We start from the raw sequence: 57,671 nt of genomic DNA, 5'->3' as shown, positions 1-57,671 counted from the left end.
ACCGAACAGCTCGCCCACGTGCTGAACAACGCGGGCGCGCGGGTGGTGCTGTGCGAACCGCAGTACGTCGATCGACTCAGGACGAGCGGAGTCGATCTGGACCACATCGTGTGCGTGGACGATGCACCTATCGGGACTCTGTCCGTACCTGAGCTGCTGGCCGCGGGTAGGGCGGACTTCGACTTCGAGACGGCGTGGCGAGGTGTGCGGTCCGATGACATCGCGACGCTGATATACACGTCCGGCACTACGGGAAACCCCAAGGGCGTCGAAACGACTCACGCCAACCTGATGTTCGAGGCATATGCGGTCGAAGAGATTCTCGGGATCCGGTTCGGCGACACCATCACCTCCTATATGCCGACCGCACACATCGCCGACCGGCTCACCGCGCTCTACTTGCAGGAAGTCTTCGGCACCCAGGTGACCTGTGTCGCCGATGCCAAGCAAATCGCACCCGCGTTGGCCGAGCTGCGGCCGACGATCTGGGGCGCGGTACCCCGCGTTTGGGAAAAGCTGAAGGCGGCAATCGAATTCGTCGTCGCGAACGAGCCAGACCAAGCCCGCCGCCAGGGCATGCAGTGGGCACTGGGGGTAGCCGCCAAGCGCAGCGCACATCAACTCGCGGGCGAACCAGTGCCGGACACGGTGGCGGCCGAATGGGCGAAGGCCGACGAAATGGTCCTGTCGAAGCTGCGCGCCAAGCTCGGCTTCGACCGGATCCGGTGGGCGATGTCCGGTGCCGCGCCGATTCCACCCGAGACCCTGGGATTCTTTGCCGGGCTCGGCATTCCGATCGCCGAGATCTGGGGTATGTCCGAACTGACCTGCATCTGCAGTGTCACCCATCCAGACGAGGCCAAACTGGGCACCGTCGGCAGGGTGCTGCCCGGTATGAAGGCAAAACTCGCCGCCGACGGCGAACTGTACATCCACGGCCCGCTGGTGATGAAGGGCTATCGCGGTGAACCTGACAAGACCGCCGAAGCGGTCGACGCAGAAGGGTGGTTGTGCACCGGCGATATCGTCACCATCGATGACGACGGATTCCTGCGGATCATCGACCGCAAGAAGGAAATGATCATCAACGGCGCCGGCAAGAACATGTCGCCGACCAATATCGAGAACGCCATCCAAGCCTCGACGCCGCTGATCGGCGCCATCGCGGTGATCGGCGACGGGCAGGCCTACAACACCGCGCTGATCGTGCTCGACGCCGAGAGCTCTGCCCCGTACGCCGCAGCGCACAACCTGCCCGACACCTCGGCCGCAGCGCTGGCGGCCGACACCGAAATCATCCGACAGATCGCGGCAGGCGTCGCCGCGGGCAATACCAAGCTGTCCCGAGTGGAGCAGGTCAAACGATTCCGAATCCTGCCGACATTCTGGGAGCCCGGCGGAGACGAAGTGACCCTGACAATGAAACTCAAACGCCGAATCATCACGGACAAATACGTCACCGAAATCGCCGAAATGTACAACAACCCAACCGGTTTCGAGATACACGAACCGGTCTGACCGCGGTCCATCCGGCCCGGTTGGACATGACAGCGCTGTGCCGCGCTCAGATGGCGGATCGCGGGCGTGTCGCGAGCTGGGCAAGACCGAGGCGAGCGCAGGCGAGCGCGCCGACAACCAATCAGGCTCGCGCCTCGCCTTCGACCTCCGCATGATCGGCGTAGCGAAACCCCGTCACGGGCCGTCGTTCCACCTCGGGTCGGTTACTCACTCGGCACTGTTCCGCAGCCCGGCTTCGGCCGATCGCGCGGTCGCCACGTCCAGGCCGGTTCGCCGGACGCACATCGCGTAATCGATTTCCGCGTAAGGAGAAACTCCGCCTGCACCTCCGAACCGGCACCCATCGCGAAGGCCGTGCTGAGCCGGGCCGCATCCAGCTGCAGAACCCCGGTCCTGCGCACCGACGACGTAGCGAATACCTTGCATTGATATCCAAGATCAGCAGGTCACTGCTGGGCGGGCACCGAGGCCTTGATCTCGATCGGAACGTATTTGTCGGCAACTCCACGCAGCCTGGAGTACATGGTGAACATCAGGCCCATCAGGCCTTGACGTGCATTCACCGCCCGAGCGATCCGTACGGCATCGGACTTGTCGAGAATCGTTGCGACCGCTTCGACAGCGTCGGACTTCGGATTTCCCCGCAAGTCGCACGCGGCCACCGTGACGCGCGCGGTGTTCCGGATCCGCTTGGCCTTCCACGAAGCTTCGTCGGTCACGATCAGCAGGCGATCGCCGTCGTACGCCGCCCATACGGGCGTCGGCTTGGGGCGGCCGTCCTTGGTAAAGGTGGTCAAAAGGATGTTCTCGGCGGTTACGACCTCGGCAAAATTCATTCTGTTTCCCTTCGGTACAACCCTTGGCGGATGCCCCTCGCCCTCAGGCGTTGACGACGAGCTACTTTGTCGCGCTTCGTGTACAGATACCAATCCAGTCGCGCCAGGTCGCATCGTTCCGAACCTCAGTCGCCGGACGCGGCGCGCATTGGCACGCAGGATGTGCCCGGCACCCTAGGCGCTGCTCCTCGGCCCCGACCGTGCCTCCCGCGCAGACCCGGCTTCCAGATCACCCACAGCAGGCACTATAACTTCAATAATGAAGTCTAACAACTCGATACCCACTTTTACTATGAAGTACCCAATGATATATTCACTACAACCTTGAACAGTTAGCAGAGAGCGAAAAAAGCGCATGCACATCACCCGGCGGGCAATCGCGGGCGTCTTGGCCGCGGTGTTCCTCCTGTCCGGTGCCATGAAGCTGTTTCGTACGCCCGAGCAGCTGGCCGCGTCAGGACTCGGCTGGGCCACCGACTTGGGCAACATCCTCGAGCGCGAGTTGCGCAAGAAGTATTGGGCGAGGATGCGAGCCAGGTGAACTGAGCTCAACCATGACATCGACCCCGGTCGGATAGCGAGGCTCAGGTCTGGTCGGCGTCGTAGTCGTAACCGGATTCGAATAGTGGACGGAGTCAGGGACGAGGTGTCGGACGGGTCGGAGTTCGGAGGACGCAGATGGCGAGGGATATCGTCGGCCGAGCGCGTTGCCTTGCGGCGTGCACGGCTGATCGATGCCGGTACCGAATTGATGGGAGTGGCTGGCGTCGCGGGTATTTCGATGCGCAGCGTCTGCCGCGAGGCCGAGCTGACCGAGAGGTACTTCTACGAAAGCTTCACCAACCTCGACCAGCTCATGGTCACCGTGTTGGACACCGTTGTGCTCGACGCGCGTGGTGCGCTGCTGTCCGCACTGGCGAGCGCCAGGATGTCCCAACCGGATCTGGTTCGGCACGGAGTTAACGTATTCACCGGCTTTGTGATGAGCGATCTGCGACGGGGCCGGATCATATTCATCGAATCGCAGGTTTCACCGGTGCTGGCGACCCGCGCGCTAGCACTGATCGAGCAATTCGTCAGGCTGATCGCGACACCGGACAGTGCACACGAAACCGCGGGCAACGAAAACGACATGACCGACGCCAGTCTCAACGCGGCGGCAATCTTCGGCGCGCTCGCCTTTCTCTATCGACGAGGAATCAGTGCGGGACCTACGGTCGATCGAGAGCGACTTGCCGAGCACGCGGCCCAGGTCATCGAGCAGATGATGCTCGCTGGCTCATCCCGGATCGGAAATGCCGAGTGCCGAGATCGTTGAGGCCGTGGGCTCGATCGCCTCTCTCGATATCCGACGAAGTGACGCTATGAGTCGGGGCCGGTCAGTGGCACCGCGAGTCAGCTATCGATACGGTCGCCGCTGACCGGGTGGAACAGGTGCACGGGTCCGGATCCTCGGTGGAGTTCCACGGCGTGGCCGAGCCGGGCGGAGGCGCGTCCGGCGGCGCGGGCGACCAGTTCGACAGCATTGGGGCCCTCACCGACGTGGGTATAGACGAAGGATTCGCTGCCGAGTTCCTCGACGAGGTCGACGGTGGCGTGGATGCCATCGCTGCCGTCCCTGCGCACTTCGAGGTGCTCGGGACGGATTCCGACGGTAACAGTATCCAGACCGAGGGCCGCCAGCGCGCTTAGCCGACTGCGTTCGATCTCGAGCTGCTGCGGCCCGATCTGTACACCGTTGGGGGTGAGAGGTGCGGTGATCAGGTTCATCGCGGGCGATCCGATGAATCCGGCGACGAACGCGTTGACCGGCTCGTCGTAAAGGTCAGCGGGTGACGAAAACTGTTGCAGAACACCGTTTTTCAACACTGCAACCCGGTCGCCCATAGTCATCGCCTCGACTTGGTCGTGCGTAACGTAGACCGTGGTGGCGCCCAGGCGTCGCTGCAGCGCGGCGATTTGGGTGCGGGTCTGTACCCGCAGCTTCGCGTCCAGGTTGGACAGTGGCTCGTCCATGCAGAAAACCTGCGGCTCGCGGACAATCGCGCGCCCCATCGCCACGCGTTGGCGTTGTCCGCCAGACAGTTTGGCGGGCTTGCGGTCGAGATAGTCGGTGAGGTCGAGCATGCGAGCGGCTTCGGTGACTCGCTTCTTGCGTTCCTCGATCCCGATTCCGCGCATTTTGAGGGCAAACCCCAAGTTCTCGGCCACGGTCTTGTTCGGGTAGAGCGCATAATTCTGGAAGACCATCGCAATGTCGCGGTCCTTCGGCGCGACGCCACGCATATCCTTCCCGTTGATGGCGATGTTGCCGGAGTCGATGTCTTCCAATCCGGCGAGCATCCGCAGCGCGGTGCTCTTGCCCGAGCCGGAAGGGCCCACGAGCACGACGAATTCGCCGTCTTCGATCGCGAGGTCGAGGCTGTCTACGGCGAGCGTGTCGGCGCCTTCATAGACGCAGGAGGCCTGCTTGTAGTCGATGGTGGCCATGGGATGCTCCTCGAAGCGTGGTGGGGATTACTTGATGGCGCCGAAGGACAGTCCGCGCACGAGTTTGTTCTGTGCGAACCATCCGGCGAGGACGACTGGGAGCGCGGCCAGGGTGGCCGCGGCGGACAAGCGCGCCCAGTACAGGCCTTCGCCGGTGATGAAGCCGACGAGGAACACCGGAACCGTTTGCGCGCGAACGGCGGTCAGGTTGACCGCGAAAAAGAACTCGTTCCACGCGAAGATGACGCAGATCAGTGCGGTCGCGGCGATGCCGGGGGAAACGATCGGCAAGATCACTTGTCGTACCGAGGTCCACGTGCCAGCACCGTCCAATTCGGCCGCCTCGAGCAGTTCCTTCGGAACCTCGAGGAAGAACGATCGCATCATCCACACCGCGATCGGCAGGTTCATGGCGGTGTAGATAATGACGAGGACCCAAATATTGTCGAGCAGGCCGATGTCGCTGATCAGCACATACAACGGCACGATGGCGGCCACGACGGGCAACATTTTCGTGCTCATGAAGAAGAACAGCGCGTCCCTGGTTCCCTTGACCGGCCGCAGCGAGAGCGCGAACGCGGCGGGCACGCCGAGCAACAGCACCAGCGCAGTGGAAAGTAACGTCGCGCCAAGCGAATTGAGCAAGGCGGTGCCGAGTCCACTGTCGAAAACGGCCCGAAACTGATCCAGAGTAGGCGTGAACAGCAGCTTCGGTGGGTCGGTGTAGGCGTCGGTTTCCTGCTTGAACGCGGTCAGAACCATCCACAACACGGGGAAGAAGAATCCCAGCCCGGCGATCCAGGCGACGAACCCCCACAGGCTGAAATTGCGGCGTTTGCGCGGCGGCGGCGTTACCGCGCGCTCTCCGGTCGATACCTCGACAGCACCGGAGCGGGTTGATGCAGTGCTCATCAGGCGGCCTCTTCTTTTCCGGTGAAGCTGGTGAATATGAGTCGAAGTGCCAGAGTCGACACGACGATGGTGGCGGCGACGGTAACGACACCCATCGCGGCCGCCTGGCCGATGTCGAACCCGAGGAACGCGCGCTGATAGATGTAGAAGGGCAGATTCGAACTGTCGGTGCCTGGCCCGCCCTGGGTCATCATGTAGACGGCGTCGAAGGTGTTGACCAGATATATCGCACCAAGAACCGCGCCGAGTTCGATGAAGCGGCGCAGGTGGGGCAGGGTGATCTCGCGGAACAACTGCACGGTCCCGGCGCCGTCGACACGCCCGGCTTCGATGATGTCGCGTGGCATCGATTGCAGCCCGGCGAGGATGAGCAGCATCATGAACGGTGTCCACTGCCAGACCAGATCGGTCATCACCGCAGCGAGGGGATACCGACTGACCCAGTCGATCTGATGAACGCCGAACGGGTGTAGGACCCAGTTGACGATCCCGAAGACCGGGTCGAGCATGGACGTTTTCCACACCAGTGCGGCTGCGACGGGGGTGACCAGAAACGGTGTGATCAACAGGGTCCGCACGATGCCACGGCCGCGGAATTTGCGGTCCAGCAGCAACGCGAGCAAGAGTCCCAGAACGACCGAGATGATCACGGTGCCGACGATCAAGAGCACGGTGTTCAAGGTGACCGATCGGAACTGATTGTCCTGGAATACGTCGGCATAGTTGTTGAACCAGTTGAACTTTCGCGAACCTGGGCGAACCAGATTCCACGACAGCAGCGAATAATAGAGGGTGAATAGAAAAGGCAGCTGGGTCACAACGATCATGAAGATCAGCGCGGGCAGCAGGGGGCCCCGGCGACGCCAGCCTTCGGCACGGCTGAGTGCGGGCTTGCGGGCAACCCGGTTCGGTGCCGACGTCACCGAACTGTCGGCAATCGCGGTCGTGGTCATCGTTGCTCCTGCTGATAGGTCTTGCCGACCACCTCGGCGTATTGCTGGGCCTGTGCGAGGGCATCGTCCACGCTGATCCGCCCCGCGATGGCGGCGCTGATCTGCTGGCTGACCCGGGTACCGAGGTCTTGGAATTCGGGAATGGTCAGGAACTGCACGCCGGTGTAGGGCACCGGCTGCACAGTGGGATGCTGGGAGTCGGCATTGTTGATCGCATCCAGCGTGATCGGCCCGTAGGCTGAGCTGATGCTCTGGTATTGCGGGATGTTGTAGGTCGACAGCCGGCTGCCCGGCGGTATGCGTTCCCATCCCAGGTCGTTGCCGACCTTCTCGATGTAGCGCTTGTCGGTCATCCAGGACACGAACATCCACGCGGCATCCTTCTGATGACTGGACTCCGGGATACCCAACGACCAGGTATAGAGCCAGCCCGGATTCTGCTTCTGCTGCATCGGCGCCATCGCGTAGCCGACCTTGCCGACTACGCGGCTGGATTCGCGGCTTTCCACGGTATTGACCGCAGAGGTGGCGTCGTACCACATCGCGGTGCGTCCCTGCGCGAATTGTGTTGCGCACTCGCTGAATCCGCTGGCCGCCGCTCCCGGTTCACCGTGCTTGCGGACCAAGTCGACGTAGAACTGCACCGCGCGGCGCACTTCCGGGCTGGTGAGTTGGGCATTCCAGTTCTCGTCGAACCAGCGTCCGCCAAAGGTGTTGATAACAGTGTCGAGCGGGGCGAGCACTTCGCCCCAGCCCGGTTTGCCGCGCAAGCAGATCCCGGTCATATCCTTGCCAGAACCATCGAACCGCTCGGCCCATCCTGCAACCTGTTCCCAGGTGGGGTTGGCCGGCACCGTGATTCCTGCCTGGTCGAAGAGATCCTTGCGGTACATCAGGAACGACGACTCGCCGTAGAACGGCACTGAGTACATGTCTCCGCGATAGCTCAGCGAGTCCCGGATAGACGGGACGAAATCGTCCCGGTCGTAGCCGTTGGTCGCGGCGATATAGGGCGAAAGGTTGGTGAGCCAGCCGTTCTCGGCCCACTGCGGGGTCTCGTAGTTGCTGATCATCACCACGTCGAACTCGCCGCCGCCGGTCGCTGTCGACGCGGTGATCTTTGCGCGTGCCTCATTTTCGGGGAGGCTGATGAACTTCAGGTGGATACCGGGGTTTTGCGCCTCGAACAGTGGGGCAAGTTCGATGGCATCCTCCATCTGGAGGTTGGACACCATCGCGACGGTCACGGTATGTCCGCCGCTGGAGCCGAGCGAACCGGCTCCGGCGCATCCGGTTAGCGCCAGTGTTGTTGCTATGCCTATGATTCCGACGGCAGTGAGTGGTGATTTCATGGTGGACAACGGCTTTCGTGACGAGCAGTCGTGGTGTGGTATCAGAGTGTGCAGTCGGCGTTCACGTATCGGCGCCTCCAGACGGGAGGAGCGTCACCTTGACCGACTCGTCGCCCGCGCCGACGAGGTCGAGGCCCTTCTGGAATTCGCCGAGTGGCAACTGGTGGCTGCAGATTCGGTCCATCGGCAGCGCACCGGATTCGATCATCGCAATCGCGGTCGGCCAGCAGTAGGGTCCGAGATGGGCACCTAGGACGTCGAGTTCCTTGACGTCGCTGATGATCGACCAGTCCACCGAGACCTCACGACCGAATACTCCGTACTCCACATAACGACCGAGCTTGCGCAGCATGTTCAGGCCCTGCGGTACGGCCGATGGGTGCCCGGTCGCGTCGAGATAGACGTCGGCGCCGTACCCATCGGTCAGCGGGCGCACGATGGATTCGGCATCCTGCTCGGTGATATTCACGACGATATCGGCACCGCAGTCGCGAGCCAGGTCGAGCTTGTGCGGAGTTAGGTCGAGGGCCACCACATGGGCGGGACTCTTGGCGCGGGCACCGGCGATCATGCCGAGGCCTATCGGACCGCACCCGGCGACCACGACAACGTCTCCGAACGAAATCTGCGCGCGCTCGATCGCGTGCAGCGCGCAGGACAGCGGTTCCGCGAAGGCGGCGTGGGCGGCGGGAATGATCTTGGCGACCTTGTGCACGATGGCGTCGGCGGGATAGATCATGTATTCGGCCATGGCACCGTTGGTGACTCGGCGGAACCCGTAAATCCGGTGCGGTGCGCACATCCAGTACTGACCACGTCGACAGAAACGGCACTTCCAGCACGGGACGATCTGCTCGGATACCACCCGGTCGCCGATCTCGACACCCCATCGTTCGCGCCCCTGATCGTCGATCTCGACGATCTCTCCGACGAATTCGTGTCCCGGCGTGACCTGGAGGTCGACGTTCGGCGGGATCGGCCCGTCTCCCCAATACATCCGCGCGCCGTGGTAGCACTTCAGATCACTGGCGCAGATTCCGACCGCCTGCACCCGCACCAGTGCTTCGCCGGGACCCGGTACAGGAACCGGGACGGTCTCGAGCCGATAGTCGCCTGGGCCGTGAATCACAATGGCCTGCATGGTGTTCGACATATGAATTCCTTATTTGTCGAGACGGAGTTCAGGCGTCGGCGCGGACCTCGGGGCCGACTGCTGCCGCAGTCGGTGCGGGTTCGTCGTCGCGCAGGCGCCTGCGTCGGTCGATCCGGTCGTGCAGGGTGCACCCAGTGGTTGGGGGCTGTGGGCTGAAGAGGGTGCCCTCGTGCTGGACCGCAGCGGCACCCCAGGTCAACGCGGTGGTCATGGCATGCCGCCGGGAGCGGCTTCCGGCGAGAAAGCCAGCAAGCATCGCGTCGCCTGCCCCGACGGTGCTGACCACCTTCTCGACCGGCGCTTCGCCGTGTAGCGCGCCCTCCTTGTCGACCAAGACAGCGCCGTCCGCGCCGAGGCTGGCCAGGACAGCACCGGCACCGCGGGCGCGCACATCCTCGGCCGCATCGACGATCTCACCGAGAGTGTGCAGCGGTCTCTCAACCAATTCGGCAAGCTCGTGGATGTTGGGTTTGATCAGATCGGGGTGCCCTGGAAGGCTCGCCGCCAACGATTGTCCAGAGCTGTCGACGACCACCGGGACCGCGCGCTCGCGGCCGAGCTGTGCCAATCGCGCGTACAAATCCTCCGGCGCACCGGAGGGCAGGCTACCCCCACACACCAGCCACGACGCGTCCGCGACATTGGTGGCCACGGCAGCTAGCAGGTCGGCGACCTCATCGCTGCTGATCACCGGACCCATTTCGTTGACTTTCGTCACCGTGCCGTCCGCGCGAGTCAGGCTGATATTGCTGCGGATTTCACCGGCGATCGGGACCGCGACGGTGTCGAGTTCGACGGTCGCCAGCATCTGCTGTAGCTGCGCGCCGACCGAGCCGCCGACGGTGACGATGGCGCGTACCGCCTCACCGTGAGCGTGCAGCGCGAGGGCGACATTGACGCCCTTTCCACTGGGTTCGCTCCAGCTGCGGCGGCTCCGGTTGACCGAACCGATGACGAGGGTGTCCAGGAATACCGTCCGGTCAACGCTGGGGTTGGGGGTAACGGTCACGATCATGTTCGCTCCACGCTCATTCCGGTCTCGGTCAGCTCGGCCAGTTGCGCGTCGGTCAGTCCGGTGTCGGTGATCAATAGGTCGACGTCGGTCAGGTCGCCGTGCTTGGTGCCGCTGACAATGCCGACTTTGCTGTGATCGGCGAGCAGGATCCGACGCTGAGCACAGGCCAGCATGAGCCGTTTGATCGCGGCCTCCGCCGGATCCGGAGTCGTCAGCCCGCGCATCAGGGAGATTCCGTTGGTGCCGAGAAACGCGACGTCGACGTTGATTTCGGCCAGTGACCGTGCGGCCCAGTCATCGACTTCGGCGAGCGTTTTGCTCCGCAACCTCCCGCCGAGGGTGAAGACGGTCAGCAGCGGACGTGTCAGCAGTGACAGCGCGACCGGCAAGGTGTTGGTGTATACGGTGAGTTCGCGATCACCAGGGAACTGTTCGACGAGCTGCGCGGTGGTCGAGCCGGCGTCGATCAACACCGATCCTTGGGCGGGAACATGTGCCAACGCGGCCCGAGCGATCCGCGCCTTTTCCGACATGAACTCGGTGCGACTTACGACTGCGGGCTCGAACGACAGGTACTGCATCGGCACCGCGCCGCCGTGCACACGACGCAGGAGCCCTTGGCGTTCGAGCTGGATCAGATCTTTGCGGATCGTCTCACCGGTGACACCGAGACTGTCGGCGACGTCGTTCGCTTCGATCCGTCCCCGGCTACGCAAGACGTTGAGGATGTGCTGTTTGCGCTCGTCGGCATAGGGGGTGCGGGTGTTGTCGCTGGTGGTCACAGGTGGTTCTCCGAGATAGCGGTTTGCGGACTGTCGAGTTCGAAGGCAAGTGGACCACCAGCCGGATGCGCGTGGTGGCCTGCTGCAATTCCGGCCAGCAGAGCCGCGCCGCGAGAGCCGGCTTCGGTCACCTCGGGGCGCTCGACGTGACCGAAGCGTCGACGTCTGGCCTCGATGAACGCCTCACTACGAGACCATCCGCCGGTAGCGACGAGGCGACGGTGTGGACCACTCAGCTCGCTCATCGCGTCGTGGATGATTGCCACCTGATTCGTGACGGCTTCCAGGGCGGCGCGCCAAATGTGCTCCGGGCCGTCGCCGTCGCCCACACCGAGGATGTCGATCTTGCCGAACGCCGGCGCGTGAACCCGCACGGCCGTTTTTGTGAGCGCCATCGCCGCAGCATCGAGTTCGGGCAGATCGGCGCGGGTTCTTCCGAGCATGGCGAGAACCCGCTGCAGAGCCAAACCACCTTGGGTGGCACCAAGCAGACACCAGTGATCGGCCGCCGCGTGCCAGCCGGTGGTTATCCCGGCATCGGCGAGGTCGGCGACCACCTGAGACGGTAGTTCCGGCGCCACGGTGCGCACCAGCGCCTCCGCAGTTCCGCACGAGTCCAATTCGTCGCCGGTGCGGCCTGCCCCAGCCCCGATCGCGGCCGCCTGGTGATCGTGGCCGGCAACGGTCAGTGCCGCGCCGGACAATCGGTCCGGCCCGATCTCCGCCCGCACCCGCCCCAGCGATGTTCCAGCCGTCACCAACGGCGGCATCAGGCGCTCGGTCGCTCCCGACCACTCCAGCGTGTCGGTCCACCACGTCCGATCAGCCAGCCGCAGCCAGCCGGTGCGCGATGCCAACGACTGTTCGGTCGCCTCGTCACCGCCGAGTCCCCGAACTATCCATTCGGCAACGTTGAGCCGACGCACTGCGTTCCGTGTCCCAGGTACGTTGTCGACAAGCCAACGGTGTTTGGTCAGCGACCACTGCTGGCGGAGCGGCAACCCGGTTGTCGCCGAGAACTCCTGCGGCGCAACGAGTTTACCGAGATCCGCGAGCTCAGCGGTGTCACGAGTGTCGTGCCAGGCGATCACCGGCGCAACAGGTTCTCCGTGCCGATCGAGAAGGACGCCGGATTCGGCGAAGCCGGCGACACCCAGGCCGGCGATCTCGCCATCCGGACAAAACGCCAGCGCAGCTGCGACCGCGTCGAGTGCCGAAATCAACAGCAAACGAGGATCGAGCTCCGTCCCGAGCGCAGTCAGCGTCCATGGAGTGTCAGCCCGCCCGGAAGCGACCGCCTCGCCGGACTCGGTGAACACGACAGCCTTGCTGGTCGTCGTTCCCACGTCCAGTCCGATGAAAAACCTGCTGCGACTCATCACGGACCCCTAGATGTGACCTTGCCCACTTGCATTTCAATGGATATAGTTGCGTTTTGTTGGAACCCTGTCAAGTAGGTTGCCGCTGGATTTCACCGAGAAGACACGCTGCCGACGATCACGGGACCAAACCGAATCTGTGGAGGATCACTCATGCCACTCGTCCGCACCGCGGAGCTGGTCGCGGCCGCGTACCGCGCAGGATCAGGCATCGCCGCTTTCAACGTCATCACGCTCGAGCACGCGGAGGCGATCGTCACCGGCGCCGAACGCGCGTCCGCACCGATCATCCTGCAGATCAGCGAGAACGCCGTGAAGTTCCATCACGGACAGCTGGAGCCGATCGTGGCCGCGACCTCCGCCGTTGCCGCTCGCGCGGAGGTCGATGTGGCGATTCACCTCGACCACATCGAAGACGAGAAGTTGCTGCACGCCAGCACAGATACAGCCGTGACCTCGATAATGTTCGACGCATCCACACTCGACTACGACGCCAACGTCGCCGCAACCAGAGCCGCCGCCGACTGGGCCCACAGACGCGGATTATTTCTCGAGGCCGAACTCGGCGAAGTCGGCGGCAAAGACGGCGCGCACGCCCCAGGGGTGCGTACCGACCCGGATGAAGCTGCCACCTTCGTCGCAGCGACCGGTGTAGACGCCCTGGCAGTCGCAGTCGGCACCTCACATGCGATGGCGACCCGCACCGCCACCCCGGACTTCGATCTCATCAGCAAACTACGTGAAGTGGTCCCGGTGCCGCTGGTACTGCACGGCTCGTCCGGAGTCGCCGACAACGACCTGCGCAAGGCCGTCACCGCTGGCATCACCAAAATCAACGTCGGCACCATACTCAATGTCGCATACACCGCCGCCGTCAGATCCAGCCTCGAAGACACGGCAATTATCGACCCACGCAAATACCTCACCCCCGCCCGAGCCGCCATAGCGGACACGGTGGCAAGGATCACTGGCACAATCGCATGAACACATACGCGGGTGTAGCGGAAATCTCAAGGCCATCAACGATGTTCGGCTGCAAGTGTCCGCACAACACGACCACCCGCTGCGGCCCATCCTGGGCTCACAGACCCCTCCAGCGTGATCACCAAGACTCCGAAAACGCCCACTCCGCTACAAGTCGGATGGCACGCGGCGCCACCGCGACGCTTCATCAATGAACTGAATATTGCCGCCATCCACTTCAGCAATGAAGTGAACAATGTGTACAGGCACCACTCCACTCCACCCAGGCCGCAGCCACATAGACAGGCCGAACCTGACAATCACAACCCAGGAGGACCGATTGACCTCAGCACACAACTCCAGCGTCTCGCCCCGCCCTCTGGCACTGGTCACCGGCGCTTCCGCGGGCATCGGACTGGAGATCGCCCGTGAACTCGCCCAGCGCGGATGCGACCTCGTCGTCACCGGCCGCAGCGACCGCACCGACGGCGTTGCCGACGAACTGCGCCAACTGGGCGTTGAAGCACACCCCGTGCGGGCCGACCTCGCCAACTACGACGACGTCGAACGGCTATGGAAGCAGACCACCGCTCTCGGCCGACCGCTCGAGGTCGCGGTCCTGAACGCCGGCATCGGAATCGGCGGCGCCTTCGCCGACATCGACCTCGCCGACGACCTCAACCTCATCGACCTCAACATCAAATCCGTTGTGCACCTGGCGAAGCGAGTCGTGGTAGACATGATCCCGCGTCGCCGGGGCCGCATCCTGATGACCTCCTCGGTCTCCGCCACACTTCCCACTCCGTACGAGACCACCTACGGTCCCTCACGAGCGTTCGTCTACATGTTCGCCGAAGCGCTCCGCGCCGAAGTCCTCGAACACGGCGTCACGGTCACCGCCTTACTGCCCGGTGCCACCGACAGTGACTTCCACGCCAACGCCGGCATGGGCAATACCCGCTTCGGCGACAACAGCTGGAAAAACGACAAACGCCTCGTCGCCCGACAAGGCGTCGACGCGCTCTTCGCAGGCAAAGACGCCGTCGTCGGCGGCGACCGCGCCACCAAGTTCACCGTGTTCCGCAACCGCTTCCTGCCCGAGCGGATCAAAGCAGCCAAACACGCCCGCATGGCCCGCCCGAACTGACCAACTGCCCATCCCCTATCGGGCATTCGGCGATGCGCTCACCAAGGCGCGCTCACGAGTCTCTTGAACGCGGCCCTGCGGGATGTGATCATGCGTTCCCGCATAAAGGTCGCAGTACACCGAGTTTTCCTGGGCCCTGGTCCGCTCCTCGTGAGTTCTGCCGTCGGGTGGAGCTCGAATCCGACCCCCACTGTGCCGGGCCGACGCCCGGCGAAGCGAGGCTGGCATCGCGGCATGTTAATCAACATTCTAGAGACTAGATCTTTCTTTCCAAAGGGAAAGATATTCTCGCCCACATGAGCCCGCGAGGGGGCAGTGCGGATCGGCAACTCCAAGGTTGTCGATCAATCACTCGACCGCACAGTCGGTCGAGATGTATCGTACGGCCATGTTCCCAGAAGCTGACCGCGAATCAGCGCCCCACATCGCAGAGCTGCCGTCGTTCCTGTCCGTTTTTTCTTTGGAAGGCAGGGTCGCCGTCGTGACGGGCGCGAGTTCAGGCTTGGGAGCCGGGTTCGCCAAGGCATTGGTCGGTGCGGGGGCAGACGTCGTACTCGCAGCGCGCCGTATGGACCTTCTCGACGACGTGCGTGTCGCGATCGAGGCGCACGGCCGTCGTGTACTGGCGGTCCAGGTAGACGTGACCGATCCAGAGCAATGCGCACGAGTGGCGTTCGACACCACGGCCGCATTCGGGCGGCTCGACATCCTGGTCAACAATGCGGGCATCGGCACCGCCGTACCGGCCACGAGGGAGATACCGGACGACTTCAGGTCCGTGTACGAAGTCAACGTCTTCGGCACGTATTGGATGTCTCAGGCCGCGGCGCGCGTCATGCAACCTGGCTCATCGATCATCAACATCGCCAGTGTGCTTGGGCTGATCAAGTCCTACGCGCCCCAGGCGGCGTACGCATCGAGTAAGGCGGCGGTGCTCGGCCTGACCCGGGACCTCTCGCAGCAGTGGGCAGGTCGCAAGGGGATTCGCGTCAACGCCGTCGCGCCGGGATACTTCGAGTCCGAGCTCACCGCATCGGTTCCGCCTGGTCCCCTGAAAGCATTCATCGACCAGTCAACTCCCCTGAAGCGTATGGGGCTACAGCGCGAGCTCGACGCCGCCATCGTCTTCCTCGCGAGTGCCGCTTCGAACTACATCACTGGATCGACCCTGGCGGTCGACGGTGGAATGTCCGGGCACTGATGCAGTACGACACCGACCTCCTCGTCCCACCCCGAGTGGTGGGACAGGCGCTCTGCGAGGCCACCGGAGACGACCGATGGAAGCAGTTCACTACCCAGCTGATCACCGGCGGGAAGTCGAACCTGACATTCCGGCTCACCGGACCGGCTGGCTCGCTGGTGTTGAGACGTCCGCCGACCGGCTCGCTCCTCCCGAGCGCACACGACATGGGACGTGAAGCACGCATACAGGCGTCGTTGGCGACGACTGCCGTGCCGGTAGCGCCAATCATCGCGAGCGATCCCGACGGTTCGCTCTTCGGCACGCCGTTCTACGTGATGGGAGATATCCCCGGACACGTCATCACTGACGTGCGACCAGTGGAGTACAACGGGGTCGAGGCTCCAACCCGGATGACCGATGCCCTCATCGACACGCTCGTCGCCCTACACAATGTGGACCCCGAAGCGGTGGGCTTGTCCGGCTTCGGACGCCCATCCGGATTCATGGTGCGACAACTCGAGCGGTGGCACAGCCAGTGGGAGCGGTCTCGTACCGTCGACATTCAGGATGTAGACAGGCTTGCGAGCAGGCTCGCCGATCGAGTGCCGTCCACACAGCGAGAGACAGTCGTGCACGGCGACTACAGGGTCGACAACTGCATCTTCGCCCCCACCGATCCGGGCCGCATCGCGGCAGTGCTCGACTGGGAGCTGGCCACACTCGGCGACCCACTCGCCGATTTCGGAATGCTCCTGTTCTACTGGCGCCATGCCGACGAACCCGCGCCGGTCGTAACACCGGCGATCAGTCGCACCAGCGGATTTCCCAGGAGAGACCACCTCGTCGAACGATACGTTCGCGACACCGGGTCCCATCCCGACCAGCTGGCCTTCTACGAAGCCTTCGCGCACTACAAGTTCGCCGTGATCACCCAAGGCATCGCCGCTCGCGTGGCAGTAGGCGCCATGGCCGGGCAGGACTTCGGCGATCTCGAACCCGAGGTGGCCAGGATCGCCGCCAACGGCCTTAACCTCATGAACCAGAAGGATTGACACACAGTGGATTTCGAACCGTCGACCAAAGCGCAGGAAACCTGCGAGAACATGTGGGACTTCATGCGCTCCCACGTATTCCCCGCCGAGCAGGTGTGGGCCGAGCACTTGCGGATAAACGGCGAGCACACGTACCCGCCGATCATGGAAGAACTAAAGGCCGAGGCGCGAACCCGCGGCCTGTGGAACCTCTTCCTCCCCCAGTTGTCCGGGTTGAGCAATCTCGAGTACGCAATGGTCGCCGAGATCTCCGGCTGGTCCCCAGTCATCGCGCCCGAGGCGATCAACTGCCAGGCTCCGGACACCGGCAATATGGAGACCCTCGAGCGCTTCGCCACTCCCGAACAGCGCGAGCGCTGGCTCGAGCCGCTGCTCGCGGGCACGATGCGCTCCGCCATCGCGATGACCGAACCGGATGTCGCATCCTCCGATGCCACGAATATCACCACCCGCATCACGCGCGATGCCGACGAATACGTCATCAACGGCCGCAAGTGGTGGATATCGGGGGCCGCCGACGAACGCTGCCAGGTGTTCGTCGTGATGGGCAAAACGCATCCCGACGCCGAGCCGCACCGTCAACAGTCCATGATCTTGGTCCCTCGAAACACGCCGGGACTGACCATCGAGCGCCACCTGCCGATCTTCGGCTACCAGGATCAGCATGGCCACTCGGAACTCATCTTCGACGACGTACGCGTCCCGGCTGCCAACCTGCTAGCGAATGAAGGCGACGGATTTCTCATCTCTCAGGCCCGCCTGGGCCCTGGCCGAATCCACCACGCCATGCGGGTGATCGGGATGGCCGAGCGAGCCCTTTCTCTCATGGTGACTCGTGCTCACTCCCGCTTTGCCTTCGGAAAGCCGCTGTCGGAACACGCCAATGTCCAGGATCTCATCGCACAGTCACGTATCGAGATCGACCAAACCAGACTGCTGGTCCAGAAGACCGCGTGGCTGATCGACCGCTACGGCGCCAAAGATGCTCGCACTGAGATCGCCTCGATCAAGGTCGCCGCCCCGGCCACGGCCCTCGCGGTGATCGACCGCGCCATCGAGGTCCACGGCGCTATGGGAGTATCCGACGACACGCCTCTCGCCTACTTCTACGCGTGGGCTCGAGTGTTACGCATCGTCGACGGACCCGACGCGGTTCACCGGCGCACTGTGGCACGGCAGGAGCTCCAGCGGGTCCCGCCCTATGTGATGACGGCGCCTTCACGGACCACACGATGAGCACGGGGGCGGTGCCGTGGGCCGCGCTCTATCCCCCAGGTATCAGCCTGGAACCACCAGCCCTCGCCGACCAGCAGTCACTTGTAACCGCCTGGCGCAACCGGGTCTCGAATAGACCGATGAGGTCGGCGATCCGATACTTTGACGGGTCACTGAGCGCCGCCGAGGTCGACGCCTGGTCCGACGCATTGGCGGTCGAGTTCCAGCGTCGAGGGGTGTCTCTCGGTGACCGGATCGCGGTCCGGCTCCAGAATGTGCCGCAATTCGCGATCACCATGCTGGCGGCATGGAAGACGGGCGCGGCAGTGGTCCTGGTGAACCCCATGTATCGCCGCCGCGAGCTCCGGCACCTGGTGGACGACGCTGAGGTATGCGCGATCGTCACCGACGATTCGGACGCTGACGATGTGAGTGAGACTGCACGAGACAGCAGCGTGCGATGGATGCTCAGCACCTCCGGGAGAGAGTTCCAGTCACGTTCGGATCCCAGGGTCTTCGCGCCAGGCGCTCGCACAGCCCTACCGAACGGCGTTGACGACTGGACTGATGCCACGAGCCCCCATCTCGGGGAGCATCCGCGCCCCGTGCAGGTGAGCCCCGGGGACCTGGCTCTGCTGACCTACACATCGGGCACGACCGGCGCACCCAAGGGGGCCGAGAACAGCCACCGCAACGTTCTGACGGCCGCCGCGAACTTCGGCGCATGGGTCGACCTGGGTCCGGGCGATGTCGTACTGGGAATCGCGCCGCTCTTCCACATCACTGGCGCAGTTATCAATGCGACGATGGCGTTGATCCATGACACGACCTTGTCACTGGCCAACCGTTTCCACCCCTCGGTAATTCTGGAGACGCTCCACGAACACAAGGTGACCTTCACCATAGGTTCGATTACTGCCTTCAACGCGCTGGCAGCCGATCCCAGCGCCACCCGTGAGCACTTCGCTCACGTCAAACTCCTGTACTCCGGTGGCGCGCCCATCCCGCCGGCAACGGTCGAACGATTCGAAGCACGATTCGGTCACTACATCCACAACGTCTATGGCATGACCGAGACAGCTTCGGCGGTCATTGCGGTCCCCCGTGGTTCCACCGCGCCCTTGGATCGGTCCAGTAACACCCTGTCCGTCGGCGTCCCCCTCCCGGGCTTGATGGCGCGGATCGTCGCTGCCGACGGTTCGGAGATGGAACCGGGTGACCAAGGTGAACTCGAACTCACCGGGCTGAGCGTGGCAGCGGGGTATTGGCGCAACCAGGAGGCCACCGAACGGACAATGCCGGGCGGTCGGCTGCGCACCGGGGACGGAGCGATCATGGATTCCGATGGTTGGGTGTATCTGGTCGATCGGCTCAAAGACCAGATCAATGTCTCCGGATTCAAGGTCTGGCCGCGTGAAGTCGAAGACGCCCTATACGAGCACGCCGCCGTACATGAGTCGGCGGTAGTCGGGAAGCCCGACCCGTATCGTGGTGAGACTGTCGTCGCGTTCGTGTCCCTCGAAGCGGGGCATGTCGTCGATGAAGCAGAACTGGTCGGGTTTCTGCGCGAACGCCTGGCAGCCTACAAATGCCCTAGCCAGATCATTATCGTCGACGACCTCCCAAAGACCCAGACCGGAAAGATCCGGCGCAAGGAGTTGCGTGACGAATTGTTGCCCCGGACCGACGGCAGTGCTGGTGCCCCCCATGATGCGTGACCGCCGCACCGAATGCTCAGGGCGGATCGCCCCGTCGCGGGGGTGAGGGGCACTTCCCCCTTCGGCCGGCAACCTCGGCAGATCCCGCACTTGTAGCGGTCTGAAGGGTTCGGCACTGCTCAGCGGGGATTCGCTCCTGCCCCGCGATACCGGATCGGAGGTGAATATGACTGTGCGACTGACATTTACACGTCGGCTGCACAGCCGCAAGACCTCGGGTGACACCCGAACCGGTCGATGTGCCGACCTCGAAACGAGACGGGACACGTGCCCGAATCGGATGCGCGACAAGTCATTCGCGACTTCAACAAGAAGAGATTTGACGCTGGACCCAAGTCGGCAAGAGGCCGTCGAAGACAGATCAGGCGCCGATCGTCGGCGCGGCCCAGAGAGCCACGCGGGAGACCACTCGGCTCTGCACCGGGCCGGCGCCCCCGAACGCCCGTTACCTTGTTCGCGGTCCCTGACTCGGGACCGTATGACTTCTTGCCCCCTGTCGTTCGCATGATCCGGGGGGTGGTGTCGCCGGGTGCTGGTGGCGTCGACGGACCGCTGATGGGGACAGGGCCGAGGACAGGTCTCTTCGTAACGTGGGTGCCGGGCGTCGACGCCAGGTCGGCGGCCGTCCGGAGCGTTTCGATGCGATGAGGAATGCGAAGTGGCACAGGTGAATGCCGTGTTCTGCGGCATAGATGTGGGTAAGGGCGAACACCACGCGGTCGGTCTCGACACCGGCGGCAAGCGGTTGTTCGACAAGGCGCTGCCCAACGACGAGTCCCGGCTACGGGCGGTGTTCGACCAGCTCGCGGCCCGGGGGCCGTTGTTGATCGTGGTCGACCAGCCCAACAACATCGGCGCCCTACCGGTCACCGTTGCTCGCGCTTGTGGCCATGACGTGGCGTATCTGCCCGGATTGTCGATGCGTCGGATCGCTGACCTGTATCCCGGCCAAGCCAAGACCGATGCCCGTGACGCGCACATCATCGCCGATGCGGCCCGCACCATGCCGCACACGCTGCGCCGGGTCGACCTCGGCGACGAAACCCTCACCGAGCTCAGTGTTCTCGTCGGTTTCGACGACGACTTGGCCGGTGAGGCAACCCGCACCAGCAACCGGATCCGGGGGGCTGCTGACCAGCGTCCATCCCGCTCTCGAACGTGTTCTGGGTCCCCGCGTCGCCCACCCGGCGGTGCTGGAGATCCTGTCGCGTTGCGGCGGACCCGAAGGAATCCGCGCCGCGGGCAGACGCAAACTCACCACCATCGCCACCAAACACGCTCCCCGCATGGGTGGCCGCCTGGTCGAGGAGATTCTGGCCGCGTTGCCCGCGCAAACCGTCATCGTTCCCGGGACCAAAGCCGCCGAAACCGTGCTGCCGAAACTCGCCGACTCGTTGAAAGCGGTTCTGCTGCAACGCAAACAGATCGCAGAGGACATCGAGAGGATGTTCGATGATCACCCTCTTGCCAAGGTCGCGACCTCGATGCCCGGCGTCGGAGTCAGGACCGGAGCCCGCATCCTGCTCGAAGTCGGAGACGGCACGGCATTCGCCACGGCCGGCCACCTCGCCTCCTACGCGGGCATCGCCCCGATCACCCACCGCTCCGGCAGCTCGATCCGCGGCGAACACCCCGCCCGATCGGGCAACCACAAACTCAAACGCGCCCTGTTCCTGTCCGCGTTCGCCGCGCTACACGACCCGGCTAGCCGCGCCTATTACACGCGGAAACGCGCCGAAGGCAAGAAGCACAACGCCGCCCTCATCTGCCTGGCCCGCCGCCGCTGCGACGTCCTCTACGCCATGCTCCACAGCAAACAGCCCTACCAGGCCGCCGCTTGACGAAGGAGATAGGGACACCCCCCGAATTCCGTTGCCTGCCCGGGTCAAGGCCGACACAAGCACTGAAATAGCTTGTCGGCGGGTTGAGCTCGGTACGCCAACTCCACCAAATCGACCGGGTCCTGGGCGCAACCCCCATCGGTCAGCGCCCGCACCATGGAACTGTCCAGGGTCGAGAACACCATCACCGCACAGATGATCGCCGAGCGCCTCCGCACCAGACCCGATTCACTCCCGGTCCAGGCCATCGTGTGCGTATGGCACCCATCACCTATCTCAGCTTCCGCGAAATCACGTCTCGAGCAGCTGCCTCACGCAGGCCCCTCAGCGTCTGCTCGTGTTGTCGCCGTTGACCGCAACGCAGCTGGCGACGGCCCAGCCGATGTCGCGTTTTCGTCTGTGCGCCGCGGCTAGAGCGCTAGAGGCGATGGATTCGCCAACGTGAGGGCGATGTCGACAATCATGTCCTCTTGGCCGCCGACGAGCTTACGGCGGCCGCATTCCATGAGGATGTCGCGGACATCGACAGCGTACTGATCAGCCGCGTTTTCGGCGTGCCGCAAAAAGCTGGAGTAGACGCCGGCGTAGCCAAGGGTCAGCGTTTCACGGTCGACACGCACCGGGCGGTCCTGCAGCGGGCGAACGATGTCGTCGGCAGCGTCTTGAAGCTTGAACAGGTCGCAGCCGTGCTGCAAGCCGGTCAGGTCGGCGACGGCAATGAACGCTTCGAGCGGACAGTTACCCGCTCCCGCACCGTGACCTGCGAGCGACGCGTCGACGCGGCGTACTCCGTTCTCGACGGCGACCACCGAGTTCGCTACCGACAACGACAGGTTCTCATGGGCATGGATGCCGATCTCGGTGTTGGGGTCGAGGACGTCTCGGTATGCCCGCACCCGGGCTATGACGTCGTTCATGGTCAGTCGGCCGCCGGAGTCGGTGATGTATACGCAGTGCGCGCCATAGGATTCCATCAGCTTGGCTTGATGCGCCAGTTCCTCGGGCGAAGCCATGTGGGACAGCATGAGGAATCCGGAAACATCCATCCCGAGCTCACGGGCGGCGGCAATGTGCTGGGCGGCGACGTCGGCTTCGGTGCAGTGGGTTGCGACCCGAACTGATCTAACTCCCAGGCCGTAGGCCGTCTCGAGTTCGTGAATGGTGCCGACCCCTGGCAGCAGCAGTGTGGTAAGCCGTGCGTGCTCGATGACCGAGGCCGCGGCCTCGATCCAATCCCAGTCTGTATGGGAGCCAGGACCATAGATGACCGACCCGCCAGCCAGGCCGTCGCCGTGCGCGACCTCGATCGCATCCACTCCGGCGCTGTCGAGAGCAGCGATGATACGGGTCACGTCGTCAATCGAAATACGGTGTCGCACAGCGTGCATGCCGTCGCGCAGAGTGACATCCTGAACGAAAATGGGGGTACTCATCAGGGGTTCTTCTCAGCTGCCGCAATCCGCTCGGCGACCTGTAGCGCCGCCGAGGTCATGATGTCGAGGTTGCCCGCATAGGCGGGCAGGTAGTGCGCCGCGCCTTCGACTTCGAGGAATACCGCGACCTGATGCGTCGGCCGATGGGTGGTCCCGGGAGCAAGGAGGGTGTGCACAGGTTGGTCTGCCGGAAGTTCGGTGATCTGCACCTGCTGCTTGAGCCGATAGCCGGGGACGTAGGCGGCGACATCGGCCACCATCTTCTGCACCGACGCGCGGATCTGATCGTGCACTGCGGAATCGGTCGCCTCCACGAGAGCAAAGACCGTGTCGCGCATGATCATCGGAGGATCGGCCGGATTGAGGATGATGACCGCCTTGCCACGTTCCGCGCCGCCGACCTCGACAATTGCCGCGGACGTGGTTTCGGTGAATTCGTCGATGTTCGCTCGCGTGCCCGGGCCTGCGGATTTCGAGGCGATGGAGGCGATGATCTCCGCATACGCCACCGGTACGACGCGCGCGAGGGCCGCGACGATAGGGATCGTTGCCTGACCGCCGCAGGTAACCATGTTGAGGTTGGGTGCCTCGAGGTGATCTTGCAGATTGACTGCCGGCACGACATAAGGGCCCATGGCCGCCGGCGTGAGGTCGATGAGTCGCTTACCCAACGGCTCGAGCCGAGCGGCGTTCAGCTCGTGCGCCTTGGCCGAGGTGGCGTCGAAGACAATGGCGATCTCACCGAACTCTGGGAGCGCAACGAGCCCTTCGACGCCTTCGTGAGTGGTCGCGAAGCCGAAACGCCGGGCTCGAGCGAGACCGTCGGACTCGGGGTCGATTCCCACCATGGCACCCATCTCGAGGTGGCGCGCGGTGCGCATCACCTTGATCATCAGGTCCGTTCCGATATTCCCCGACCCGATGATCGCTACCTTGGTCCGCGAGCTCATGCCTCAACCCCGTCGTCGAAGCGGACCACGACCGAGCCCAGGCGAGACAACGTCGCCACCACCTCAGCACCCGGGCCGATGGGCCGCATCGGTCCGAGCGCGCCGGACAGCACGACCTGCCCGGCACGAAGCGGGTTACCGAGATCGCGGGCGGTGCGTGCCAGCCACTGAAGTGCCAGCACAGGGTCGCCCAAGCAGGCAGCGCCGCTGCCAGTGGAATCCTGCTGGCCGGTCACGGTCATAGTCATCTCGACTTCGCGGGGATTCAACTCGCTCAGCCGTAATCGAGTTGCACCGAGCACGAAGCCGCCCGCCGAAGCATTGTCGGCGACCGTGTCGGCAAAGCTGATGTCCCAGTTGGCAATCCGGCTGTCACAAATCTCGATGGCGGGTAGCACGTAGTCCACCGCTTCTCGGACCTGCTCCAGGGTCAGGGGGCCTTCGGCGAGATCCCCGGCGAGGACGAAGGCGATCTCGGCCTCTACTCGTGGTTGCATGAAGCACCGGACCGGGACAGGGGCTCCCTCGCGAAACGCCATGTCGGCGAAAAGGATACCGAGGTCCGGCTGTTCGACACCCAGTTGCCGCTGCACCGCCTCGGAGGTCAATCCGATTTTGCGTCCCACGATTGTGGCCCCAGCCGCGAGCCGCGCCTCGGTGAGACGCTGTTGGACAGCGTAGGCGGAGTCGAGATCGTCTCTGCCGATGAGGTCGCGTACCGGTGGGCACGGAATACCGCTCCACGCTGCGGTCTGAAGTCTCGCAGCCGCCTGGTCCGTTGCGTCAATTGTCGCCTGGTCGGCAGGTCGAGGTGTCGTGCTGCTTTTCTCGATCACAAGCTCACTATCCGTGGGCCGAGTGCAAGCATCCAATGCCAGCGTTCCATTCAGCGGTACGCTGCCGGAGTGAGCAGCATGCCCCCAGAATTGGACTCTGTGCTAGGGAAAGCAATGGCTATCCTTTGGTCGTTGGCCGCCGATGACCGTGCGCTCTCGTTGGCGGAACTGGCCCGCCGCTCTGGTCTACCGAAGGCGACAGCGCACCGATTGGCTGGCGACCTGGTCGGGCATCGAATGCTGGAACGGGTCGACGACGGCTACCGTCTGGGCAGCGCATTGCTCGAACTCGGGCTCCGAGCACTGGTAGGGCGGAGTCTGCTGGAGATAGCGACCCCGTTCCTGCAGGACCTGTACGAGCGCACACACGAGACGGTTCATCTGGGCGTGCTCGACGGTACGGAGGTCGTCTATCTAGCGAAGATCGGCGGCCATCGGCAGACCTCCACTCCCTCGCGCACCGGAGGGCGAATGCCGCTGCATTGCACCGCTATCGGCAAAGTTCTGCTCGCGCACGCCGACAGCGAGTTGCAGCACCGAGTCCTGACCGGACCATTGCAGCGCCGCACGCCGCGCACGATGGTCGCGCCTGGTCTCCTGCGCGGTCAACTCGATACCGTGTTGACGGGGGGTGTTGCGTTCGAGCGCGAGGAATCAACGCTCGGCCTGCTGTGTGTTGCGGCACCTATCTTCGACCGTGACGCCTCGGCGATCGCCGCGATCAGTGTTGCTGGCCCCGTCGGCCGTTTCCGGCCGGAATTGCATGCCGAAGCCGTCATAGCCGCCGCAGCAGCCCTCAGTGCGCCGGTCTCTCGTAATCTCCCGGGGCTGCCGTCCATCGAGCTCGCGTGAACGTCCGCAAACCGACACTGTGTCTGCGGCTACCGCCGGAAACGACTCGACACTGACATCGCCCTCGAGCCCCGCGAATTCGACGACTGCCGCCACCGCACATTGATCGGAATCGCTTCAGTGCGCATGCCCAACTAACGGAGATCGAGTCCGCGCAGGTCGCCACGCGCTCGCCACGACCGCAGCTCCTCATACAGCGCGAGCGGACCGCCGCCGTAATTCCGGTCGCCAAGGGGACGGGATTCCGGATCCCCCTCGATATTCTTCCGGCCAGGAGTGCAGGAGCGCAGGAACTCGGTGTCATCGGGAGCCTTCTCGATGATCAACTCAACCCATTCCTTCTCCGCCCAGTCGGCCAGTTCGAAGATCTCGGCATGCCGGCGAACCTCTGAGATGATGTAGGACATGTGGCGAGCATTCTCCAGCATCGTGTGCACGAGGTTCGGCGTCTCGGTCGACTGAGCGCTCAGTCCCGGCTGCACGAGGAGGTTCGGGAACTCCGACGTCATCATCCCGTGCAGGCTCGAAATTCCGTTGGCCCACTTCTCGGACAATCGATTGCCAGCCCTCCCGATCACGTCGAATCCGATCCGATGGGTGTAGGAGGTGCCGGTCTCGAACCCGGTGGCGAACACTATGCAGTCGAGCTGGATCAGGCGGCCCTCGATCACGATCCCATCGCTGCGGATCTCCCCGACGCCCCGGCCGTTGGTGTCGATCAGTGTGACGTTCGGCCGATTGAATGCCTGGAGATATTCGTCGGAGAACCCCGGGCGCTTGCACAGGTATGCGTAGTAGGGCTTAAGGGAACTTGCCGTATCGGGATCATCAATGATGTCGTCGATCCGCGCACGGATCGCCTCCATGCGCCGGAAATCCGCGGCCTCCTTGCGAGCCGGCGCTTCCTCTGGACCGATGTGTCCGTCGTCCAACGGAACGGGGTCGTGTTCGGCACTGTCCACCTCGGCGGCCCCGAGTGCCCGGAAGAGATCAGTCCAGCCGTCGTTGACCAGGTCAACCGCGGGCCGGGGGCCGAAGATGGACGCGGTGAAGTTCTGACGCCGCTCTTCCTGCCAGCCAGCCGGCAGTGAAGCCAGCCACCGCTGGTCGATCGGTTTGTTGTTTCGTGGCGCCACCGTGGAGGGGGTGCGCTGGAACACGTACAGCTGCTTGGCACTGCGTGCGAGGGGCGGGATGCACTGGATGGCGGTGGCGCCCGTGCCGAGAACGCCGACCACCTTGTCCGTCAGCTTGGACAGCTCCGTGTCCGACGTTCCGCCGGTGTATTCGTAGTCCCACCGGCTCGTGTGGAACGCGGCACCGGTAAAGCTGTCGAGTCCCGGTACTGCCGGGAGTTTGAGCTTTTGAAGCGGCCCGTTGGCCAGCACGAGGAAACGTGAACGCAACTGGTCACCGCGGTCCGTCGTCACCTCCCAGCGCCGCTCCATATGATCCCAGCTGGCACCGGTCACGCTGGTCTGCAGGAGAGCCTTGTCGTACAGACCGAACTGTTTGGCGATTGCCTGTGCGTGGCCGAGGATCTCGGACGCCTTCGCGTACTTCTCCGTCGGCTTTGTACCGATCTCCTCGAGGTACGGCAGGTATACCAAGGCATCGATGTCGCAACGTGCGCCCGGATATCGGTTCCAGTACCACACTCCCCCAACGTCCCCTGCGGCGTCGATCAAGCGCACGTCCTCGACCCCCCGGCGCTTGAGTTCGGCCGCGATCATCAAGCCACCGAGACCTGCACCGACTATGACGACCTCGGAGTCGGAGGCAAGTGGCGATCGCTGCTTCGGCCGCGAGTAGGGGTCGTCGAGGTAGCGAGCAAGCGATCCGGTCAGCTGCAGGGGCACGGCTCGCTCGGCCGTGAGCCGTTTTTCACGCTCCGCCTTGTATTTGGCCTTCAGTGCTGCGATCTCGCTGCTGTCGCCCGATGACGATTCGTTGAACACTCACGTCCCTTTCTGTCAGAGCCTCCGCCGCTCCGAGTTCCAACACGCTCGCTTCGCATTGCGGGCACCTCTTTGGGCGGTGCATTTGTAATTTCTGCACTGCGGGCTTCGGGGCGGAGCTCAAATATCGTCCGACTAGTCGGTCGGCTCATTTCATTATGTTGGCCGCGCTTTCCGTTGGTCAAGGCGAACGCACATTGGAACGGCCGGCAAAACGGGCTCCGGACCTCACCTCACCGGCCGCCGGTTAGCTCCCGCTTGAGAATCTTCCCCGTCGCCGTCATCGGCAGAGCACTCACGATTTCGACCGCTCGCGGGTACTTATAGCTCGCCATCCGAGCTTTCGCCCAGGCCGCGACCTCGTCTGGGGTGGTACGCGCGCCCGCGACGAGGATCACGAATGCCTTGATTTCTTCGCCGAGCCGCTCGTGCGGGACGCCCACAACCGCGGCCAGTGAGATCTCGGGGTGCCTCATCAGCACCTCTTCGACCTCGCGCGGGTAAACGTTCTCACCGCCACGGATGATCAGGTCCTTGGCCCGGTCGACGATGTAGTACCAGCCGTCGGCATCCCTGCGCGCCAGGTCCCCGGTCCGGAACCAGCCATCGCGCATAACTTCTTCCGTCGCCTCCGGCCGCTTGTAATACCCCTTCATAACGTTGTGGCCCCTGATCGCGATCTCACCCACCACATCGGGCCCGTCGGGCAGGACGTTCCAGTGGTCGTCGATCAAGGTCATCTCGACACCTGGGACGGGTCTCCCGATCGAGCCAGGCCGGATGGGCTCCGTCGAGACAGAAAAGCTTGCCGCAGGCGAGGTCTCGGACAGCCCGTATCCCTCGACGATTGTGATTCCGAATCGCTCGTGGAATTCCGCGTGAACTTGAACCGGCAGGGCCGCGCCACCCGAGATCGCAACACGGATGCGGGCGGCGATCCCCGCCACGTCCACCCTCTCGTCGAGCACCCGGATCAAACTCCAGTACATCGTCGGCACCCCGGCGAAGAGACTCACTTTCTCCGCCAGCATCAGATCGACCACAGACCGCGCGTCGAACCGCGACATCATCACCACAGTGCCGCCGAAAGCAAACGCGCCGTTCTGCATGAACGTCTGCCCGAACGCGTGAAACAGCGGCAGCACGCAGAGATATCGGTCTGGGCGCATGGCATCCGCGGCGAACAGATCGGACCCCAGTAGCGCGTTGTCCCGCATGTTCCGGTGCCGCAACTCCGCGCCCTTGGGCTTGCCGGTCGTGCCCGAGGTATAGAGAATCACCGCGGTATCGTCGGCGTCGGTGGCGACGGTCTCGAATACGGTCCGCTGCCCCTTCAGAGCTTCCTTCAGCGTGTTCGCGCCGTCGATCGAGGCAGTTCCGTGTTCATCGGCGATCAGCAGGAAGTGCCGACAGCCTTCCACCTCGCCGAAGCCGACAAATCCTTCAGAGGCACTGTCCTCGAAACAGAGGTACATCTTCGCGTTCGAGTCACTCAGGTGGTAGGCGATCTCGGAGCGCTGGAGCAAGGTATTGAGCGGCACAACGGTCGCGCCGACCTTGAGGATGCCGTAATACACAATGGGGAACTCAGCAATGTTCGGACAGGTGACCGCGACCTTGTCGCCGACGCTCACCCCTAGGGCAGCCAGCACGTTGGCCACCTGGTTCGCTGCGGCGTTTACCTCGGCATAGGTGAGGCGCCTACCTCCGGATACCACTGCCTCACGGGCGGGAAACGCACGCGCAGTGTCCTCGAGAAGGCTGGACAAGTTGTAGTTCGGCATCGCCGAGCACTCTCCATATCGAAAAGCACATCACCGGCGATGTGCGACAGACTCCACCTGTCAAATCCATCGACCGCCTAGTCGGTCGATGGATGGTCACAATAGAGGACCGAGCGCGAGCGCGAAAGACAAGATCGAAACGACCGGACCAGACGCCTCGGAGAGACAGGTCTACGGTGTAATGGTGAGTGCGCCTTCAGGGCAGGCGTTTGCACCGTTCGCGGCCTGCTCTTCGAGACCGACCGGTACCTCCGTCACCGTCGGCAGAGCGCAGTAACCGGTGTTGTCGTCGAGCACATAGATACCCGGGCCATTGACGAAGCATTGGGCATGGCCGCTGCACTTGGCCTGGTCGAAATTGATCTTCATAGCGGGTACTCCTATTCATCGCACTTGCCTTGATCAGGCCTCTCCAACTCGGCGCCGACAGCTCCGCCTGCACGTCGGCCTCCGCCTCACGAGAGGACAAGCGGGAGGCTCTTGATGTTCTGCTGAAAAGACCCGAAGGTGAACTCGGGATGGAAACCATCGGGCAGGCGGAACGAGTCGATGCGCTCGAGCCAAATCTCGAGTGCCACCCTGAGTTCCATCCGCGCCACGTGCGAACCGATGCACCGGTGCGGACCGACCCCGAACCCGCTGTGCCGGTTCCACTCTCGCTCCAAGTCGAAATCGCCGAGTGCGGCGCGGTCGCCTGCGGTGCGGGCAATGAAAATCCGGTCCCCCGCCTCGATCGGACACCCGCGCAACTCACCCTTGGCCTTCGCCGTGCGCCCCGAGGGACCCACCGTGACGTAATAGCGGATGATCTCCTCGATCGCCTGGGGGATCAGCACGGGGTTCGCTCGCAGCCGTGCCTGATGGTCAGGATGCGTGGCGAGGTGCCACATCGCATAGCCCAGGACATTGCTCGTCGTGTCCTGCCCACCAACAAAGAGGAAGCTCCCCAAGCTGATGAGCTTGTCACGCTCGATCGGCTTACCGTCGACCTGCAGGTTGACCAGCGCGGTCGCGAGATCGTCCGCGGGCTCCTTCCGGCGCGCATCCAACAGATCGACAATAATGCCGTCGATCTCCTCCTCGACAGCCTTACGATCAGCGGCGCTTTTCATCGCGGTTGCAGCTTGAGCGAGTTCGAACATCCGCTCGTACTCCGCCGCCCCGAGACCGAGCCAGGACAGGAAGAAGTGTGACGGCAGCTTCACCGCGAAGTCCTTGACGAAGTCGCACTCACCGTTGGCCACAACGTCGTCGATCAAGCCGTTCACCAGCCGAACGGCCAGCGGCTCGAGCGTCGCGACAACTCGCGGGCTCAGCAGGGGGATCACAGCCCGCTTGTACGAGGTGTGAACCGGCGGGTCCATGTTCTCCGGCACAATTTGCATGTCGATCTGCTCGGAGGTGTAGGTGATCGTCGTCGGGGAGTTGCTCCACGTATCAGGGTCTTGCATGACGGCCTTAATGGTCTCGAAGTCGGCCGCCACGAAGTAGCCGCGCGCGCCGGTGCTGTAGAACAGCGGGCCAACAGAATTGACCTCGTCCCATGCCGCGAAGGGATCCTGACCGAACCGCTCGTCATTCTCCAGGTCGAGGTGATACATGGGGAGACCCGAAGCCTCCGCTCGCTCCTGCATTGACGACACGAGTGACCTCCAAGTTCTAGGTGACGCAACGCGCCCGAGGATCGGATTGGTGAACCGACAGCGCGTTCGCTATTCGGCGGCAATCCGGTCTGCGGCCTATCGACCGAATGGTCGGGCGTGAGCTGGAGCATATGATCGGGATCACACGTTGTCAATCAAAGGGCCTGCCGTGTGCGAGCACTCAGACGCAAGAGCGGACAGCGGCACGGCCACAACCCGCACGTTTACGCCCCACCCGCCAAGTGGCGGGCGACATCCGCCGCTCGTCCGGTTCCCCAAGCCGTCAACCGCACCGCATGATTGCGAGGGCATCAGCCCGCCGCGGCGGCTACGCAGTCCATCAACGTGAAGGAGCCGACGCAATTACGCCCCCCGTTGACATCGCGTGACGATCACAAATACCCTCGCGACCGACCAGACGGTCGATTCTGTTTGTGTTATCCGAGAGTCCGTCTCGATCACCGCGGCCAGCCAGTGGACACGACCAAAGGAAGGTGCCATGCGTGCTTCAGAAGCCGAGGTAGTCACCGAAGGCCTCCAGTTCCCCGAGGGGCCCATCTACGTCTCCAACGGCAGCGTGATCCTCGTCGAGATCCGCGCCGGAAGGCTGACCCGCGTGCGCCTGTCGGATGGGCAGAAGTCCATCGTCGCCGAGTGTGGCGGCGGCCCCAACGGGGCGGCGGTGACCGCGGACGGCCGGATCATCGTGTGCAACAACGGAGGATTCAGCTGGGAGGCCGGCTCCGACAACAGGATCGCGACGCTCCGTCCCGAGGATTACCAGGGTGGAAGCATCCAATTGGTAGACCCGGAGAACGGGGTGGTCGAGACGATATTCACGCAGTCCGGCGACCATAAGCTGCCCGGCCCCAGCGATGTAGTCGTGGACAGCGTGGGCGGAACGTGGATCACCGACGCCGGGAAACGCTGGCACCGGTCACTCGAGATCGGCGCGGTCCACTACATCACCCCTGACGGCAAGACGATCCGCGAAGAGCTGTTTCCCCTGATCCAACCGAACGGGATCGGTTTCTCTCCGGAAGGGGATCGCCTCTACGTCGCCGAGACCGCCCCCGGACGGTTGTGGTGGTGGCCGGTCATCGGTCACGGCGAACTCGATAAGTCCGGACCCGGCCCGGCGGGCGGACGGCTGCTGATCGGACTCGATGGCTTCCAGCCGCTGGACTCACTGGCAATTGACGCCGAGGGCAACGTCTGTATCGGGACCCTCAGGTCAGGCGTAATCAGTGTGATCAGCCCCGAGGGAGCGCTGGTCGATCAAGTCTCCCTCCCTGTGCACGACGACTTCGTGACCAGCATCTGCTTCGGCGGGAGCGACATGCGGACGGCCTTCATTACATCGTCCGGCGTGGGTCGACTCTATGCACTGAAGTGGCCGTGCCCAGGTACCGCTCTTGCCTTCAACCTCTAGCAGCCACACCGTTCAAGATCAGCCCGTAGAAGTAGTCGGCGGCCTCACGGGTCGAGTACGGTCCATCAGGCGAGCCGTACCACTGGTAGGCCGAGTTGCAGAGAGAGAACAGGGCGATTGTCGAAAGGTTGGGGCTCCCGGTGAAGTCCCCGTTCAGCTGGCCCGCTTCGAAGATTTTACGCACAGAGTAGAAGTACTCGTTGCGTGCCTTCTGAGCTTCTTCCCGCGCGTCATCGGGGAGTTCCCGGCGGTGCTCGAAGTACACCCGCACGTGGCCCGGATGAGTCCTCATCAGATCAAGGATGTCGAACATCACGCCATGCAGCTGCTCCGCTGGGCTGGAATCTTCCGCCTCACGAGCAAGCTGACGGTCGTGAAGCAAGGAAATGATCTCCTCATGGATCGCTACAAGGATCGCGTCCTTGCTGCGGTAGTAGTGGTATAATGTCGGTTTCGCCAGCCCCACCGCCCTGGCGATATCGTCCATTGACGTCGAGTGGTAGCCCATCTCATCAAACAGTGCGGCAGCCTTGCTGACGATCTCGGCACGCCGCTCCAATGCGCTGGCGCTCGGGTTGGTCTCGCTCTTGAGCGGGGCCTTAAATTTGGCCTTCACAGTCGCCTCCACGGGAATTTCAAGCTGGTAACTAATCATTCTGCATGACGGAAAGCGCATTCGAACGGTCGGTCGGTCGACAGCATAGACGATGACCGAGCCGCCGACCCCGGCCTCGCACAACACCCCACGGTTCTTTCGAATAGGGGCGCGCACATCCGGCGCGATATCGAACATGTTGCACAGCACCATGATCAAGGCCGCTGGTCGTGAAATGCACAAGCTCGGTGCAGCCAGTGAGTGCTCGGCAGGACCGACGGTCGACCATCAGGCGTGGCCGGATACCTCGTCACCCTCGGTCGGCCGCGATCTGATCCAGTCCTATTCGCCGCAGGCGGCGTACACATCGAGCAAGGCAGCAGTAATCGGCCCGACCCGAGACCTCTCACAGCAGTGGGCGGGTCGTAATCGCATCCATGTGAACGCGGTCCCCCTTCCAGTCCGAGCTTGCCGCATCTATTCCATCCGGTCCACTGCATTCCTTCATCGAACACATCTCGCCGCTGGGAAGGATGGGCTCCAGCGCGAACTTGACACTGCCATCGTCTTTCTCGCGAGTGAGACCTCGACCTATATCACCGGCTCGACCCCGGCGGTTGACGGTGGGAGGTCCGGGCACTGACGGCAAGCCGGATACGGGATGACAATGACTTTCTCGTCCCTCCGCGTGCAGCGGGCTCGGCGGGTGGCCGGCCCCCTGGCTAGCAGATTCGGTGTTGTCCCGAGGACCACTGTGATACGTGAAATCGCCGTTGCCTCTTCAGAGTGCACTTTCCCGAATCCTCATTCCGCGGGTGTGAGCGGCGGCAGTTCCCATCCAGTGTTCTTTGTCATCCACTGCACGAGATCGATGGTGTTTGTGAGCACCGCGTGACCGTCGAGTTCATCGACATCCCTCGCGTGCTCCTGCAGATCCTCTAGGGACAATTCCCGGTTCCAGTATCCTTTGGTGGATCCGACGAAGTTGCGGGCGACGCGCCCAGCCGCAACTTCGAAGATTTCTCCAGTACGTGTGTTTTCGTCTCGGACAAGCCAAGCGACGGCCGGAGCAACGAGTCGCGCAGGCATCGTGGTCTTGACTCGATGGACAGTCTCTCGGTCCGCCTGAGCGCCGAGCATCCCGGTGAATGCCCCAGGAGCGAGTACGTTGACCGTGATCCCATGCTCGGAACCCTCGGCGGCGAGAGTCTGCGATAGGCCCAAGACAGCCCCTTTGGACGCCGCGTAGTGCCCGATCTGCGACTGTGGGATCCACGCACTGGATGAACTCACCATGACGATTCGGCCGAATCGTTGCCGCATCAGGTGCGGCCATGCCTCTTTGACCACGTTGAACGCGCCATAGGCATTGACCTTCATAACCCGGTCGAACTCGGCATGATCCATCTCAGCGAACGAGATGCTATTGATGATTGCCGCGTTGCTGACCACAATATGCAGGCCTCCGAAACTGGTGATCGCGGTTTCGATAACCTCCGCGGCCCCGCTGGGGTCCGAGACATCTGCTCGGCACGCGGCCGCCGATCCCCCCTCTGAGCGAATCTCATCTGCGACCTTTGTTGCATTGAACTCGTCAACACCGTTGACCACAATCGATGCGCCCAGGCGACTGAGCAAGAGTGCATGCTCGCGTCCCATTCCCTGCCCCGCGCCGGTCACGATCGCCACCCTGCCGCTCAAGATTTCCGAGTTCATTTTCTTCCCTTCTATCGCGGCACCACAAACCCTGCTCTGAGTCCCCGGGCAGAAATCGGCCGGCTCTGACGCCCTTCTGGAGGATCATCGCCCTCGCTTCGACCGATTAGTCGGTCGAGTGTGAATGTAACCATCGTCACATTCGGCGTCAAGCATTCCGCCCTCCACCACAACCCAACCCTTCGGCTGCCGAAGTCTGGGTGACCGACTAGTCGGTCACACTCTTGACCCGCAGCGTGAGAGCGAGTTACGCTGCTGCCCGTCCATGAGACGCACGCACCAGACGCAGCTTCTCGAAGAGAAGGTCTCATGGGGATCCCCGCTCGGCGTCTAAGAGCCGCAACAAGTCTCGGGTTCGCTAGGCCGCGAGTCGATGCCGCGCCTGGGAATTCGGAGGCCGCGCAGTCGGATGGCGGCAAGAATCTAGGAAACCGGGAGGCCGCAATGGGACGGTTGGAAGGCAAAGTAGCAATGATCACCGGGGCCGCTCGAGGACAAGGACGCTCCCACGCGGTCCGACTAGCAGAAGAGGGCGCCGACATCATAGCGCTCGACATCTGCGCACAGGTCGACTCGGTGCCATACGAGATGTCTACGATGGGCGATCTCGACGAGACCGTTCGTGAAGTCCAGAAGCTGGATCGTCGAATTGTCGCGCGGCAGGCCGACGTCCGCGATTCCGCACAATTGCAGAGCGTGGTCGACGAAGGACTGTCCGAGTTCGGGCACATCGATGTCGTCAGCGCCAACGCCGGTATCAGCAGTTATGCTCCCGTATTAGAGATATCCGATCAGATGTGGGACGACATGATCGCGATAAATCTGACCGGCGTCTTCCGCACGATTCGTGCAGTGCTGCCCTCGATGATCTCCGCGGGCAATGGGGGTTCGATCATCGTCACGAGTTCAGTAGCGGCTGCGAAGGGATATGCGAACGTCATCCACTATGTTGCCGCCAAGAATGGCGTAAACGGCATGGTGAGCACTCTCGTCAACGAGGTCTCGGAGTACGGCATCCGCGTCAACGCAGTCCTACCCGGCAACACGGGCACACCCATGGTTCTGAACGAATCCCTCGACCGCCTCTACAACCCCGACAACCCGACGCCTGAGGCGGGTGCAGCGATCGCGCGGGCGATGAATGCGCTTCCGGTGGGCTGGATGGACCCCGTCGATATTTCCAACGCCGTTCTCTGGCTCGCCTCCGACGAGGCGCGGTATGTAACCGGAGTCTGCCTGCCGGTCGACGCCGGACTGCTCCGCAAGGCCTGATCGGCGGCTCGTCGCATCATCGCATGAACACCAACTCTGTTGAGCACGCGGCATGCCGAAGCGCCGATTCATTCCCGCGAGTTCCCTCATGGCCCCGAGAGATTGGCGTCGTGGCGACACACAAAGAGGAACCATGAATTCAAACAACCCTGAAATCGGTAGCACGATTCAGGCAGGTGAATTTGTAACCAACTATCACGACTCAGGTTCCGGTCAGCCGGTTCTGCTACTACATGGATCAGGTCCCGGTGTAAGCGCCTTCGCAAATTGGCGCTTATCTATCCGCGACCTCTCACCCTACTTTCGGATACTCGCTCCCGATCTGGCCGGCTTCGGATACACACAAGTACCGGACGGGACGGAGTACTCACGACGACTCTGGCTCCAACACATTGTCGACTTTCTCGATGCGCTTGATGTGGGCAAGACACACGTGATAGGCAACTCATTCGGTGGCTCCATGGCCTTGGCGCTGGCGATCGCCCATCCCGACCGGATCGACAAGTTGATACTGATGGGCTCTTGCGGAGTTCCCTTCGAACTGACGCCCGGACTCGACGCAGTGTGGGGCTACGAACCCTCTCCCGAGAACATGAAGGCGATCATGCGCTTATTCGCGTACGACCAGTCGCTTGTCAGCGACGACCTAGCGCAGCTACGCTACGCGGCTAGCGCCCGGGATGGTGTTCAGGGAGCCTATTCCAGCATGTTTCCGGCGCCACGTCAGCGATGGGTGGAAGCCCTGGCTTACGACGACGCCCAGATCCGCAAAATCAGCCACCCTACGCTGCTCGTACACGGCCGAGACGACAAAGTGATTCCACTTTCGACTTCCGAACGGATGCTCGAGCTCATCGATAATAGCCAGCTACATGTTTTCGGTAGGTGCGGACACTGGACTCAGATCGAGCACGCTGATGCGTTTGCCCGCCTGGTTCACACATTCCTCACTCCGAACAACACATAGTGTGATCATGAATCGGAGATCTCAGCCGTGACAGCATCTGCCGTTCACCCCCTGATCTCAGAAGCTCGGACACTCCTCCCGAACACCCGCTTGATTGCAGACTCGGACGCAATGCTCGGCTACGTGACAGACCACGCGTCATTCGTAAAAGCGCAGCAACCCATCGGGGTGGCATTCCCGAACAGTAGGTCTGAGGTCGAAACACTATGCCGGTTGGCGACGAAGCACCGGATTCCCATCGTTCCACGTGGCGCAGGAACCGGACTCAGCGGTGGCGCGACAGCCGTCGCAGATTGCCTTGTCCTGTCGCTAGAAAAGATGAACCGAATTCTCGAGATCGACTCAGCGAACGCGACAGCCGTAGTTCAGCCAGGCGTGGTCAACGGCGACCTGTCCCGTGCTGTGGCCGAACACAACCTCTATTACCCGCCCGATCCCGGAAGTCAGGAAATCTCCACCATCGGCGGCAACATCGCCACGAACGCAGGCGGCCTGTGCTGCGTGAAGTACGGAGTCACTCGCGACTACGTGCTGGGCCTCGAGGTAGTCCTTGCCGACGGCCGCAGCACCCGGTTGGGCCGCCGATCGCGAAAAGGTGTTGCCGGTCTCGACCTCACGGGGCTGTTCGTAGGTTCGGAAGGCATCCTTGGAATCGTCACTGAAGTGACCGTGCGATTGGTGCGACAACCCGGACCTGCGCGATCGACCGTTGTCGCAGAATTTCCGTCGCTGGCCGCGGCCAGCGACGCCGTACGCTCGATAATGCAGGGCTGTATTCCGTCAATGCTCGAGATCATGGACGCGCAGACCTTGGATGCGTTGAGGCGGTGGAAATCGCTCGAGTTCTCCCCGGGTTCGGAGGCTGTTCTCATCTGTCAGACAGATTCCCCCCAGGCCGAATCATGCTCTCGGGATGCGCAACTCATGGAAAAGGCTGCGCTCGACTCGGGCGCGACAACGGCATTCTCCACCAACGACCCTCACGAGGGTGCGGAGATCACCGCTATCCGGCGGATGGCTGGAACTGCCATCGAACAGCTGGGCACCACCCTGGTCGAAGATGTCGCGGTACCGATCACGCAGTTGAGTTCATTTCTCAGTGGTGTACGCACCATCGCTGGTGAACTCGCAGCCACAATCGCCGTCTTCGGCCATGCTGGGGACGGAAACATGCACCCCTGCATAGTGTTCGACGCCTCCGACCGGGAATCAGTCGCAATCGCCGAACGCGCGTTCAGCGAGATCGCGCGGCTCGGCCTCCGCCTCGGAGGGACGATCACCGGAGAGCACGGCGTGGGAGCACTCAAGGTCGACCTTCTGGAAGCCGAGCTCAGCGAGGTCGCTCTGGACATGCAGCGCGCCGTCAAACACGCACTTGATCCTGTCAACCTGATGAATCCCGGCAAGGTCGTCAGTCGGCCGCGCAGGCCCAGATGAATCGGCCGCCCTCGAACTACGTGGCGGAGATAGAGGGCGTACTCGCGCAATGGATTCCACGGACACAAGCCCAACCGTCGGTCATCGAGAGAAATGCGGCCAGATCATCCGACCAGTCGGTTGATTCGATCATCGCAGCTCTGTACTGTGAGACACAGCACAAAACGTAGTGCGCATGCCCACCCGCAATCGCGGCGGTTCGACAGCCCCGGCCTCAGAGCTGGACCACCCCTTCTCGAGGAGTTTCAACCGTGAGCACCCCCATCTCCCCCGCATCATCCGCCAGCGCCAGAGAGCTCGCCGGAGGTCGAGAGATCATCCAGATCGGCATGATGGTCGGTGACATCGACAAGGCCATGGCGCAATGGACCTCCATTGGCGTCGGACCGTTCTACGTATGCCGCAATGTCGCCCTCGAGGGGGTGTGGTTCCGCGGCCAAGCGACTCATGTCGACCTCACCTTTGCTCTTGCGCACATGGGTGGCATCCAACTCGAATTGATGTGCCAACACAGCGCCGAGCCGACCGCCTGGACCCTCGGGCAGGAAGGCGAGATCCCCGGAGGACAGTCGATATTCCATCACGTCGCCTTCATGACCGACGAGTACGACCAAACAATGGCCGACCTCGCGGAGCGAGGTATCAAGTCTTCCATGGATATTCAGTCTCGCGATGTACGTACTGCCTATCTGGAGACACGCGATCAGTTGGGCTTTTTGTTGGAGATTCAGGAGAGCCGCGAGTCGCTGAATGCACTCAACACAATGGTCGAGGAGGCCAGTAAGAACTGGGACGGCAGCGACCCAATTCGCACGCTGAATTGGTGAGCAAACTGGCCAAAGATGTGAGCTTCTGCTCAGGGCCGAACTGCCATCTCCTGAGTCCGCGATAACCGCCTGCGCCCGTCGCATCATCGATCGGCGCACCTCATCGCGGATGACCACAGCGTTCGTTAGTCGACCCGTCGAGCACACTGTCTCGACTCGCGACCGCGCCGCGTGAGATGTGCCTTATCTCAGAACAACTGAACGGAGAATCCAAATGGGAAAACTAAGCGGCAAGGTCGCCCTGATTACAGGAGGCGCTCGCGGTCAGGGTCGTGCACATGCACTCGCGCTTGCCGCCGAGGGCGCTCAGATCGTCGTAACCGACTTGGCGGCCCAGCTCGAGACAGTCGAGTATCCGATGTCAACACCGGAGGACCTGTCCGAGACGGTGAGACTGGTCGAGAAACTCGGCCAGCGGTGTCTCGGCATAAGTGCAGATGCACGCGATCTAGCGGCGATGCAGAACGCCGTCGCCGAGGCCGTGTCGGAGTTCGGCCGCTTGGACATCGCAATTATCAACCACGGGATCGGAGTCGTAGGTAGTTGGAACGCCTCCGAGCAAGCAATGGTTGACGTTCTCGACACGAACCTCAAGGGAGTCCTGTTCACGGCCAGCGCTGTCGTTCCCCAGCTGATCAAACAGGGAGATGGGGGCGCGATTGTCATGACATCCTCGGTGACAGCGCTTCGACCGGTCAACGATTTCGGCGTCTACGCCGCTGCCAAGTCCGGGGTTCTCGGGTTGATGCGGTCGCTGTCAGCAGACCTGGCGCCCTACCGCATCCGCGTGAACGCGATCTGCCCGGGCACCGTGAACACACCGATGGCAACAAGCGAAGTGATGCTCTCCAAAATGTGTGGGGTCGAATCGGGAGGCACTGTCGAGGGCGCCGACTTCGCTTTCCGGAGTTTGAACCTCCTCCCCGAGCTATGGCTCGAACCTCATGACATCGCTAATGCAGCTCTCTTCCTGGTGACCGACGACTCCCGCTTCATCACCGGAATCACCATGCCCGTGGATCTCGGAAACGTAAATCAACCTTTCGGTGTGCCACTGATCGCTACCGAAGTGCTCGCCGCAGCGCAACTCCGTTAGCTCAATCTTGCAGGCCCCATCGGCCTGTTGTCGGGACGGGGCGGTCTGGCTGTTCGGGCTTGATTTCTAGCGGTCGGGCGTGACTAGGTGGCCTGTATTTGAAGTGGGATGGGTCGTTCGGCTCTCGCGGCCGGGAGTCGTAGAAGGCAGATGACTTCAGGAGCCCGATCAAAGAATCGAAGACCTTTGTCACGGGTACTGCGCAGTATGGCCGCACCCATGCGCAGACTCTGGCAGGGCCGGCGCGGGCACCATTGCGCTCGAAATCTGCCATGACATCGACTCGATGCCCTACACCCTCAACACCCCCCGAAGACCTGTGGCGGACGGCTGGCTTGGTCGGACCAGCTCGGACGTCGAATCGTCACGGTACAGGTAGATATCCGCGACCCAGAGGTGAAACATGCGATAGACCAAGGCATCTCGGAACTTGGTCGGCTAGACGTCGTAGTGGCGAACGCCAGTGTCCTTGGTTGGCCGCAGGACGAACTCTCGCGAGATCCCATCCAGGGTTGGCAACGACACGGTCGATGTGAACTTGACTGGCGTTTGGAGCACAATACGAACGACGAGAACACATCTCGAACGTCGAGGTACCGGCGCGAGGCGGAAAGCAAGGCCATTTCGACTCGTGCACGAAGGAGAAAATCCGTGGGTTCTCTGATAGCAGGGTTTCGTCGTCGGTGCATCGGGCGGACCGCGGCGGCGGTGTCGGCGCTGACACTCGCGCCAGTGTTGAGTGTCGGCTCCACCGCGGTAGCGGCGCCGGACAGGTTTCCTACCGGGTAGTTCCTTATCCAGGGCGGCACCGGTCCGGTAAATAACAACTTTTGTGTCTTCGGAGCCGATACGGGATAGGTGCGTCGACCGCGTGTGATGCCGCGGCCGCGAACTAGCGGTGGTCGTACGATCAGCAAAGCAAGCAGCTCAGCACCGAGATCAAAGGCGTCCGTTCCTGTGTCGTCTCGAAACCGCCCCCGAGGGCTGGCCAAGCACTGGTAACAGCTCCTTTTGATTGCACGACCACTGCAATGTGCGTCGTCCGCAGGCCACTGGGCCCGCAGACGACGCAACAAGATTCCCTCCCCACATCTGGGGACACTCGCGGGAGCGGGGGGGGCCGGCGTGGGTGCGTTAAGCCAAGCGGGCCGCCAACTATTCCGACGCACCCGTAATGTCAGCAAGAGCCATTGGCGACGTCGACCTATTTCTTATTATCCCGCATCAATTCCAGGGGATTCAACCGAATAGAATCCCTGTGGCCGGACCTTCCGCAGGGGACAACGCCGCACGATATGACTGAACGTCTGTCAGCTCGTCCAGATCTCCAGCTGCGCAGATCCGGCTGAATTGGGCAGCAACGTTCTCGATGGTCATCGGATCGGCATAAAGTCCATTCGTGATACTCATGACAATTCGTCTGGCATAACCACGTCCGGCGGCGAACATCTCACCGTTCGCCGTACAGCTCTCATGAACCAGATAGCAGGCCACCGCTGCGACGTTCTCCGGACCGTTCCGCGAACTCGATTTCAGTGGACGCACATGCACATCGGGCGCGGTACGGGACGCGCGAGTCTCCGCAGCCGGCATAATAGCGTTGACTCGAATACCCTGCGCCGCAGCGTCGACAGCCAAGTTTCGCAGCAGTCCGAAGGTTGCCGCCTTTGCCATTCCGTACGCATAGAAGTCGACGTTTCCCAACATGGCAGCCGAAGTCGTCAGCAACACTGAACCACCGCTCGCGACCAGGTGAGGCCACGCCGCCCTGGTGACGTTCAGGCTTCCGAACGTGTGAACCGCCAATTGCCGGGACATTGACTCCTGATCAACATCGGCGAGACCGTCGCTGACGACTGTGCCCGCGTTGTTTATCACTGCATCAAGTCGGCCGAATGCCGCGAGTGCGGTGTCGACCATATCGTTCCCACCCTCAACGGTGGTCACATCGGCGAAGCTTGCGACGGCAATACCGCCCGCGGCATCGATGGACTTGACAACCTCGAGTGCGATCGATTCGTCAGTGCCACCGCCGCCGACCGATGTTCCCAAGTCATTGACGACCACCCTCGCCCCGCGCTCGGCCAGTAGTCGCACGTACGCTTCGCCCAGTCCGCGAGCAGCGCCGGTAACGATCACAACCTTGTCGTCGAACCTCACATCCGAATTATTATCGTCTTCCATACTCGTTCGCCTAACATAAGTTCCCGATGACGATCATCAGGAATCGACTCGTCGAAACACGCGAATCATCTTGAGCCTGCCAACTGGATCTACAACAGTGGAAACAAATGAATCGCCACTGGGCTCGATAGATCGGGTCAGGACAGCTCTCGCTTCCCCGGCAGGCGTTCGCATCAAGCGACAATGCACATCGTCATTGACGAGTACGACACGAACGAAGGAGAACGGACTGCCTACGACGAAACCATCGGCCCAATTGCGCTCATCTCCGGATGGAGCCGGTTCATTGAACTTCTCTACCACCGTGTACGGAGACCAACTTCGATCGTCGAAGATACACACGTGACGCAAATGGACCGTCGGCGAAACGCCGTACCATACATCGTATATCTGTCGATCGACGTCATGCTTCAAGGCAATGATTTCGTCACCGATGGCATCGGGCCCGTACGTTCCGGTCACAGGGTTCCAGACGACCGAACGAGGATCATCGGTATCGATCCTCCACTTTCCGTCGAACCTACTCATCTGACTCCTCGAGGGCACTCAAATATCTTGTCCTGCCGCCGAATTCACGGCCACGAGTGAATGATGCGCCCCATCGGCAGGGTAATCTGTCCTCCAGTTTCATAGCGAGCACCGACAACCCTGCGCACAGGGAGAACCGACCAGTCATCGATCGGGGTTCCGGCACCAAGGGTCAACGACGCCACTGCGTCCCATGATTCAACTCCCTCAGTTGTAGCGGTCGAATCCACCGCCACGAGAGCGTAGCCGGCATTCCAATTCTCGAAGTCGATTTTGCGGGCCACGTGAGTACGCAAGGTTCCATAATAGGAGATGGGCCCAGAACGGTTGGTGAGCTGTACCTGCATGGTGAGGAATGGGATGCTCGCCCGAGATACCTCTATCTGGAGGATCTCATCAACCCACGACATAGCGACATTGCCCACCTGATAGGGCATTCCCCAAAGTTCTCTGCCAGCAATCGCGCCAGGTTGGCTAGTCTTGATCCCCGAAATGATGTGGTTTCCAGGCTGCCCTTCAAAGCAAGTCTTTGCTCCGATGTACACGCCGGTGTACGGCCCGAACACACTACTCTTGTGCTGAGTGACCTTAACGAATCCTGTTGCAGGGCCGTCGATCTCGAGACATTCGGGCAATACTCGACGCAACGCATCCTCGTCGGTTTCGAAGCTGAGAACCAGCCCCATCTCGCGCGTATACTGGTAATTTTCCCGTATCGGGAATGCCTGCGCGATCGGCGCATGCATCCTATCGAAGACCTCGGACGAGTTCTCCATGATGGGTTCCTTCAATCGTTTACTAATCGGATATGAGTCACGGGGTGCTAATGCTCGAGAAACTTGCATACGACCTCGTTCATCCGAAACATCTCGTCGATCTTCTTTTGCCTCGGCTGAGGCTTTGCGAAGTGGTCTGCAGGCGGTGTGCACAGAATGGAGTCAACCCCCAACTCTTCGAGTCGGCGAAGATAGTCGATGTCATCACCGCGGAACGGAACTCGAATCTCGAATGACTCACGCGCTCGACCAGCATCGCTGAGCATGGCAGTCAGCTTCGAGATATTGTCGGTCAGTTGCGACGGGTCCAGCGGTGCCCCGACCCAGCCGTCCGCCTTCTCCACAGCTCTCCGTAGCGCGCGATCAGTGAATCCGCCTGTGAGCATCGGCACCGGCCGGTCGGGCCGCGGTTGAATCTCCAGGGGCTCGAAATCATAGAACTCGCCGTGATGTTCGACTTCGCCACCTGCCAAGAGTGCCCGTACGACATCCAGCGACTCGTCCATGCGACGGCCTCTATCGGTGAAAGGAACACCCACTGCCGAATAGTCGTCTCGCGACCACCCCGGCGCGACACCGAGTGACAAGCGGTTGTTTGAGAGGACAGCGAGGGTCCCACACATCCGCGCGACGTCGAATGCATTATAGAGCGGCAAGAGCATGACGCTGGTCGACACGTGGACCCGCACGGTGGTTGCAAGGATTGCTCCGAGCATGCTCCCGATATGCGGCCAGTGCGTAGAGTCCGGAAAAGGTGCCCGACCGTCAGGTGTTGTCGGGTAACCTGCGGATCCGTGCGCTGCAACCCAATGATCGCCGAGGTACACACCGTGAAAGCGGGTGTCGTTGTCAGCGATCGACGCTATCGCCAACATATCCTCGGTATTGGTGAACTGCAGACTTTTCCAAAACTTCAAACGATCGCTTCTTCCATCAGATGGTGATTCGACTGATGCACGGATTCACAATACGAATTGCGCGGCGTAAACCATGTTCGTCAGTAGCGTGTCAGCCTTGCCGAACTCGATCGTTTGCGCGAACTGTACCGTTTGGTCAAGCAAAGTGACCGCGCATATTCTCGGTGATATTCACCGTCTTTAGTTCGTAATACGACAGCAGCGCCTCGGGACCCGTGTCCCGGCCGATTCCGGAACCTTTGACTCCGCCGAACGGCGCTTCGGTATTATAGGTGTAACTGTTGATACTGAACGTGCCAGCCTTCACGCGGCGGGCGACATACGCGGCACGCTCGGGATCTTCGGTGAAGACTCCCCCGTGGAGACCATAGTCGGAGTCGTTCGCGATAGCGATCGCTTGGTCGACTGTGTCATACGCCAATACCGACGCCACCGGTCCGAAAATCTCTTCACGCGCGATCCGCATCGAGTTCGTGACATCCGCAAAGACCGTCGGCGAGACGAACGCACCCTTCTCGAGACCTGCGGGAATCAAACCACCGGTGACGACTCGCGCACCCTCGCTTTTGCCCGATTCAATATATTCGAGTACTCGCCCTTGCTGTCGCTTGGACGCTAGCGGGCCCATTGTGGTCGCAGGGTCGAAAGGATCGCCGACAACGTAGGATTCGGCCTCGGCAACTAGGGCGTCGACGACTTCCGCATACCTGGAGCGGGGAACCAGGACACGACTGAAGGCTGCGCAAATCTGGCCGGTCAAGAAGAAGTTGCCCACAGACAGTGCCGGAATGGTTGTTTCCAATCCCGCGTCGTCCAGGACGATAGCAGCGGACTTCCCGCCGAGTTCCAATTGGGTTCGCTTGAAACGGCTCGCGCACTCCTTCGCGATCTGCTGCCCCGCCGTCGTCGAACCGGTGAAAGAGACCATATCGACCTCGGGATGAGCGACGATTGCTCGTCCAGTGTCCCGATCACCACTCACGTAGTTGAAGACACCGTCGGGGACGCCCGCCTCAGCGAAAGCATGCGCAATATAGAATGCATCGAGCGGAGTTTCCGCAGCTGACTTATATATGACGCTGCATCCGCTGACGAGCGCAGGCGTTAGTTTGGACATCGCGGTATAGAAGGGGCCATTCCACGGGGAGATCGATGCGACAACTCCAACCGGTTCCCGAATTATGGCCGCCGGACCATAACTCGTCTCGCGAACCTCGGTAGTGCGCTGCTCGCGCGCCACGCGCAAATAGTAACGTGCGGTCGCGAGAGCGCTGAGGGTGGTAACCCTTGCCGGGGTGATCGCAAGGCCCATTTGCGAGGTAACCAAAGTGGCGATCTCGTAAAGGCGTGGCTCGAGCCATGCGTACGCTCGCTCAAGAATATCTGCCCGTTTTTCCACCGACAGCCCGGCCCAGACCCCGGACTCGAACGATCGGCGAGCCGCTCTCGCCGCGCAATCAACATCCAGCGCGCCTGCATTCGGCGCGCGGCCGATAGACTCAGCGGTCGCCGGGGATACGACATCCAGCCATTTGCCGGATCGTGAATCCTGCCAGGTGCCATCGATAAACAGCTTGTCGGTGATCTTCATGTGCGGGAACTCCTCTGAGGAAGTCGGGCGCCAGTGCCGAACACGCGTGCCCGTCTATGATTCCGGCGCCTCCACCGGCCGAACTGCGTAGTTTCCAAGAAAAAGCTTCCGCGTGGCGACCCGGTTCAGCGCCCGACCCTTTCGCGCGCCTCGTCTCGCTCGCGCAGCTGCGCTTGAGTGTGTTGCAGAAGATCACTGCTGTTGGGCCATTCGTACCGCACGGTGTCCTCCATGATCTGGCCGATACTCGCCGCCACCTGCTCGGGCGACAGCGGCGCGTCGACATCCACGGGAACACCCTCGGTCTCGGCGTATGCGAGTCTCGCCATACGTGCTCCCGAATAGGTCAGCATCTGGCCGGTCAGCGTGTTGCTCTCGTGCGCGAGATACGCCACGATCGCGGAATTCGGCTGGACCGGCGTGGCGCGCTTGGCAAATTCATACTGGTCGGGTGGCATTTGGCCGACCTCGGCCGCTTTGTCGGACATTCGCGTCCACGCTGCGGGAGCGATCCCGTTGGCGAGAATCCCGTGCTCCGCGCCCTCTACCGCAAGCGTCTTCGTAAGTCCGAGAATACCGGCCTTCGCCGAGTTGTAGGCACTCAACTGCCAGAGCCCCCAGGTGCTCTGGGATGGGACCGTGACGATGCGCCCGTAACCCGCATTCATCATATGCGGCCACGCTGCGCGCGCCAATCGGAATGTTCCGTAGAGATGGGTTTCGACCGTCGAAATCAAGATGTCTTCGTTCGTATCGGCAAAATCGGCAAACCGTGTAATCCCCGCGTTTGCGACCAGGATATCGACATTACCGAACTCCTCGATCGCGGCCGTCACCAACGAGTCGCCAGTCTCCTCCGCGCGGGCGTCGCCGTAGTTCGCGATAGCCCGTCCGCCGGCCGCTCTGATTTCGGCCACAACGGAATCAGCGGGGTCTTTACTGAATCCCTTGCCATCGACGTCGCAGCCATTGTCATTCACGACTACCGCTGCGCCGCGGGAAGCAAGCAAGAGCGCATGACCGCGGCCCATGCCACGGCCTGCACCCGTCACGATGGCAACACGGCCAATGAAATTCAAATCAGTCATGCCAGTAGTCCTCATCCTCTCTACCGCTTCGACCAACCAGTCGGTCGAACGGCTTGTGACTTACACCATACCAGCGCTCTGACATGACTTGTCAATGGCCGCACCTGACCAGTCGCCAGTTCTGTCACATCCTGCTCGACCTGCCAGCTGAGCGGCGTCCAGTCAGCACGGCCTCGCCACCCGACCGGAGGATCGCGCGCGCACTGGCGCGTCCGAGGCCGCCGCTGATCGCTTATCTGCCAGATAGATCGGCCGCTGTCACACGTTGTCCCATGGCACCGAGTCTTCCCACGGGCTGCCGGGGATCGGCATCAGCGGATGGACGATGCGAGTGGCGATCCGCCACCCAGCTGCGGTGCGGACATAGGTATCGGCAAAATAGTGCTTCCCGCCGATCTCGGATCCGTCCTGCAAGACAGCGACACCGTCGAAATAGTTGGTGCCGTGCGCATGGTCGTCGTCATCGAATTCGATGATGTGATTGCCGACCAAGTGGAAGGAGTGGGTCATCATCGGCCGGTACTTCGCGAAGTTCGCCCGAAGTTCGGCGTGGCCGCGCACGACATAGGAGCCGAGGCGACTCTCGTCGTTCACTCCGTCAGGTGTGAAAACCTCGGTTGCGGCGTCGATATCGTCGACGTCCCAGCCCCAGAAGTACTTATAGGTCAGCTGGCGGATCTCCTCGATATCGTCAGCCCTGGCCATATCATCTCTCCTCGTTGGTAGTTGCGCAGTTGTCAAGGTGCTCCGGCATCGCGTACTCACGCGAAGAGCGGTCGCATCTCATCAGTGATGTTGACGGTCTTCAGCTCGTAGTAGGACGAGACGGCTTCCGGCCCCGTATCCCGCCCGATCCCCGAGAACTTGATCCCACCGAATGGCGCCTCCGCGTTGTAGATGTAGCTGTTGACACTGAATGTGCCGGCCCGAACCCGCCGGGCGACATACGCCGCACGCCCTGGGTCCTGCGTAAAGACTCCGCCGTGCAGTCCATATGAGGTGTCGTTAGCGATCGCGATCGCGTCGTCGATGGAGTCGTAGGACAGCACCGATGCGACGGGCCCGAAAATCTCTTCGCGGGCAATCCCCATCGTGTTGTCGACACCAGCGAACACCGTCGGTTGCACGAAGGCGCCCCGCTCCAATCCGACCGGCACGCCGCCTCCTGTCGCTGCGCGGGCGCCCTCTGCCTTGCCCGCTTCGATGTATCCGAGTACCCGCGCCTGCTGTCGCGTGGACGCCAGGGGCCCCATGGTGGTTGCCGGATCGAACGGGTCACCTACCACGTATGATTCCGCCGCTGCCACCAGAGCATCGACCACCTCATCGTGCATCGATCGCGGCACCAGGACTCGACTCAACGCCGCACAGATCTGCCCGGTCAGGAAGAAGTTCCCGGTCGAAAGCGCAGCCGTAGTGATGTCGAGATCCGCGTCGTCCAACACGATGGCCGCCGACTTACCTCCGAGCTCGAGTTGCGTCCGCTTGAACCTTTCAGCACATTCCCGCGCGATCTCCCGGCCCGCGGTCGTCGACCCGGTGAACGAGACCATGTCAACATCCGGGTGCGCTACCAGGGCCCGGCCAGTATCTCGGTCACCGGTGATGTAGTTGAACACCCCCGCAGGCACGCCCGCTTCAGCAAATGCCTCCGCGATGAGGAAACCGTCCAGCGGTGTCTCGGCGGCCGGCTTGTAGACAACGCTGCAACCGCTGACGAGAGCAGGTGCAAGTTTCGACATCGCGGTATAGAACGGGCCATTCCAAGGGGCGATCGAGGCCACCACCCCTACGGGTTCCTTGACGACGGCCGCCGGTCCGTAGCTGGTCTGACGGACCTCTGACAACGACTCCCGGCACGCCACATCGAGGAAGTAGCGGGCGGTTGTCAATGCGCTCGGCGTCGTCATTCGCGCCGCCGAGGTCGCCAGTCCCATTTGCGAGGTCACGAGGTCTGCGATCTCGTCGAGCTTCGGCTCGAGCATCGAGCATGCCTTGTCGAGAATCTCAGCGCGCTCGATGATGGATTTATCCCGCCAGGCGCCGTCCTCGAACGAACGGCGTGCCGCCCGGACCGCCGCGTCGACATCCACGACATCCGCGGCGGGGGCGCGTCCGATGGTCTCGCCCGTCGACGGCGACACGACGTCCAGACGATGAGTCGAGTGGAGTTTGATCCACTGGCCATCGATGTACAGTTCGTCGCGGATAATCATGATCTCCCTTTCCGGCCGGTCGGCAGCCGTATTCAGCTGGTCGCGGTGATGCTCACTTGGCGGTGATGCCAGCGTCGACCGGCAGTGTCACGCCAGTGACGTAGCGGGCGTCCTCCGATACCAGGTAGAGGATGGCGTTGCTGACATCCACCGGCTCGATCAACTGGACGGGCAGCAGGTTGGTCAGGTCACGGGCCGAATCCGGGTACTCGCTCAGGTATTTTTGCATCGCGTCGTTCATTACCATCGGCGTGTTCACACCGGTCGGATGCACGGTGTTTACCCGAATATGGTGCTGGGCAAGCGAATTCGCGTAGGTGCGCATCAAGCCGACCACCGCATGCTTGGCCGCGGTGTAGGCGTGGCCGCCTGCGGAGTCCGCGCCGAGCCCCTTGAGGCCAGCACTGGAACTGGTCAGCACGATCGCTCCGCCGTCACCCTGCTCGATCAGAACAGGGACGGTGGCGCGCAGCGTCAGGTAGACGCCAGTGAGGCTGACATCGATGCCATCTTTCCAGCTGACCAGCGGGTCACCGTCGTCGAGCTCGTCCAAGGGCCAGCCGATGATGCCGGCATTGGCCAATACGATGTCCAGGCGTCCAAGTTCGGCGACACCGTCCCGCACTGCCGCCTGGAGTTCGCCCATGTTACGGACGTCGGCCTGACGACTGACCACCCGACGTCCGAGCACCTGGACCGCCTTGGCCGTCTGTTCCAGGTCGTCCGGGGTGGCCAGCGGATACGGGACAGATTCGATGTCACGGCAGATGTCGACCGCGATGATGTCCGCGCCCTCCTCAGCGAGCCGCACGGCGTGGCTGCGACCTTGACCACGCGCGGCGCCGGTGATGAAAGCTACCTTGCCGTCGAGCTTGCCCATTTCGAGAACTCCCTAATGTCTGCTTGTATTTGCCCCGCAAGGCGAACGCTCCGGCCCAGAGTTCGCCGAGAAAGCCGCCCGACCGGCCATTCGGTCGGGCAGCAATGGTACGTGCCAATTTCGAATTGTCAGCGAGGTTGAGACCTCGTCAGAATTACGTCATGTGACGATATTCGCCCAGGTGGGTTGCGCGGGCCTTGGTCAGGGTGAACCTCGGTCCACCCAAACCGGCGATGGGGCCGGGCGCTCGGCGGCCACCCTTTATCTGGCACTGGAGCCACCGTCGACGACAAGCTCCTGACCGTTTACGTTTCGTCCCTCCTCTGAGGCGAGGAACAGAACCGTGTTGGCGATGTCCACCGCGTCGGCCAGTCCGGCTTCGATTATCCGCGTCGTAGCCGCATCGGCATTCGCCATTCCGAGCCGCGCCATCGGGGTGTCGTGGGCGCCCGCCGCGATGGCGTTTACCCGGACGGGATAGCCCTTCTCCATACAGAACACAGCCAACGACCGCGTGAGGCCGGCCAGCCCTGCCTTCATCGTCGAATACGCCGGAAGGTTACCGACCCCGCGAACGCCCGCCAAGGCGGTGATATTGATGATCGCGCCGCCACCAGATGTCGTGATAAGCGGCAGACCATACTTACACCCGAGGAAGCCGCCGTCGAGCAGCACCCGCTGGTGGAAGTGGAAGTCGTCGAGGGTCGCATCCTCGATTGTCGCGATTCGTACCGCGCCGGCGTTGTTGACCAGCACATGCAGACTGCCGAACCGGTCCTGGACCTCCGCCAGCACGGCCTGCCAACGGGCCTCGTCGCTGACATCCTGCTCGAGGAAGACTGCCCCCGGGATCGTCTCGGCGGTCGCGCGTCCCTCGTTCACCAGCACGTCGGTCAGCACCACCGCAGCGCCTTCTTCGGCCAACCGCCGGGCGATCGCAGCTCCCAGGCCTCTCGCGGCACCGGTGACCAGCGCCACCTTGCCGTCTATTCGTCCCACTTCGATTCTCCTTTGACTGAATGGGCTCGTTCTGGGCCGGCCCTTGCATCCGCCTCGTTCGCTGACGTCGACCGGCGAGTTGTTACTCGGAGCCGGGGGCGCCTTCCTCCGGGTACTCCAGTCCCATGCGCTTCATGCCGTAGTCGAGCAGGTCAAGGGCATCGGTTGCCCGGTATTCGCCCTCGCGGGACTCCACGCTCGCCCACCCGTCACGAATGGCTTCGGCCGACCACTGATCCGGCGGCAGATCCAGTCCCGCAGTCTCTGTCAGGACTACTTCGGCGAGGCGGTGGGTCAGGCAGGTAAAGATCCGACCTGTCGCATTACAGCTTTCATGGGCTAGGTAGGCCACTGCCTGTGCCGGGAATTCGGCGCGCATGTGGTCGTCGGTCCAGTCCTTCCACTCCTGGGCGAACCCGTCATGGATGCGCGTTCGCGCGCCGGGAGCCAGCAGGTTGATGTTGATCCCGTTGTCCTGTCCCTCCATCCAGAGGGACCGGACCAACCCGATATTCGCTGCCTTTACAGTCCCGTATGCCGACACGCCCGCGTAGCCGAAGAGTCCGGCGCTCGATGTGATTGCGACGATGCGACCGTAGTTTTGCTCGACGAAGTGCGGCCAGGCGGCCTGGATGGTGCTCCAGGCGCCGTATAGGTGGACGTCGAACAATCCACGGAACAATGCGTCAGGTGTGTCGCGGAACGCGCCCCAACCCTGGAATCCGGCGTTGGTCACGACGATATCGACGCGTCCGAACTCATCGAGGGCGGTCTGCACAATGGATGTGCCGCCGTCCGCCACGGACCCAGTATTGGCAACTGCGATGCCGCCTGCGCGGGTTATGGCGTCAACTACCGATTTCGCGACGCTCGGGTCCGAGCCCCCACCGAAGGCCTCTGCACCGACATCGTTGACGACGACCTTCGCCCCTCGCGACGCGAGCACGCGCGCGTACTCGCGACCGAGGCCGTTCCCGGCACCGGTCACGATTGCCACGCGGCCGTCGAAGCGCAGTTCGTCCGTCATGAGAATCCACTCTTTCCTATCCGTGCCGTCCAATAGACCGACCGCTGTTCTCGCCCGGTCGCCCGGGCACGCGTCGCTGTTTCCTACGAAAACGCGGGGATGACCTCAGCACCGAACTGCCTGATACAGCGCACTTCGTCGGCATGGTCCGGACCTACCGCCATGCGGAAACTCATCACCAGGTAGTCGACGTCGAAGGTCGCGCGCAGATGCTTGATCGTCGCGATGCAGTCATCCGGGGCCCCCACGATCAGGCGATCGATACGATGCCGGTCGAACCGCAGCTCTGATGCCCGCGTTACCCCTCGCAGCGAGGGCTCGCGGTCCAGCACCCACTGTGGTGCCTGCTCGAAGTACGACCAGTACTTGTCGCGAATGTGGGGCCACCAGTGTCGCTCTGCCTCGTCGAGGCTGGTCGTGACCCAACCGTCGCGCAGCAGCACGATGTGTTGTCGGTCGGTGGTGGCGTACTCCTGCCCGGCCGCCTGATACTGTTTCGCCCAGGTCCGTATGACATCGAAGTTGTGCAGGGAATCCGCCACCCACGGCGCCCCCAACCGGGCTGCTCGCCGTACACCGGCTCCTGACATAGCCCCCATCCACAGCTCGGCTGCCATAGGGGTGGGACTGATCCTTCCTGCGACCGAAAAATGCCGACCCACGTGCTTCATTTCGCTCCCCGACCAGGCCTGGCGAACAAGATCGACAGACTCCTCGAATCGGGAAATCTGTGTCTCGGCGGAGACACCGAAGAGATCGAACTCGGCAGCAGTGGCCCCGAGCCCGACCCCTAGACGCATGCGTCCGCCGGAGATGATGTCGACCATCGCCGCTTGCTCTGCGACGTGGACCGGGTGGTAGTACGGCAGAAGCAAGATCGTGGTGCCGATCTCGACGCGGTGGGTGCGCGCCGCGAGCGCGGCACAGGCGACCAACGGTGCAGGGAGATGACCGTCGGGCTCCATATGGTGTTCGGGGACGAAAACGCCGTCGAACCCGGCCTCCTCGGCTACCTCCGCAGCGTGCAGAGTTTCCTGCCAGCGCCGTGCGATCCCCTCGGCCCTCGGCGGGTCTTGGGGGCGTAGCAATAATCCGAACTTCACCTATCCGCCCTCTCGGTTTCTCGCACAGGCAGGTTCGCCGCGAACACCGACGCTCCGTCGCTCAGCGGGCAACAGTCGCCTCGCCCCTGGCGCGGAGTTGGGCCTGGGTGTACCGGATGAGGTCACCACCGTTGTTCCACTCGTGCCGCAATTGAAAGCCACCATCCTTACCAATTGTCCGCGCGGTCCGCTTGATCGCAGTCGACATTCCGTCGTGTACTCGCAGCGCTGCGGGGATGCTGCGGCCGTCAGTTGCTACCAGATGTCGACCATCCTCGCACTCGACCGACTGGATGGTCGAGTGTGATCGCCACCATATTCGCACACCTCAAGCTGTGTCAATGGGTCGGCGCCATCAGCAAAGGGACGACAGCCGCACCGGCACAAGTACACGTCTCCCTAGCAATTATCTACAATTACTTCGCGATACATCCAATTATTGTATCATTTTCTTTCGGGGCGACGCCCGCCTGAGGCGCGGCAAGCAAGGAGCTGTAGCTGTGACAACAACCGCACAGTCCTCCCCTGGTCAGGCAACGCCGCCGCTGCGGATACAGCAACTGTTCGACTCACCCGCGTGCGGTGCCCCCAGCGCCGACCCCGAATGGTTGTCGTTCACCGCGTCCAAGCCCTTCGTCCGGGACCTGGGTGTGGTCGATTGGGGTTCATGCCTCGTGACGGACAGCGGTGACCGATGCTCACCCCGATGACATCCTCACCGCCGACAAGCGCACCACTGGTGCACCCGACCGTGCCGGAACCAGCCGTCAGTCAATGCAGTTCGTGTCGACGCACAACCATGCTGCTCAATCCCTCGGTCCCGGCACGCACAGCAGCAGTCTGGTCTCGGGGTGGAAACTGCTCGTCGGTCTGGTGAGACTGACCGCCGCCACATGCTCGTCGCCGAGCCCGAACACCGGGACTGCGACACAGGCGATCCCAACCGCGGACTGACGACACGGGTGACGACAACTCGACAGACTCTAGGTTGGACCGTCGTAGACGGGCGGCGGCGAGTCGGAAGCGCGTGCCGGGTCTGCCAAATACTCCAGGTCCTTCAGCCTGAGGACATCACCCAGCCGATGTCGCCGGGCCGGTAGCGGAGTCCCGGTGCCTGCAGCAGCTCGAGCGCATGTTCGACTTGGTCGAGCGATGGCGGTGATGTCACCTCGGCGCACACGGTTCGGCGGACTTCGGCGGTGATGACATCGCTGCCGCATTCGATCGCATCGACAACCACGGTGATCAAGCGTTCAGTGGCTGCATCCACTGCACAGTTCCTCTCTGGCAACCGCATTCGGCATCTAGGTCCGGCGTGTACACCACCTCGCTGCAAACTGGTGGTGGGTACTTATTCCAAAGGTTGCTGCGCTATTCCACTGCTGCGGACTGGGTGAGTGGCTACGACCGTGAATCGTGACGTCGTTCATCGGCGAACCCTGACGGCGGCCGGAACGACCACGGTGCCGCATCGGCGAAAGTTGACGTCACGGTCAGGCTTGACAGCCGTCCGTGGCCGTTTCGGACCGCGCACTATGGCCGGGTAGGCCGGGCGCATTGCTGCGCCCGGCCCCCCAGGACGGCACCGGCATCGCCCCGATCCGCACCGGCGAGGCCACAGAGATCGAACGCACCGTGGACCGTGACGGCCTCGTCTCGATCGCCAACACCAAACACCCGATCGGCGTCGCCCGGGCAGGTGAACGAATCATCCTCCGACTAGACGGGCACCTCATGCACGCCATCGCCGACAACGCACTGATCGGCACCTGGCCCTGCCCCGTCCCCGCCGATCGGATCAGTCGACTCCCTGGAGCTCGCACCCCCTCCGCGCCACTGCCGCCCCCCGGATCGCTTCGCGCGCAACGCAAGGTCCACGCCGACGGCAACATCATGGTTGCCAAGCAGAACATCAAGCTCGGGCACCGCTACCGCGGACAGCTCGTCACCGTCGTCATCGAGGACACCCACTACCGCATCCTTCTCGGCAGACGAAACCTCCAACCCATCACCCACTTTCGAGCCACCGGCGCAGGCGTCAAATCCAACGATTCGTCAAGCAACTCTTGATAACGGATGGTGAAGCATCTCCTGATTCCTCACATCGACACCGTGTCTGGTTCAGGCTGCGGGCGTGCCCTGCGATAGCGAATATTGGGAATAGTCTTGCAACGCGATTTCGCTGGCCATCTTGGTCAAGCTGCGCGCCAACAGTGCCTTGCCGGGCATGATTGTAATCAGCTGTGCCAGAACGTTTCCTAATCGAACACCTGCAGCTGTTGCGGGAACCATGTACTTGCCCAGCGATGGGGTACCGTCTTGGATCTCGTTGACCCACGGTCGCATCTGGTCTTCGTATCGCTGAAAGGCCTTCTGATGGTTGCCGCCAGCCGCGGCGAGTTCGCCGGCCAGGATGTAGGCGCCCACCAAGGCCATGGTGGTGCCATGACCGCACCTGCTCGTCGATCCCCATGCGTCGCGCTGACCGTAGTCTTGCTCCGCTGGCTATCTCCGCTCAGTGGCTGATAAAGCGAGTGCTTGTACGGTCGCCCCCTGGCCAACAGCCTCGTCAGCCAGTGAGTCCGAGCAGTCTCGGCATCCCAAGCATCGCCTGTAAATGGTCCCGCCGTAAGATATCGCGTCAGCATGGCGACAAGCTCGTTTTCGAAACTCGGTATATCGATGGGGTGCGGTGCAGCGATCAGCGGGTGGACGACGAACTCGATCGTGGCGATGACCAGCTGTACGGCAACGTGCTTGTCCTCAACGCAAACCTCAGGGTTCTCGGCAAGGAGCTCTTGGAGGTCGGTCACCCATGCCTGCTCTTGCTCGGCAATCCATTCCATGAGCTCGCGTGATCGCGGGGCCTGCTCTATGAGGACGCGTAGTAGTTCGGGATCGTCGCGGTGGCCGTCGATTGCGCTTCTAACCATGGCGCGCATGGTGCCCTCGATCGAGTCGGGCGGGCCGCTGGTCGGGCGACGCGCAGCGGTGGCCATCGCGTCGAGGTGTCGGGTGACCAGATCCAACAGGATGGCGTCCTTGTTCGGGTAGTACTGGTATAGCGATCCGATCGAGATGTCGGCCGACTCGGCAATCCGGTTCGTAGTTCCGGCGGCGTAACCGTAATCGGCGAAAACGCGAGCCGCAGCTTCCAGGATGTGTTGGCGGGTGAGTTCGGACCGAGCCTGGCGGGGCCGCTTGCGCGGCTGTAGCTGGCGTCTCTCGGCCGTCATCGATCTCCCCTGTGGCGTGAAGAAGTGAGTATGAAGCACCTGTTGAAGTACGGCTCGACGGGCTGTCGATCGTGATCGAGCGTCTCACTGCTGGGATGCCCGACGGCGGGCCGCTGCCTTACATCACCAAAAAGCGAGTAGCGAGATCGGCGCGTCAGCGCCCAAAGTAACTGCACGACTTCCAGTTCGTCCGCGACCTCGCCGATAGCTTGAAGAGCGCTGCATGTGTGGACGGTGAGCACTCCCGTCTGTGGCTGACCGGCGAGACCTAGGGCTATCCCCGGTTGGAGGAGTTCTTCGTGGCGGCCCCGAACACGATAAAACCAAAGAAACGTTCAGGTTTCGAAGCTCGGCGGGGTGGGCACACCGACGAACGGTTGCTGGCACTCGAGGACTGTGCCCCGCAGCGATAGTTGGCCAGTCTCAACGATACTTGGCCAACGAAGCAGCGTTTGAGCCCGTTCGGCTGCGCCACCGGTCGCGGGTCCCGGATTTGATGGCGCTGGGAGAGTGGACGATACACGCCCCGCGCAACGTGCGCTCAAAGTCGCGCAGACTCCGTGATGAGTGATCGACGGGCAGTTGTCAGCGCTCTTCGAAAGTCCGGCCACTAGCGCTCTTTGAAAAGTAGGCCACCCATCCACGATCGGAAGGGTGATCTCAGTGCAGGATTGGGCGCAGATCAGGTATCTCCATGCGAGCGAGGGCCTGTCGATGCGGGCGATCGCGACCAGGTTGGGGATCTCGCGGGACACGGTTTCGCGGGCGATCAAGTCGGACTCGCCTCCGCGGTATCAGCGGGTGTCGGGTCCCTCGGCG

General features: G+C 62.5%; 50 protein-coding genes and 3 pseudogenes (1 of these 53 running past the window's edge). 20 read left to right on the top strand and 33 right to left on the bottom strand.

Annotation, left to right across the window (positions count from 1 at the left end; translation table 11 throughout):
• A protein-coding gene (fadD11, locus tag ON44_RS41000; protein WP_040700242.1) for a fatty acid--CoA ligase FadD11 crosses the window boundary here: on the top strand, positions 1–1,518 show its 3' portion. The gene continues 285 nt to the left of window position 1, outside the view; the window shows 1,518 of its 1,803 coding nt (coding positions 286–1,803); its start codon lies off the left edge, out of view; the stop codon is at positions 1,516–1,518.
• A 446-nt stretch (positions 1,519–1,964) separates the two neighbouring features.
• Here the strand turns inward: fadD11 and ON44_RS40995 are convergent, their stop codons facing one another.
• Positions 1,965–2,354, bottom strand: coding sequence for a PPOX class F420-dependent oxidoreductase (locus ON44_RS40995; RefSeq protein ID WP_040700240.1), 390 nt, complete (start codon positions 2,352–2,354; stop codon positions 1,965–1,967).
• Positions 2,355–2,709: 355 nt separating this feature from the next.
• On the opposite strand from ON44_RS40995, the gene ON44_RS40990 reads away from it, so the two are divergent.
• A complete protein-coding gene (locus tag ON44_RS40990) occupies positions 2,710–2,895 on the top strand; it encodes a hypothetical protein (RefSeq protein WP_040700239.1) in 186 nt (61 codons plus the stop codon).
• 171 nt (positions 2,896–3,066) lie between these two features.
• A complete protein-coding gene (locus ON44_RS40985) occupies positions 3,067–3,672 on the top strand; it encodes a TetR/AcrR family transcriptional regulator (RefSeq protein WP_245567530.1) in 606 nt (201 codons plus the stop codon).
• 77 nt (positions 3,673–3,749) lie between these two features.
• Here the strand turns inward: ON44_RS40985 and ON44_RS40980 are convergent, their stop codons facing one another.
• The 8 genes from ON44_RS40980 to ON44_RS40945 form a co-directional block, all read right to left on the bottom strand.
• Positions 3,750–4,844 (bottom strand): ABC transporter ATP-binding protein, encoded by a 1,095-nt coding sequence (locus tag ON44_RS40980; protein WP_040700238.1) that lies wholly within the window; start codon positions 4,842–4,844, stop codon positions 3,750–3,752.
• Positions 4,845–4,871: 27 nt separating this feature from the next.
• Complete coding sequence (locus tag ON44_RS40975) at positions 4,872–5,756, bottom strand: carbohydrate ABC transporter permease (protein WP_040700236.1); 885 nt, start codon at positions 5,754–5,756, stop codon at positions 4,872–4,874.
• Positions 5,756–6,709 carry a carbohydrate ABC transporter permease gene (locus ON44_RS40970; RefSeq protein ID WP_040700234.1) on the bottom strand — a complete coding sequence of 318 codons (954 nt, stop codon included), beginning with the start codon at positions 6,707–6,709 and terminating at the stop codon, positions 5,756–5,758. The genes ON44_RS40975 and ON44_RS40970 overlap by 1 nt, the downstream gene beginning before the upstream one ends.
• Positions 6,706–8,061 carry an ABC transporter substrate-binding protein gene (locus tag ON44_RS40965; protein ID WP_051183157.1) on the bottom strand — a complete coding sequence of 452 codons (1,356 nt, stop codon included), beginning with the start codon at positions 8,059–8,061 and terminating at the stop codon, positions 6,706–6,708. The genes ON44_RS40970 and ON44_RS40965 overlap by 4 nt, the downstream gene beginning before the upstream one ends.
• Positions 8,062–8,122: 61 nt before the next feature.
• Positions 8,123–9,214 carry an alcohol dehydrogenase catalytic domain-containing protein gene (locus tag ON44_RS40960; protein WP_040700232.1) on the bottom strand — a complete coding sequence of 364 codons (1,092 nt, stop codon included), beginning with the start codon at positions 9,212–9,214 and terminating at the stop codon, positions 8,123–8,125.
• Between the two features lie 28 nt (positions 9,215–9,242).
• On the bottom strand, positions 9,243–10,229 hold the full coding sequence (pfkB, locus tag ON44_RS40955; RefSeq protein ID WP_051183155.1) for a 1-phosphofructokinase: 987 nt from the start codon (positions 10,227–10,229) through the stop codon (positions 9,243–9,245).
• Positions 10,226–11,011: a DeoR/GlpR family DNA-binding transcription regulator gene (locus tag ON44_RS40950; protein ID WP_040700231.1), complete on the bottom strand. Its 786-nt coding sequence runs from the start codon at positions 11,009–11,011 to the stop codon at positions 10,226–10,228. Before ON44_RS40950 ends, pfkB begins: the two co-directional genes overlap by 4 nt.
• Positions 11,008–12,390, bottom strand: a complete 1,383-nt coding sequence (locus ON44_RS40945) for an FGGY-family carbohydrate kinase (RefSeq protein WP_083898485.1) — start codon at positions 12,388–12,390, stop codon at positions 11,008–11,010. The genes ON44_RS40950 and ON44_RS40945 overlap by 4 nt, the downstream gene beginning before the upstream one ends.
• Positions 12,391–12,543: 153 nt before the next feature.
• On the opposite strand from ON44_RS40945, the gene ON44_RS40940 reads away from it, so the two are divergent.
• The 7 genes and pseudogenes from ON44_RS40940 (at position 12,544) to ON44_RS40910 (ending at position 21,509) form a co-directional block, all read left to right on the top strand.
• Positions 12,544–13,374 carry a class II fructose-bisphosphate aldolase gene (locus ON44_RS40940; protein WP_040700229.1) on the top strand — a complete coding sequence of 277 codons (831 nt, stop codon included), beginning with the start codon at positions 12,544–12,546 and terminating at the stop codon, positions 13,372–13,374.
• Positions 13,375–13,693: 319 nt separating this feature from the next.
• Positions 13,694–14,500: an SDR family NAD(P)-dependent oxidoreductase gene (locus ON44_RS40935; protein ID WP_218007763.1), complete on the top strand. Its 807-nt coding sequence runs from the start codon at positions 13,694–13,696 to the stop codon at positions 14,498–14,500.
• Positions 14,501–14,888: 388 nt separating this feature from the next.
• Positions 14,889–15,701, top strand: a complete 813-nt coding sequence (locus tag ON44_RS40930; RefSeq protein ID WP_218007762.1) for an SDR family NAD(P)-dependent oxidoreductase — start codon at positions 14,889–14,891, stop codon at positions 15,699–15,701.
• Entirely contained in the window at positions 15,701–16,735 is a 1,035-nt protein-coding gene (locus tag ON44_RS40925; protein WP_040700228.1) for a phosphotransferase family protein, read from the top strand. The genes ON44_RS40930 and ON44_RS40925 overlap by 1 nt, the downstream gene beginning before the upstream one ends.
• Positions 16,736–16,741: 6 nt before the next feature.
• Complete coding sequence (locus ON44_RS40920; protein WP_040700226.1) at positions 16,742–17,971, top strand: acyl-CoA dehydrogenase family protein; 1,230 nt, start codon at positions 16,742–16,744, stop codon at positions 17,969–17,971.
• Positions 17,968–19,668: a class I adenylate-forming enzyme family protein gene (locus ON44_RS40915; RefSeq protein WP_051183152.1), complete on the top strand. Its 1,701-nt coding sequence runs from the start codon at positions 17,968–17,970 to the stop codon at positions 19,666–19,668. The genes ON44_RS40920 and ON44_RS40915 overlap by 4 nt, the downstream gene beginning before the upstream one ends.
• A gap of 658 nt (positions 19,669–20,326) precedes the next feature.
• Positions 20,327–21,509: pseudogene (locus tag ON44_RS40910) on the top strand (IS110 family RNA-guided transposase).
• Positions 21,510–21,919: 410 nt separating this feature from the next.
• On the opposite strand, the gene dmpG reads toward ON44_RS40910, so the two are convergent.
• Genes dmpG through ON44_RS40895 form a run of 3 tightly spaced genes read right to left on the bottom strand, consistent with a single transcriptional unit; the run spans position 21,920 to position 24,728 of the window.
• Positions 21,920–22,942, bottom strand: coding sequence for a 4-hydroxy-2-oxovalerate aldolase (dmpG, locus tag ON44_RS40905; RefSeq protein ID WP_040700225.1), 1,023 nt, complete (start codon positions 22,940–22,942; stop codon positions 21,920–21,922).
• The gene (locus ON44_RS40900; protein ID WP_040700224.1) at positions 22,942–23,892 is read right to left on the bottom strand and encodes an acetaldehyde dehydrogenase (acetylating); all 951 of its coding nucleotides are present in this window, start codon (positions 23,890–23,892) and stop codon (positions 22,942–22,944) included. The genes dmpG and ON44_RS40900 overlap by 1 nt, the downstream gene beginning before the upstream one ends.
• A complete protein-coding gene (locus ON44_RS40895) occupies positions 23,889–24,728 on the bottom strand; it encodes a 2-keto-4-pentenoate hydratase (protein WP_373283292.1) in 840 nt (279 codons plus the stop codon). The genes ON44_RS40900 and ON44_RS40895 overlap by 4 nt, the downstream gene beginning before the upstream one ends.
• A gap of 114 nt (positions 24,729–24,842) precedes the next feature.
• Here ON44_RS40895 and ON44_RS40890 point away from each other — a divergent pair, with 114 nt between their 5' ends.
• Positions 24,843–25,580, top strand: a complete 738-nt coding sequence (locus tag ON44_RS40890) for an IclR family transcriptional regulator (protein ID WP_245567529.1) — start codon at positions 24,843–24,845, stop codon at positions 25,578–25,580.
• A gap of 134 nt (positions 25,581–25,714) precedes the next feature.
• Here the strand turns inward: ON44_RS40890 and ON44_RS40885 are convergent, their stop codons facing one another.
• From ON44_RS40885 to ON44_RS40870, 4 genes are all read right to left on the bottom strand, one after another.
• Positions 25,715–27,538 carry a flavin-containing monooxygenase gene (locus ON44_RS40885; protein ID WP_040700223.1) on the bottom strand — a complete coding sequence of 608 codons (1,824 nt, stop codon included), beginning with the start codon at positions 27,536–27,538 and terminating at the stop codon, positions 25,715–25,717.
• A gap of 233 nt (positions 27,539–27,771) precedes the next feature.
• Positions 27,772–29,322, bottom strand: coding sequence for a long-chain-fatty-acid--CoA ligase (locus tag ON44_RS40880; RefSeq protein ID WP_040700222.1), 1,551 nt, complete (start codon positions 29,320–29,322; stop codon positions 27,772–27,774).
• 171 nt (positions 29,323–29,493) lie between these two features.
• Positions 29,494–29,691: a ferredoxin gene (locus ON44_RS40875; protein WP_040700220.1), complete on the bottom strand. Its 198-nt coding sequence runs from the start codon at positions 29,689–29,691 to the stop codon at positions 29,494–29,496.
• 86 nt (positions 29,692–29,777) lie between these two features.
• Positions 29,778–30,923 (bottom strand): cytochrome P450, encoded by a 1,146-nt coding sequence (locus ON44_RS40870; RefSeq protein ID WP_040700219.1) that lies wholly within the window; start codon positions 30,921–30,923, stop codon positions 29,778–29,780.
• A gap of 427 nt (positions 30,924–31,350) precedes the next feature.
• Here ON44_RS40870 and ON44_RS40865 point away from each other — a divergent pair, with 427 nt between their 5' ends.
• The gene (locus ON44_RS40865; protein ID WP_218007761.1) at positions 31,351–32,397 is read left to right on the top strand and encodes an SMP-30/gluconolactonase/LRE family protein; all 1,047 of its coding nucleotides are present in this window, start codon (positions 31,351–31,353) and stop codon (positions 32,395–32,397) included.
• Here ON44_RS40865 and ON44_RS40860 read toward each other — a convergent pair.
• On the bottom strand, positions 32,387–33,190 hold the full coding sequence (locus ON44_RS40860; RefSeq protein WP_218007760.1) for a TetR/AcrR family transcriptional regulator: 804 nt from the start codon (positions 33,188–33,190) through the stop codon (positions 32,387–32,389). The genes ON44_RS40865 and ON44_RS40860 overlap by 11 nt on opposite strands.
• Positions 33,191–33,323: 133 nt before the next feature.
• Between ON44_RS40860 and ON44_RS54320 the strand changes: the two are divergent.
• Positions 33,324–33,635, top strand: a pseudogene (locus ON44_RS54320) (SDR family oxidoreductase); the annotation flags it as partial.
• Positions 33,636–33,796: 161 nt separating this feature from the next.
• Here the strand turns inward: ON44_RS54320 and ON44_RS40850 are convergent.
• Positions 33,797–34,708: an SDR family NAD(P)-dependent oxidoreductase gene (locus tag ON44_RS40850; protein WP_051183147.1), complete on the bottom strand. Its 912-nt coding sequence runs from the start codon at positions 34,706–34,708 to the stop codon at positions 33,797–33,799.
• Positions 34,709–35,152: 444 nt separating this feature from the next.
• Here ON44_RS40850 and ON44_RS40845 point away from each other — a divergent pair, with 444 nt between their 5' ends.
• The 5 genes from ON44_RS40845 (at position 35,153) to ON44_RS40825 (ending at position 40,307) form a co-directional block, all read left to right on the top strand.
• The gene (locus ON44_RS40845; RefSeq protein WP_040700217.1) at positions 35,153–35,980 is read left to right on the top strand and encodes a mycofactocin-coupled SDR family oxidoreductase; all 828 of its coding nucleotides are present in this window, start codon (positions 35,153–35,155) and stop codon (positions 35,978–35,980) included.
• A 133-nt stretch (positions 35,981–36,113) separates the two neighbouring features.
• Entirely contained in the window at positions 36,114–36,947 is an 834-nt protein-coding gene (locus tag ON44_RS40840; RefSeq protein ID WP_040700216.1) for an alpha/beta fold hydrolase, read from the top strand.
• A 111-nt stretch (positions 36,948–37,058) separates the two neighbouring features.
• Positions 37,059–38,384, top strand: a complete 1,326-nt coding sequence (locus ON44_RS40835; protein ID WP_083898480.1) for an FAD-binding oxidoreductase — start codon at positions 37,059–37,061, stop codon at positions 38,382–38,384.
• 251 nt (positions 38,385–38,635) lie between these two features.
• The gene (locus ON44_RS40830) at positions 38,636–39,211 is read left to right on the top strand and encodes a VOC family protein (RefSeq protein ID WP_157187572.1); all 576 of its coding nucleotides are present in this window, start codon (positions 38,636–38,638) and stop codon (positions 39,209–39,211) included.
• Positions 39,212–39,425: 214 nt separating this feature from the next.
• Complete coding sequence (locus ON44_RS40825) at positions 39,426–40,307, top strand: mycofactocin-coupled SDR family oxidoreductase (RefSeq protein ID WP_051183144.1); 882 nt, start codon at positions 39,426–39,428, stop codon at positions 40,305–40,307.
• Positions 40,308–41,546: 1,239 nt separating this feature from the next.
• Here the strand turns inward: ON44_RS40825 and ON44_RS40820 are convergent.
• From ON44_RS40820 to ON44_RS40750, 13 genes are all read right to left on the bottom strand, one after another.
• Positions 41,547–42,491: an SDR family oxidoreductase gene (locus ON44_RS40820; RefSeq protein WP_051183142.1), complete on the bottom strand. Its 945-nt coding sequence runs from the start codon at positions 42,489–42,491 to the stop codon at positions 41,547–41,549.
• Positions 42,492–42,527: 36 nt separating this feature from the next.
• Positions 42,528–43,019 (bottom strand): hypothetical protein, encoded by a 492-nt coding sequence (locus tag ON44_RS40815; protein WP_157187571.1) that lies wholly within the window; start codon positions 43,017–43,019, stop codon positions 42,528–42,530.
• 44 nt (positions 43,020–43,063) lie between these two features.
• On the bottom strand, positions 43,064–43,795 hold the full coding sequence (locus tag ON44_RS40810; protein WP_157187570.1) for an acetoacetate decarboxylase family protein: 732 nt from the start codon (positions 43,793–43,795) through the stop codon (positions 43,064–43,066).
• A 47-nt stretch (positions 43,796–43,842) separates the two neighbouring features.
• Complete coding sequence (locus ON44_RS40805) at positions 43,843–44,712, bottom strand: TIGR03619 family F420-dependent LLM class oxidoreductase (RefSeq protein ID WP_051183141.1); 870 nt, start codon at positions 44,710–44,712, stop codon at positions 43,843–43,845.
• Positions 44,713–44,848: 136 nt separating this feature from the next.
• Positions 44,849–46,303 (bottom strand): aldehyde dehydrogenase, encoded by a 1,455-nt coding sequence (locus ON44_RS40800; protein ID WP_040700210.1) that lies wholly within the window; start codon positions 46,301–46,303, stop codon positions 44,849–44,851.
• 125 nt (positions 46,304–46,428) lie between these two features.
• Positions 46,429–47,391, bottom strand: coding sequence for an SDR family NAD(P)-dependent oxidoreductase (locus ON44_RS40795; protein WP_040700209.1), 963 nt, complete (start codon positions 47,389–47,391; stop codon positions 46,429–46,431).
• Positions 47,392–47,649: 258 nt separating this feature from the next.
• Positions 47,650–48,096, bottom strand: coding sequence for a nuclear transport factor 2 family protein (locus tag ON44_RS40790; RefSeq protein ID WP_051183140.1), 447 nt, complete (start codon positions 48,094–48,096; stop codon positions 47,650–47,652).
• Between the two features lie 56 nt (positions 48,097–48,152).
• Positions 48,153–49,607: an aldehyde dehydrogenase gene (locus tag ON44_RS40785; RefSeq protein WP_040700208.1), complete on the bottom strand. Its 1,455-nt coding sequence runs from the start codon at positions 49,605–49,607 to the stop codon at positions 48,153–48,155.
• Between the two features lie 52 nt (positions 49,608–49,659).
• On the bottom strand, positions 49,660–50,487 hold the full coding sequence (locus ON44_RS40780; RefSeq protein WP_040700207.1) for a mycofactocin-coupled SDR family oxidoreductase: 828 nt from the start codon (positions 50,485–50,487) through the stop codon (positions 49,660–49,662).
• Between the two features lie 261 nt (positions 50,488–50,748).
• Positions 50,749–51,486: an SDR family NAD(P)-dependent oxidoreductase gene (locus tag ON44_RS40775; protein WP_040700205.1), complete on the bottom strand. Its 738-nt coding sequence runs from the start codon at positions 51,484–51,486 to the stop codon at positions 50,749–50,751.
• Positions 51,487–51,568: 82 nt separating this feature from the next.
• The gene (locus ON44_RS40770) at positions 51,569–52,546 is read right to left on the bottom strand and encodes an SDR family NAD(P)-dependent oxidoreductase (protein WP_157187569.1); all 978 of its coding nucleotides are present in this window, start codon (positions 52,544–52,546) and stop codon (positions 51,569–51,571) included.
• Between the two features lie 50 nt (positions 52,547–52,596).
• Positions 52,597–53,616, bottom strand: coding sequence for an LLM class flavin-dependent oxidoreductase (locus tag ON44_RS47530; RefSeq protein WP_051183136.1), 1,020 nt, complete (start codon positions 53,614–53,616; stop codon positions 52,597–52,599).
• Positions 53,617–54,673: 1,057 nt separating this feature from the next.
• Positions 54,674–54,886, bottom strand: coding sequence for a hypothetical protein (locus tag ON44_RS40750; protein ID WP_040700201.1), 213 nt, complete (start codon positions 54,884–54,886; stop codon positions 54,674–54,676).
• A 242-nt stretch (positions 54,887–55,128) separates the two neighbouring features.
• Here ON44_RS40750 and ON44_RS40745 point away from each other — a divergent pair, with 242 nt between their 5' ends.
• On the top strand, positions 55,129–55,686 hold the full coding sequence (locus tag ON44_RS40745) for a hypothetical protein (RefSeq protein WP_157187568.1): 558 nt from the start codon (positions 55,129–55,131) through the stop codon (positions 55,684–55,686).
• 51 nt (positions 55,687–55,737) lie between these two features.
• Here ON44_RS40745 and ON44_RS53185 read toward each other — a convergent pair whose 3' ends face one another.
• Together ON44_RS53185 and ON44_RS53180 are read right to left on the bottom strand one after the other, a co-directional pair.
• On the bottom strand, positions 55,738–56,043 hold the full coding sequence (locus tag ON44_RS53185; RefSeq protein WP_245567532.1) for a Rossmann-fold NAD(P)-binding domain-containing protein: 306 nt from the start codon (positions 56,041–56,043) through the stop codon (positions 55,738–55,740).
• Between the two features lie 200 nt (positions 56,044–56,243).
• A pseudogene (locus ON44_RS53180) lies at positions 56,244–56,852 on the bottom strand (TetR/AcrR family transcriptional regulator); the annotation flags it as partial.
• A 654-nt stretch (positions 56,853–57,506) separates the two neighbouring features.
• On the opposite strand from ON44_RS53180, the gene ON44_RS49205 reads away from it, so the two are divergent.
• Positions 57,507–57,671: MarR family transcriptional regulator (locus tag ON44_RS49205; protein WP_169338159.1), on the top strand; the 165-nt coding region annotated here is incomplete at its 3' end.

The organism is Nocardia vinacea NBRC 16497, from assembly GCF_000308835.1.
Taxonomy (GTDB): Bacteria; Actinomycetota; Actinomycetes; order Mycobacteriales; family Mycobacteriaceae; genus Nocardia; species Nocardia vinacea.
This window is presented reverse-complemented; position numbering and strand designations above follow the sequence as displayed.

Coding starts and splice junctions, on each gene's coding strand:
- ON44_RS40965 (WP_051183157.1), bottom strand. CDS start 8,061: ATGAAATCACCACTCACTGCCGTCGGAATCATAGGCATAGCAACAACA.
- ON44_RS40860 (WP_218007760.1), bottom strand. CDS start 33,190: ATGTTCGATATCGCGCCGGATGTGCGCGCCCCTATTCGAAAGAACCGT.
- ON44_RS40835 (WP_083898480.1), top strand. CDS start 37,059: ATGCTCGGCTACGTGACAGACCACGCGTCATTCGTAAAAGCGCAGCAA.
- ON44_RS40795 (WP_040700209.1), bottom strand. CDS start 47,391: ATGACTGATTTGAATTTCATTGGCCGTGTTGCCATCGTGACGGGTGCA.
- ON44_RS40840 (WP_040700216.1), top strand. CDS start 36,114: ATGAATTCAAACAACCCTGAAATCGGTAGCACGATTCAGGCAGGTGAA.
- ON44_RS40780 (WP_040700207.1), bottom strand. CDS start 50,487: ATGGGCAAGCTCGACGGCAAGGTAGCTTTCATCACCGGCGCCGCGCGT.
- ON44_RS40990 (WP_040700239.1), top strand. CDS start 2,710: ATGCACATCACCCGGCGGGCAATCGCGGGCGTCTTGGCCGCGGTGTTC.
- ON44_RS40810 (WP_157187570.1), bottom strand. CDS start 43,795: ATGGAGAACTCGTCCGAGGTCTTCGATAGGATGCATGCGCCGATCGCG.
- ON44_RS40870 (WP_040700219.1), bottom strand. CDS start 30,923: ATGTATCACCTCGACCTGGAGAATGACGAGCGGTTCGGTCAGGATCCC.
- ON44_RS40880 (WP_040700222.1), bottom strand. CDS start 29,322: ATGCCGAACTACAACTTGTCCAGCCTTCTCGAGGACACTGCGCGTGCG.
- ON44_RS40930 (WP_218007762.1), top strand. CDS start 14,889: ATGTTCCCAGAAGCTGACCGCGAATCAGCGCCCCACATCGCAGAGCTG.
- ON44_RS40790 (WP_051183140.1), bottom strand. CDS start 48,096: ATGGCCAGGGCTGACGATATCGAGGAGATCCGCCAGCTGACCTATAAG.
- ON44_RS40945 (WP_083898485.1), bottom strand. CDS start 12,390: ATGAGTCGCAGCAGGTTTTTCATCGGACTGGACGTGGGAACGACGACC.
- ON44_RS40980 (WP_040700238.1), bottom strand. CDS start 4,844: ATGGCCACCATCGACTACAAGCAGGCCTCCTGCGTCTATGAAGGCGCC.
- ON44_RS40825 (WP_051183144.1), top strand. CDS start 39,426: ATGGGAAAACTAAGCGGCAAGGTCGCCCTGATTACAGGAGGCGCTCGC.
- ON44_RS40800 (WP_040700210.1), bottom strand. CDS start 46,303: ATGAAGATCACCGACAAGCTGTTTATCGATGGCACCTGGCAGGATTCA.
- ON44_RS40915 (WP_051183152.1), top strand. CDS start 17,968: ATGAGCACGGGGGCGGTGCCGTGGGCCGCGCTCTATCCCCCAGGTATC.
- ON44_RS40850 (WP_051183147.1), bottom strand. CDS start 34,708: ATGAACTCGGAAATCTTGAGCGGCAGGGTGGCGATCGTGACCGGCGCG.
- ON44_RS40785 (WP_040700208.1), bottom strand. CDS start 49,607: ATGATTATCCGCGACGAACTGTACATCGATGGCCAGTGGATCAAACTC.
- ON44_RS40960 (WP_040700232.1), bottom strand. CDS start 9,214: ATGTCGAACACCATGCAGGCCATTGTGATTCACGGCCCAGGCGACTAT.
- ON44_RS40875 (WP_040700220.1), bottom strand. CDS start 29,691: ATGAAGATCAATTTCGACCAGGCCAAGTGCAGCGGCCATGCCCAATGC.
- ON44_RS40995 (WP_040700240.1), bottom strand. CDS start 2,354: ATGAATTTTGCCGAGGTCGTAACCGCCGAGAACATCCTTTTGACCACC.
- ON44_RS40815 (WP_157187571.1), bottom strand. CDS start 43,019: ATGAGTAGGTTCGACGGAAAGTGGAGGATCGATACCGATGATCCTCGT.
- ON44_RS40925 (WP_040700228.1), top strand. CDS start 15,701: ATGCAGTACGACACCGACCTCCTCGTCCCACCCCGAGTGGTGGGACAG.
- ON44_RS40845 (WP_040700217.1), top strand. CDS start 35,153: ATGGGACGGTTGGAAGGCAAAGTAGCAATGATCACCGGGGCCGCTCGA.
- ON44_RS40890 (WP_245567529.1), top strand. CDS start 24,843: ATGGCTATCCTTTGGTCGTTGGCCGCCGATGACCGTGCGCTCTCGTTG.
- ON44_RS40820 (WP_051183142.1), bottom strand. CDS start 42,491: ATGGAAGACGATAATAATTCGGATGTGAGGTTCGACGACAAGGTTGTG.
- ON44_RS40975 (WP_040700236.1), bottom strand. CDS start 5,756: ATGAGCACTGCATCAACCCGCTCCGGTGCTGTCGAGGTATCGACCGGA.
- dmpG (WP_040700225.1), bottom strand. CDS start 22,942: ATGAGTACCCCCATTTTCGTTCAGGATGTCACTCTGCGCGACGGCATG.
- ON44_RS40940 (WP_040700229.1), top strand. CDS start 12,544: ATGCCACTCGTCCGCACCGCGGAGCTGGTCGCGGCCGCGTACCGCGCA.
- ON44_RS40970 (WP_040700234.1), bottom strand. CDS start 6,709: ATGACCACGACCGCGATTGCCGACAGTTCGGTGACGTCGGCACCGAAC.
- ON44_RS40900 (WP_040700224.1), bottom strand. CDS start 23,892: ATGAGCTCGCGGACCAAGGTAGCGATCATCGGGTCGGGGAATATCGGA.
- pfkB (WP_051183155.1), bottom strand. CDS start 10,229: ATGATCGTGACCGTTACCCCCAACCCCAGCGTTGACCGGACGGTATTC.